Below are 57671 nucleotides of genomic sequence, written 5' to 3'. Positions count from 1 at the left end.
CGAGGCCAGGATCGCCGCGCCCGAACCGTCCGAGGTCGGCGAGCACTGCAGCTTGGTCAGTGGATCGGAGATCATCCGCGCCGCCAGGATGTCGTCGAGCGTGTAGGACTCCTGGAACTGGGCGAACGGATTGTTGACCGAGTGCTTGTGGTTCTTGTATCCGATCTTGGCGAAATGCTCTGCGGTGCTGCCGTATTGCCTCATGTGCTCGCGCCCGGCGGCGCCGAACATCCATGGGGCGACGGGCATCGCGAACTCGTCGATCGCGGCCATCGCCTTGACGTGCTTGCCCATCGGCGATTCGCGGTCCTGGGCGCCCCCGCTCAGCGAGCCGGGCTGCATCTTCTCGAAGCCGAGCGCGATCGCGCAGTCGACAATGCCGCCGCGGATGGCCTGCGCCGCCAGGAACAGCGCCGTCGAGCCGGTGGAGCAGTTGTTGTTGACGTTGACGACCGGGATGCCGGTCATCCCCAGCTCGTAGAGCGCCCGCTGCCCCGACGTCGAATCACCCGCGACGTAGCCGACGTAGCCCTGCTGAACCTCGCGGTAGTCGATGCCGGCGTCGTTGAGGGCATTGGTTCCCGATTCCCGGGCCATGTCGGGATAGTCCCAGCCTTCACGGCGGCCCGGCTTCTCGAACTTGGTCATGCCAACGCCGACGACGTAAACCTTGCTGGACATCCTTGTCCCCTTCCGTAGGCCGCCTAGACACCCCAGTGTGCAACCTAGCCCAACCAACCGTTCGGCCGGGGCGGTTACAGCGTCGCCGGGCGGATGACCACCACCGGCTTCGTGCGCGCGCCCTCGTCGCGCAGCAGCGCCATCACCCGGCCGTCGGGGTCACAGGCGGCATAGACGCCCTCGATCCCCGCCGCCTCCAGGGCCCGCCCGTTGCCGGTCGCCTCGGCTTGTTCGGTCGACAGGTCGCGGCGCGGGAAGATCAACAGGCAGGCTTCGTCCAGGGTGTAGCTGAGCCGCGGGCGCTCCGCCAGTTCGTCGAGCGGGTATGCCTGATCGAGCCCGAAGCGCCCGACGCGGGTGCGCCGCAACGCCGTCAGGTGCCCGCCCACCCCAAGGGCGGCGCCGACATCGCGGGCCAGGGCCCGGATGTAGGTTCCCGACGAGCAGTCGACCTCGACATCCAGGTCGACGAAATCGTCGCCGCCGGTCCGGATGTCGCAAACCTCGAACCGGTCGATGCGCACCGGCCGGGCGTTGAGCTCGACGGTGTGGCCCTCGCGGGCCAGCCGGTAGGCGCGCTTGCCGTCGACCTTGATAGCGCTGACCGTCGACGGAACCTGTGCGATGTCGCCACGCAGGCCGCCCACGGCGGATTCGATCGCCTCGCTCGTCAGGTGCCGCGCCGAGACGCTGCGCACCAAGTCACCCTCGGCGTCGTCGGTCGACGTGCTCTGGCCCAGCCGGATGGTGGCGGTGTACGACTTGGCGGCCGCGGTCAACAGGCCGAGGATCTTGGTGGCGCGCTCGACGCCGATCACCAGCACGCCGGTGGCCATCGGGTCCAGCGTCCCCGCATGCCCCACCCGGCGGGTGGAGAAGATCCGGCGGCAGCGGCCGACCACGTCATGACTGGTCATCCCGGGCGGCTTGTCGACGACGACTATGCCGGGCCCGCTGGAGCTTTCGCTCATAGCACGATCGCGGTGAGCACCAGCCCGCGCTCGACCGACCACCGGCCCCGCAGCGCGGTCAGCGGCGGGCCCGACAGCGCCTCCGGATCGATCAGGATCTTGGAGACGAACACGCCGGTGGTTGCCCCGTCGGGCGGGTCGAGGTCGAACACGACATGCGCGTCCTCGAAACCCAGCCACCGCTTGGTCAGCGGGAACCAGGCCTTGTACGTTGCCTCCTTGGCGCAGAACAGGATTCGGTCCCAATGCAGCCCCGCGGGCAAGGCGGAGAGTTCGTGTCGCTCCTCGTCGAGCGCGATCGCGTTCAGCACGCCATCGGGCAGCACGTCGTGCGGTTCGGCGTCGATGCCCACTGAGCGCACCGCGTCGGTGCGGCCCACCACCGCACCCCGATAACCCGTGCAGTGGGTGAGGCTGCCCACCACGCCGTCGGGCCAGCACGGTTCGCCCTTGTCGCCCTTGAGGATCGGCACCGGCGGCAGCCCGAGCTCACCCAGCGCGACCCGGGCGCAGTGCCGCACGGTGATGAACTCGTTGCGCCGTTTGGCCACCGACTTGGCGATCAGCGGCTCCTCTTCGGGCAGCGGCGCGAGATCGGGCGGGTCGGAATACACCTCCGAGTAGGCCAGGCCGTCCGCCTCGGGCAGTACAGCGGAAACCAGCGAGTCGAGGGTCATCGTGATTGCCTCTGCCGCAACCGTTCCCGGAACTGCGCGGCCTGACGCCGCATCTCGGGGGTGATCTCGAAGTGGCCGCCGAAGTCGTTGAGGTCGCCCGGCGCGTACTGCGGATCCGGCAGCACCTGTCGCAGCCAGCTGGGCGGCCTGCGACGCCGCCACTCCCGCGGATAGCCGACGGACACTTCCTCGAAGCGCACGTCGTCATACCAGGTGGTCCGCGGGATGTGCAGGTGACCGTAGACCGAGCAGACGGCGTTGTAACGGGTGTGCCAGTCGGCGGTCTTGGTGGTGCCGCACCACAGCGAGAACTCGGGATAGAACAGCGCGTCGCAGGGTTCGCGGACCAGCGGGAAGTGATTCACCAGGACGGTCGGTGTCATCCAGTCCAGCTCTTCGAGGCGGGCACGGGTGATCTCGAGACGCTCTCGGCACCACGCCTCACGGGTGGCGTACGGCTCCGGGGAGAGCAGGAACTCGTCGGTGGCCACCACGTTGCGCTCGCGCGCGATGGTCAGGCCTTCGGCTTTGCTCGTGGCCCCGTCGGGCAAGAAGCTGTAGTCGTAGAGCAGGAACATCGGCACGATCGTGGCCGGGCCACCGCGCTCGGTCCACACCGGGAACGGGTGCTCGGGCGTGACCACACCCATCTCGTCGCACATGTTGACCAGGTACTCGTAGCGCGCCTTGCCGAAGACCTGCACCGGGTCGCGGGTGGTGGTCCACAGCTCGTGGTTGCCCGGCACCCAAATCACCTTGGCGAAGCGCCGTCGCAGCAGGTCAAGGGCCCACCGAATCTCGTCGGTGCGTTCGGCGACATCGCCGGCGACGATCAGCCAGTCGTCCGGGTGGGACGGATGCAGCGATTCGGTGACCGGCTTGTTGCCGAGGTGACCGGTGTGCAGGTCGGACACCGCCCACAGCGTCGGTTGCCCACCGTTGGTCGATTCCTGCCCCGATGTATGCCCAGCCACGATTAACCACCCTAACGACCCGAACCGGGCAAGCCCGTTTCGCGGGCGTCGTTTCGGGCGGCGGGCGGGTGAGTTAGAACAAGTTCAGGTTTGCCTGTGGCGTCTCCCGCGGGACTTGTACACTCCCCCAAAAGGACCGCTGGGGCGTCAGGGGGTGTCGTGTTCGCCAATGTTCGTCTGGTGGGGGCGCTGGGGGCGCTGCTCACAGCGGCCATCGGGGGCACGGTGGGTGTGTTGACCGCCCCGGCCGGGCCGGACGCCGGCGGTCGGTCCGTCGAGCTGAGGTCGACCGCCCAGCCGATGGAAACCACCATGAAGAGCCCGATCGTGGCGACCACCGATCCGCGCCCGTTCGACGCGTGCGAGGACATTCCGTTCGATGTGATCCAGCGGCTCGGGCTGGGCTTCACGCCGCCCGAACACGAAGACGGGCTGCGCTGCCACTTCGACGCCGGCAACTATCAGGTGGCCGTCGAGCCGATCATCTGGCGCACCTACGAGGCCTCACTGCCCGCCGACGCCGTCGAGACGACGATCGCGGGTCACCGCGCCGCGCAGTACTGGGTGCTCAAGCCGACCTACCACAACAGCTACTGGTTCTACTCCTGCATGGTCGTGTTCAAGACCAGCTACGGGGTGCTGCAACAGGCGCTGTACTACTCGACCGTCTATTCCAATCCCGAGGTCGATTGCATGCAGACCAACGTGCAGCGCGCCAACGACCTCGCGCCGTATTACAAGTTCTGATTCCAGTCGCGCAGCACCGGCCGAGTTGTCAGCCCACCGCGGCGCGGACCCGGGCGGCGACCGCGGCCAGCGCTGCGTCATCGTGCACCGGCGCCCCCAACGGCGCCTGCACCGGCAGCTCCACCCAGCTCTTGCAGCCGCCGTACTCCGCGGCCCGCATCATGCGCACCGGCTCGACCAGTGGGCTCACCGACACCACCAGGACGGCCAGCCTGTGCTTGGGGCGGAAATCGAGCCGGTCGGCGCGCACCGAATCGGCGGTCCAGATGTGCAGGTCCTCGATCGCCGAAAGGCCATCCGGGCGCTCAACCGGCACCGCCGCAACAACTTTCGCGGCGGCCCGGATCACCAATTGCTCGTCGGTGCTGTCGGCGGCGGCGGCCGCCAGCAGGTCTTGATGCTCGGCGCGCACGCGCTCGGCGTGGCTGTGCGCGACCGTCGGGAACAGCAGGAATTCGCGAGCGGCCAGTTCGAATCGCTTCTCCCCGATGCCGCCCTTGCGCAGCAACACCCGCTGGCGGCCGTCCAGCAGGGCGTGCACCGCGGCGCTCCACTCCTTGAGCGCGGGAACTGTTGTGGTGACGGTCATTTGGCGCCCGCCATCCGCGCCACCACCTCGGGGCGACGCAACGGCGGAACCGTCTTGGGCGGCTGGCGCCGCGGCGGCAGCTGCCCCAGCAACCGCGTCGTCGTCTCGGTGACCTCGGCGACCGCCGCCTCGAACGCATCGACGTTGGCGGCCGACGGGTGGGTGATGCCGCTGACCTTGCGCACATATTGGCGGGCCGCCGCCGCGATTTCCTCGGCGGTGGCCGCTGGCTGCAGGCCGCGCAGTTCGGTGATGTTTCGGCACATCTTGTCCACGATAAGCGTTGCTCGGTGCCGCCGCTCCCCGGCGAAATTGCCCGCGGTGAGGCGCCCGCCCGACCGTGCCGGGCGACTGGCTACGGTGAGCTGATGACCGACGAGATCCTGCTGATCGACACCGACGAACGAGTGCGCACCCTGACCCTCAACCGGCCCCAGTCGCGCAACGCGCTGTCGTCGGCATTGCGGGACCGCTTCTTCGGCGCATTGGCCGACGCCGAAACCGACGACGACGTCGACGTCATCATCGTCACCGGCGCCGACCCGGTGTTCTGCGCGGGACTGGACCTCAAAGAGCTGGGCGGCTCGACGGCGCTCCCAGACATCTCACCGCGCTGGCCGGCGCTGACCAAGCCGGTGATCGGCGCGATCAACGGCGCCGCGGTGACCGGCGGGCTGGAGCTGGCGTTGTACTGCGACATCCTGATCGCCTCGGAGAACGCCCGGTTCGCCGACACGCACGCACGGGTGGGGCTGCTGCCCACCTGGGGCCTGAGCGTGCGGTTGCCGCAGAAGGTGGGCGTCGGGCTGGCCCGGCGGATGAGCATGACCGGGGACTACCTGTCCGCCGCCGACGCGCTGCGCGCCGGCCTGGTGACCGAAGTGGTGGCGCACGACCAGCTGCTTCCCGCCGCCCGGGCCGTGGCGGCATCGATCGTCGGAAACAACCAGGACGCGGTGCGGGCGCTGCTGGCGTCCTATCACCGCATTGACGACGCGCAGACCAGCGCGGGGCTGTGGCAAGAGGCGACGGCGGCCCGGCAGTTCCGGACCAGCGGGGACGACATCGCCGCCAACCGGGAGGCCGTGCTGCAACGCGGGCGCTCGCAGGTGCGCTGACGTGGCGATCTGCACCAGTCCGGCCCGGCGATCCGGCCCAGCCCATACGATCAGTTGATGCACGCCGTCGTCGGGATCGCCGTGAGGCTGCTGGTCGGCCTGGCGCTGGCGGCCGCGTCAGCGATCGCGGTGTTCGCGTCGCCGGCGGGCGCGCTGCCGCCACCGGGATTTCCCAACCTCGACGCCTTCACCGCGGCGCCTGCCGACGGCTACCTGGGCACCGGCGCGCCGGGAAGCCCGCCGCGGGTCAGTTTCTCCGCCGGTCCCGCCCTGGTCTGTGATTTCTACGGCGGGCCGCCGCCCGTGCCGCAACCGTCGCAGGACATCAAGTGCAAGGGCGACATGCCGGGAATGGATGACGTCCCCATTCCCGGGGGGCGCTCACGACCGGGCGACTGCGTGGTCGGGTCGGTGGACTTCAAGGGACCCGGCTACCAACTGAGCCGGATGTCCTACAGCGGATGCGACGGTAACCCGGCGCCGCTGCCGGCCGGCGGCAAGGCGCTGGCGCCCGGCCAGAAGTTGACCTACCTCAACGTCACCTGCGCGGTGGGGGCCGACGACCTCGTCGCCTGCCTGGACACCACCAGCGGCGACCACGGGTTCGTGGTGCAGCGCTCGGGCAGCTGGGCGTTCTAGCCGAGCGCGTTGCGCAGCGACGCCACCGCGTCCTCGATCGTGCCGCTGGTCGAATAACCGGCCGCCAGCCGGTGCCCGCCGCCGCCGAACCCGGACGCCACCGACGCCAGGTCCACCGCGGCCTTGGCCCGCATCGACACCGACCACTGCCGCGGCGCGACCTCCTTGAACACCGCGGCAACCTCCGCCTGCTGCGTGGTCCGCACGATGTCGACGATGCTCTCGACTTCCTCGGGGCGTGAACCGGCCCAATCCTGGTGGGCGACAACGGCATACACCAGTCCGAGGCCGCCCGCGGCGTCGGGGAGCAGCTGGGCCGAGGCCAGCACCCGCGACAGCAGCGGCAGCCAGCCGAACGGGTGGCTGTCCATCAGGGTGCGGCTGATCGCGGCGTTGTCGACGCCGCCGTCGACCAGCCGGGCGGCCAGCCGTAGGGCGCGCCCGCTGGCCCAGCGGAATGAGCCGGTGTCGGTGGTCAGCCCGGCGTAGATGCAGTGCGCGACATCGGAATCGATGGGCTTGCCCCAGGCGTCGAGAATGTCGGCGATCATCATCGTGGTCGAATCGGCTGACACGTCAATGAAGTTGGCGGTGCCGAACACGTCGTTGGAGGCGTGGTGGTCGATCACCAACACCTCGTCGGCCGCTACCGCCAGGTCGCTCAACGCGCCGAGCCGCTTGACGCTCGGAACGTCAACGGTGACAACCAAATCGGCGTCGCGACGCATCGCATCCGGACTGACCAGCAGGCGGCGGCCGGGCAGCGTTGCCAGCGACTCGGGCAGCCCCGCCGGCTCGGCGAAACTGACCTCGACCCGCTTGCCGCACTTGTCCAGCACCAGCCCCAGCGCCAGCCCGGCGCCGATGGTGTCGGCGTCGGGATGCACGTGTGCGATCACCGCGACGGAGTCGGCCCCCGACAGCAGTTCGACCGCACCCGCGGCATCGACGCGCGCCCCCATCCTGGAGCCGCCCAGTTCAGTGTTCGCGTTGGTCGTCGTCACGGATACTCCCGTCGAAGCCGGGCTCCACGCCCGATCCGCTGTCCCGGTATGGATCGGCCTCCCCAGCCGGCTTGGCGCCGGAACGAACCCGCGCCAGATCAGCGTCCGCAGCACGCGCACGCGCCAACAACTCGTCCATCCGCTGCACGTTGTCCGACGTGGTGTCGCGGGCGAACGTCAGCGTGGGCGTGAAGCGCACGCCGGTGCCGGCCCCGACCATGGTGCGCAGCGCGCCCTTGGCCCGTTCCAGGGCGGCCGCGGCGGCCGCGTAATCCGGCTCGTCGTCCAGCGTGCGTCCCATGACCGTGTAGAACACCGTCGCATCGTGCAGATCGGCGGTCACCTTCGTGTCGACGATGGTGACGCCCTCGAGCCCGGGATCCTTGATCTCGAACTCGATCGCCGAGGCGACGATCGTGTTGATCCGCTTGGCCAACCGGCGCGCCCTGGCCGGGTCAGCCATGCCGGCCGCCCATCAGGTGCGCTCTTTCTGGACCAACTCGTAGGACTCGATGATGTCGCCTTCCTTGAGGTCGGAGTACCCCAGCGTCATACCGCACTCGAAGCCCTCGCGAACCTCGGTCACGTCGTCCTTCTCCCGTCGCAGCGAGGTGATCGAGAGGTTGTCGGTGACCACGATGTTGTCCCGCAGCAACCGCGCCTTGGCGTTGCGGCGCACGATGCCGCTGCTGATCATGCAGCCGGCGATGATGCCGACCTTGGAGGACCGGAAGATCGCCCGAATCTCGGCGCGGCCCAGCTGGTTCTCCTCGTAGATCGGCTTGAGCATGCCGCGCAGGGCCTTCTCGATCTCGTCGATCGCCTGGTAGATCACCGAGTAGTAGCGGATCTCCACGCCCTCGCGGTTGGCCAGCTCGGTGGCCTTGCCCTCGGCGCGCACGTTGAAGCCGATGATCACCGCATCCGAGGCCGACGCCAGGTTGACGTTGGTCTCGGTGATGCCACCGACACCGCGGTCGATGACGCGCAGCGCCACCTCGTCGTCGATCTGGATACCCATCAGGGCCTCTTCCAGCGCCTCGACCGTACCGGCGTTGTCGCCCTTGAGAATCAGGTTGAGCTGGCTGGTTTCCTTCAGCGCCGAGTCCAGGTCCTCCAGGCTGATCCGCTTGCGGGAACGCGCCGCCAGCGCATTGCGCTTGCGGGCGCTGCGCTTGTCGGCGATCTGGCGGGCGATGCGGTCCTCGTCGACGACCAACAGGTTGTCACCCGCGCCGGGCACCGACGTGAAACCGATGACCTGCACCGGCCGCGACGGCAGCGCCTCTTCGACGTCGTCGCCGTGCTCGTCGACCATGCGGCGAACCCGGCCGTACGCGTCGCCGGCGACCACCGAGTCGCCGACCCGCAGCGTGCCGCGCTGCACCAGCACCGTGGCGACCGGACCGCGACCGCGGTCCAGGTGCGCCTCGATCGCGACACCCTGGGCCTCCATGTCGGGGTTGGCCCGCAGGTCCAGGGCCGCGTCCGCGGTCAGCAGCACCGCCTCGAGCAGCTGCTCGATGTTGGTACCCTGCTTGGCCGAGATGTCGACGAACATCGTGTCGCCACCGAAATCCTCTGCCACCAAACCGTATTCGGTGAGCTGCCCGCGGATCTTGGCCGGGTCGGCGCCCTCGACGTCGATCTTGTTGACCGCCACCACAATCGGCACGTCGGCCGCCTGGGCGTGGTTGATGGCCTCCACCGTCTGCGGCATGACGCCGTCGTCGGCGGCGACCACCAGGATGGCGATGTCGGTGGCTTTGGCGCCGCGGGCACGCATGGCGGTGAACGCCTCGTGACCCGGGGTGTCGATGAAGGTGATCGGCCGTTCGACGCCGTCGTGTTCGACGGCCACCTGGTAGGCGCCGATGTGCTGGGTGATGCCACCGGCCTCGGCCTCGCGCACGCTGGCGTTCCGGATGGTGTCCAGCAGTCGGGTCTTACCGTGGTCGACGTGACCCATCACGGTCACCACCGGTGGCCGGGTCTGCAGGTCTTCCTCGCCGCCCTCGTCCTCGCCGTAGCTCAGGTCGAAGGACTCCAGCAGCTCGCGGTCCTCGTCCTCCGGGCTGACGACCTGGACGACGTAATTCATCTCGCTGCCCAGCAGCTCGAGCGTCTCGTCGCCGACCGACTGGGTGGCCGTGACCATCTCGCCGAGGTTGAACAGCGCCTGCACCAGCGAGGCCGGGTTGGCGTTGATCTTGTCGGCGAAGTCGGACAGCGACGCGCCGCGGGCCAGCCGGATCGTCTCGCCGTTGCCGTGTGGCAACCGCACACCACCGACGACGGGCGCCTGCATGTTCTCGTATTCGGCGCGTTTCGCCCGCTTCGACTTGCGGCCCCGTCGCGGCGCACCGCCGGGACGGCCGAAAGCGCCGGCGGCACCGCCGCGCTGGCCGGGACGGCCACCGCCGCCACCGCCACCGGGGCGGCCACGGAAACCGCCGCCACCGCCGGGCGGGGCGCCGACTCCGCCGCCTCCGCCGCCGCGGTAGTTGCCGCCACCTCCGTCACGGCCGCCGGGACCACCGGGACGGCCGCCGCCGGGACGCGGGGCGCCGGGGCGGGCCGGACGGCCCGGTCCGCCGGCACCGGCGGGCCGGGGCGGCATGTTGCCCGGCGACGCGCCACCGGGCCGGGGCGCACCCGGCCGGGGCGCCCCGGGACGCGGCGCCTGCGGGCGCGGGATGGGCCGGTCGACGGGTTGCGCCGACGAGAAGGGGTTGTTGCCGACGCGCGGGGCGCGGGGCTTGGGCATCGGCCCCGGTCGCGGGGCCGGAGTCATGCCTGGGCGCGGCGCCTGGCCCGGCGGCTGCCCGGGCGCGGGCGGTTTCGGCTGCCCCGGAGACGGCGCCGACGGCCGTGCGGGGGCCGGGCCCGGGCGGGCCGGGGCCTCGGCGGAGGCCGAAGGGGCGGCGGGCTTGGCGGGGGTCGCCGTCGCTTCGCCGTTACCGATGGCATTGTCGAGGGCCTGGTCCAGCGACTTGTCGGGGGCCTTGGCGGCGGGCGCCTTGGCCGCTTTCGCGGGGGCCTTCTCGGCGGCCTTGCCGCCGCCGAAGGATTCGCGCAGCCGGCGAGCCACCGGGGCTTCTACCGTCGACGACGCTGATTTAACGAATTCGCCCTGATCATTCAGCCGGGCGAGGACTTCCTTGCTGGTGACACCGAGTTCCTTAGCCAACTCGTGTACGCGGGCCTTACCTGCCACTACATCTCCTGTCTATGAGGCGACAGTCGTGGGGCCGCGCCTCGGGTTTAGCTATGACACATGGTCATCGGGACTTCACGGTGTGCTCATGTTCTTTGCTACCTGTTCTGTTGCCGGGCGATCGGGCGCACAGAGGAACTCTATGTGCTCGACCACCGCGGATGTATCCGGTGAACCGGTGATGCGCAGCGCTTTGGTGAAAGCCCGCCGCCGGATTGCCTGTTGCACGCACTGCGGCCCGGGATGCAGCCACGCACCCCGCCCCGGCAGGCTCCTGCCTGTGTCAACGATCACGGCGAAGTCGCCGTTCCCGTTCGGCACAGCCACCACTCGAAGCAACTCGACGGCCAGCTCTCGCTTCCGGCACCCGACGCATGTCCGTACGGGTCCACCCGCATGACGGTGCGCCAAGGCCGAAGGTTCGCGCTGGATCACGGCTCAGTCTAGCGTCACCGAATCGATGGTCAGAACCGCCCGAGGCTGCGCAGCCGCCGCCCGCCGGGCCTAGCGGTCGTGGGCCATTCCGTGGGTGGCGCCGTGTTCTGACTGGCTCTCCGAATGCCCGCCGGGCGAGTCCCCGCGGATGTCGATGCGCCAGCCGGTCAGCCGGGCCGCCAGGCGCGCGTTCTGGCCCTCCTTGCCGATGGCCAGCGACAGCTGGAAGTCGGGTACCACCACGCGGGCGGCGCGGGCCGCCTGGTCGATGATCGACACCGACACCACCTTCGCCGGCGACAGCGCGTTGGCGACGAAGCGCGCGGGATCGTCGTCGTAGTCGATGATGTCGATCTTCTCGCCGGACAGCTCGCTCATCACGTTGCGGACCCGCTGCCCCATCGGACCGATGCAGGCGCCCTTGGCGTTCAGGCCGGGAAGGTTGGACTTCACCGCGATCTTGGAGCGATGGCCGGCCTCCCGGGCCACGGCGACGATCTCCACCGACTCGTCGGCGATCTCGGGGACCTCCAGCGAGAACAACCTGCGGACCAGGTTCGGGTGGGTCCGCGACAGGGTGATCAGCGGCTCCCGGGCCCCGCGGGTCACCCCGATCACGTAGCACCGCACGCGGTTGCCGTGCTCGTAGCTTTCGCCGGGAACCTGCTCGGCCGCCGGGATCACGCCCTCGGAGGCCTTCGTCTCGGTGCCCATCCGGACCACGACAAGCCCCCGCGCGTTGGCGCGGCTGTCCCGCTGGATGACGCCCGCGACGATCTCCCCCTCGCGGGTGGAGAACTCGCCGTAGGTCCGCTCGTTTTCGGCGTCGCGGAAACGCTGCAACATGACCTGGCGGGCGGTGGTGGCGGCGATGCGCCCGAAACCCTCGGGGGTGTCGTCCCATTCACTGATGACGTTGTCGTCTTCGTCGGTCTCCCGGGCGATCACCCGGACGACACCGGTCTTGCGGTCGATTTCGATGCGCGCGTCGTTCTGGTGGCCTTCGGTGTGCCGGTAGGCGGTGAGCAGCGCCGACTTGATCGTCTCGAGCAGCTCGTTGACCGAGATGCCCCGGTCCACCTCGATGGCGTGCAGCGCGGCCATGTCGATGTTCATAGGCGCCGCTCCTCCGTCCTCCGGGCCTGACCCATACCCGCCAGTTCCAGCTCCGCTTGGCTAGGGGGCGAAAATTCCACCTGGACAACGGCTTTCGCAATGTCGACCAGCGGGATCTCGCGCACCGCCCAGTCCCGGCCGGCGCGGACCACCAGCGCGACCGCGCCGTCGGTCGTCGCACCGACCCGGCCGGTCAGCGTCGATCCGTCCGACAGCACGACGTCGACCTTGCGGCCCCGGGCCCGACGGAAGTGTTTCGCGCTCGTCAGCGGGCGATCCACGCCGGGCGAGGAGACCTCGAGCACGTAGTGGTCGGAGATGGTGTCCAGCCCGTCGAGCAATGCCGACGCCGAGTGGGACAGCGTGGCCGCCGTGTCCAGGTCGAGGCCGTCGTCGCTGTCGGCGATCACCATGATTCGCGGGGGGCGGGTCCGGGCGTTGATGACCACGTCTTCGATCTCGAAGCCGGCGCGCGCAAACTCTCCACCGAGTAGCTCGATCACCTGCGTCTGCGACGGTAGCCCGGTGGTCACGGCGAGCTCCTCATCTTGAGTTGTCCGGTCATCTGGCGGATGTCGGCGCCCCGATGGCTTCGCAGGCGGCTTCCGGTGTCCCGGCGGAGGAGCATCCGTGCCGACGGTTTGCTGTCGGTGGCTGTCCTCTGCGAGAACCAGCTATCCACGATACGCCAGGATTCGAGGTTGACGGCGTGATCGCGTCCTGGCATCTCGTCCGCCTTCGCCCCGATGGCAGGATGTCCTTGTGCCTAGCGCAGTTCCGTTCCTCAACAGACGAGATGTCCTCGCCGGCGGTGCGGCTTTGGCTGCGCTCGGGGCGGTAGTGAGCGCCTGCGGCAAGCCCGCGCCCAAGCCCCCGCCCGTCGAGCAACTGCTGGGGCCGCTCGATCAGGCCCGGCACGACAGCGAGCTCGCGGGTGCCGCCGCCGCGGCGGTCGGGAATCCGCCGCAGGTCGCCGCCGCGCTGAGCGTGGTGTCCAGCCAGCGCGCCGCGCATGCCCGCGCGTTGTCGGCCGAGATCTCGCGGGCGGCCGGCAAGCTGGCCACGTCGTCCTCGAGCGGAACGCCCAGCCCGAGCCAGGCCCAACCGGCCGGGCCGCCCCCGCCCCCGCCGCCGGTGTCCGACGTGATCGACGCGTTGCGCGCCTCGGCCGACAGTGCGAGTCGCCTGGTGGGCACCGAATCCGGCTACCGGGCGGGGCTGCTCGCCTCGATCGCCGCATCCTGCACGGCGTCGTACACGGTTGCGCTGGTGCCCGGGGGTCCGTCGATATGACCTCGGGCAAGGACGCCGACAACACGGCGCTGTGCGACGCGCTGGCCATCGAGCATTCGACGATCTACGGCTACGGCATCGTGTCCGCGTTGTCGCCGCCCAGCGTGAACGACATGGTGGTGGAGGCGCTCGCGCAGCACCGCCAGCGCCGCGACGACGTCATCGCGATCCTGAACGCCCGCAAGGTGACCGCACCCGTCGCCGCGGCCGGCTACCAGCTGCCCATGGTGGTGGGCGGTCCGGCCGACGCCGCGCGGCTGGCCGCGCGGATGGAGAACGATGGGGCCGGCGCATGGCGCGTGGTCGCCGAGCACGCGGAGACCGGCGCGGATCGCGCGTTCGCCGCGACCGCCCTGGTGCAGAGCGCGGTCATGGGCGCCCGGTGGAGCCGCGTGCTGGGCGCCTGGCCCATCACGACGAGCTTCCCCGGCGGCAACGACTAACCCAAGGCCGCCGCGATGTCGGCGGCCAGCGACGGGCCGGTCGACAGTTCGCGGGTCTGGCCGCCGAAGCGGTCGCGCAGCTCCACCACGCCGTCCGCCCAGCCCCGTCCCACCACGACGATCCACGGCACGCCAAGCAGTTCGGCGTCCTTGAACTTCACGCCGGGCGAGGCCTGGCGGTCATCGAGCAGCACTTCGATGCCCAACCCGTCCAGCTCGGCGGCCAAAGTGGTGGCGCCCGTGCGGGCCTGCGCGTCTTTGTTGGCGATCACCAGGTGGACGTCGAAGGGCGCGACCGCCGGCGGCCAGCGCAGGCCCAGCTCGTCGTGGTGCTGTTCGGCGATGACGGCCACCATCCGCGACACCCCGAGGCCGTAGGAGCCCATCGTCAGGCGCACCGGCTTGCCGTCCTCACCGAGCACGTCGGCGGTGAAGGCGTCGGTGTACTTGCGGCCGAGCTGGAAGATGTGGGCCACCTCGATACCGCGCGCCGAGACCAGCGGGCCCGCGCCGTCCGGCGAGGGGTCACCGTCGCGCACCTCGGCGGCCTCGATGGTGCCGTCGGCGGTGAAGTCGCGGCCGGCGACCAGCCCGACGACGTGCCGCCCGGCCTCGTCGGCCCCGGTGATCCAGCTGGTGCCGTCCACCACCCGCGGGTCGACCAGATAGCGAACATCGTTGTCCTGCAACGCCTTCGGTCCGATATACCCCTTCACCAGGAAGGGATACTTGGCGAAGTCGGCGTCGTCGAGCAGCGCGTACTCGGCCGGTTCCAGCGCCGCGCCCAGCCGTTTGTCGTCGACCTCACGGTCCCCCGGCACCCCGATGGCCAGTAGCTCCCACTCGCCGCCGGGCTGGCGGACCTTGAGCAGGACGTTCTTCAACGTGTCGGCCGCGGTGACGGGGCGGCCCAGGTCCGCCTGGTTGGCCCAGTCCACCAGGGTGGCGATGGTCGGGGTGTCCCCGGTGTCGTGGACTACCGCCTCGGGCAGCCCGTCGATGGGCTGCGCCTCCGGGCGCGCGGTGACGACGGCCTCGACGTTGGCCGCATACCCGGACTCCAGGCACCGCACGAAGGTGTCCTCACCGACCGCGCTCTCGGCCAAAAACTCCTCCGAGGCGCTGCCGCCCATCGCGCCCGACACGGCGGAGACGATGACGTAGCGCACCTGCAGGCGCGAGAAAATGCGCTGATAGGCCTCGCGGTGCGCGTGGTAGGCGGCCTTGAGCCCGGCGTCGTCGATGTCGAACGAGTAGGAGTCCTTCATCAGGAACTCGCGGACCCGCAGGATGCCGGCCCGCGGCCGCGCCTCGTCACGATATTTGTTCTGGATCTGATACAGCAGAACCGGAAAGTCTTTGTAGGAGCTGTATTCGCCCTTGACGGTCAGGGTGAACAGCTCTTCGTGGGTGGGGCCCAACAGGTAGTCGTTGCCGCGACGGTCCTGCAGCCGGAACACCGAGTCGCCGTACTCGGTCCACCGGTTCGTCGCCTCATACGGTGCGCGCGGCAGCAGGGCTGGGAACAAGATCTCTTGCCCGCCAATGGCGTTCATCTCGTCGCGGACGATGCGCTCGATGCGGCGCAGCACGCGCAATCCCAGCGGCAGCCAGCTGTACAGCCCGGGCGCGACGGGCCGGATGTAGCCCGCCCGGATCAACAGCTTGTGGCTGGCGACTTCGGCGTCGGCGGGATCGTCGCGCAGGGTGCGCAAAAACAACTGGGACATCCGGGTGATCACAGCGGGCCAGCCTAGCGTGCTGGTAGCTGCGTCGAACGTCACGCCAGCGCAACGCCCAGACCCTCACGCCACTCTGGCGTGACACGCAACGGCAAGGCGGTCGCGAGCAGCGCCCGTGCGGGTGAGCTACAGCTCCCCGGCCTCCATCGCTTCCTTGACTTCTTGCGCGTGCGCGACCTGGTCGGGGGTGTAGCCGATCATCAGCGCGGCGGCGCCGACGATCACGGCCACGCCGGCCACCCACAGCAGCCCGTAGGTGTAGCCATGGTCCAACGCGGACAACTGCGCGTCGCTCATGAACTTCACCGGTCCGGTGGTGCCGCCCAGATACAGCGTCCGCGAGGTGATCACCGCCTGGATGACGGCCAGCACCAGCGGCCCGCCCAGGCTTTGCAGCATCAACGTGACCGCCGAGACCGGACCGATCTGATCGAATCCCACGCCGGCGATGGCCGACAACGTCAGCGGGACGACGGCCATCCCGATGCCGATCCCGCCGACCACGATGGGCAGCACCAGGTTGGGGAAGTAGGCGACCCCGCGGTGCATGAACGCCCAGCCGTACAACATCGCCCAGAACAGCAGGATCCCGCCGCCGATGGTCAGCACCCGCGGCGAGAACCGCGACACCAGCTGCGAGGAGACGCCGAGGCCGATGCCCATCGCGATGACGAACGGGATGAAGCCGATGCCGGCGCGCAACGCGCTGTAACCGAGGATGTCCTGCACGTACAGGCCGATGCACACGGTCAGGCTGAACATGAGCCCACCGGCCAGGAAGATGGCGGTGAAGGTGACCAGCCGGTTGCGGTCACGGAACAGGTTGAACGGGACGACGGGATTCTCCGCCGTGCGTTCGACGATGACGAAGGCGAGGGCGGCACCGAGCGCCACGACGCCCGACCCGATGGTGGTGATCGACACCCAGCCCTTTTCCGGACCCATCGAGAAGGCGAACACGGCCGCGGTGCACGTCAGGGTGGCCAGCATGGCGCCGGTGGCGTCGAGCTTCATCCGCTCGCGGTTGGTCTCGCGCAGCGCGGTGCGGGCCAGGTAGATCATCACCAGACCGATCGGCACGTTCACCAGGAACGCCAGCCGCCACGACACCTCGGTGAGCGCGCCGCCGACCACCAGGCCCATCACCGAACCGATCGCCGTCATCGCGGCGAACACGGCCGTCGCGAAGTTGCGGGCCGGGCCCTTGGGGAAGGTGGTCGCCACCAGAGCCAGACCGGTCGGCGAGGCGATCGCCGATCCGACGCCCTGCGACAGCCGGGCGATGACCATGGTCGCCTCGTCCCACGCGACCGCGCACAGCACAGAAGAGATGGTGAACAGCGCGACACCGACGATGAAGGTGCGCTTGCGCCCGATGGTGTCGCCGAGGCGGCCACCCAGCAGCATCAACCCACCGAACGTCAGCACGTAGGCGGTGATCACCCAGCTGCGGCCGGCGTCGGACAGGCTGAGCTCGTTCTGAATCTTGGGGAGCGCCACGATGGCGACGGTGCTGTCCATCGTCGCGAGCAGCTGCATACCGCCGATGGCGATCACGGCCGCGATGAAACGCCGAGAGGGCAGCCACGCCGGGTAGTACTTGCTGATGCGCTTCAGGGCGGTCTCCGCCGGGGGCTTGGAGGCGGTCTCCGCCGGCTGCGCTGCGCTCGCCGGGGCCGGACGATCGGGGCGCGCCGACGCAATTTTCTGCATCGCGCGCTCTGCATCGTTGAGAGCCGTCATAAAGGGTTACCTTACAGTAATCTTAAGAATCGTTTAAAGCCCGAAGGCCGCCACGGCGCCGATCACGATGATCGCGGGAGGTCGGATACCCTCGGCGCGAACCTTCTCGGGCGTGTCGGCCAGGGTGGCCCGCAAAGTGTGCTGGGCGGCGGTCGTTCCATGTTGAACGACCAGCACCGGCGTATCCGCAGGTCGTCCGCCTTTGAGCAGGGCGTCGGCGAAGAGTTCGATGCGTTCCACCGCCATCAGCAAAACGATTGTGCCTGACATTGCGGCCAGCGCATCCCAATTCACTAACGATTCGGGATGCCCGGGCGGCAAATGTCCGCTGACCACCACAAACTCGTGATTTATCGCCCGATGAGTCACCGGAACGCCCGCCAGAGCGGGCACTCCTATGGCACTCGTCACACCCGGCACCACCGTCACCGGAATTCCGGCCTCGACGCACGCCAGCACCTCTTCGTATCCGCGCGCGAACACGAAGGGATCGCCGCCTTTGAGGCGCACCACGAAGCTGCCGGCGCGGGCGCGTTCGATCATGACGCCGTTGATGGCGTCCTGGGCCATGGCCCGCCCGTACGGGATCTTGGCGGCGTCGATGACTTCCACGTGTGGGGGCAGCTCGGCGAGCAGTTCCGGTGGCGCGAGACGGTCGGCGACCACGACGTCGGCCTGGGCCAGCAAACGCCGGCCGCGCACGGTGATCAGCTCGGGATCGCCGGGCCCGCCGCCGATCAGCGCGACGCCGCCCTTGACGACGTCGGAGCTCACCGGGCTGTCGGGCGTGATGAGCCCGGTCTGCAACGCCTCGCGGATGGCCGAGCGGATCGCCGCCGAACGGCGGTGGTCGCCGCCGGCCAGGACTCCGACGGACAGCCCCGCGTAGTCGAAAGACGCTGGGGTCACCGCGGTCCCCTCGACGGCGATGTCCGCTCGGACGCAGAAGATGCGACGGCTTTCGGCCTCGGCGACCACCGCCTCGTTCACTCGCGCGTCGTCGGTGGCCGCGATCGCGTACCAGGCTCCGTCGAGGTCGCCGTCTCGATATTCGCGCAGCGCCAGGGTGATTCCCGTCATCGCCTCCACGGACCTGGTGGCGCTGCGGGAGATGACGTGTACGTCGGCGCCGCTGGCGATGAGCAAGGGCAGCCGGCGCTGGGCGACGGTGCCGCCGCCGACCACGACGACCTTTTTGCCGTTCAGTCGCAGCCCAGCGAGGTAGGCGCTCTCGGTCACCCGGCAAGCCTAGTGGCGATCGCGAGTGCGGCGAAGCCGGGCGCTGCGGGTCGCCACCATCGATCTAGTGGCGATCGCGAGCGCGGCGAAGCCGGGCGCTGCGGGTCGCCACCATCGATCTAGTGGCGATCGCGAGCGCGGCGAAGCCGGGCGCTCGCGTGTGCGACGAAGCGCGCCACCGCCTCCGGCGCGGCGGCCGGATGGGTGTGCAGATATGACGCGTGCACACCGGCGTGCACGACGCCGTCGCGCACGGGACCGTCCTGCCGATCGGCATCATGGGTCCGGTACATCCAGGCGGGCTGGTAGTCGCCGGTGAAAGTGACTGTGGTCCGGTGGAATTCATGCCCCACCGCACGCTGGCCGGCTGTGTACAACGACGAATCCGCGACGGCGACGGCGTCGCGATACGCCAGGGACAGGTGCGGCGTGAATTGCGCCTGCCCCGCCAGCACACCGCACATCGGATGGCCGTCGAGCTCGGAGACCAGGTAGATCAGCCCGGCGCACTCGGCGTGTATCGGCGCCCCGGCGGCGGCCAGTTCGTTGATCTGCCGGCGCACCCCCTCATTGGCCGAGAGCTCCGCGGTGAACTGTTCGGGAAAACCGCCGGGCAGCAGCACCGCGTCGGTGCCGTCGGGCAGGGCGTCGGCGAGCGGGTCGAATTCGGCGACGTCGGCGCCAGCGGCCGCCAGCAGCTCCGCGTGTTCGGCGTAGCCGAAACTGAATGCCTTGCCGGCCGCCACCGCGACAGTGGCGCACCCTCCGGGCGTCTCCCCCACCGCCGCCACGGGATCCCAGGGCGGCTGCGCGACTCGGGCGCCGGCGACCGCGACGATGGCCGGCACATCGACGTGGCGGGCGACCAGGGCGGTCATCGCCGCCACCGCCAACCGTGCGCGCTTCCCGTACTCCAGGGCCGTGACCAGACCCAAATACCTTGTCGGCAACTCTATTTCGGCCACCCGGGGGATGGCGCCCAGCACCGCAACCCCGGCCTGCTCGCAGGCCTGCCGCAGCACCTGCTCGTGCCGCGGCGATCCGACCCGGTTCAGGATCACACCGGCGACGCGGGTCGCGGTGTCGTAGGTCGAAAAGCCGTGCAGCAGGGCGGCGATGCTCTGACTCTGCCCGCGCGCATCGACAACCAGGATCACGGACGCGCCCAGCAGCGCGGCGACGTGGGCCGTCGATCCCGGCGCGGGGGTGGTGGCGGTGGACCCGATCCGGCCGTCGAACAGCCCCATCACTCCTTCGACCACGGCGATGTCCGCACCATGCGCACCGTGGGCGTAGAGCGGGCCAATCAGGTGCTCCCCCACCAGGATCGGGTCGAGGTTGCGGCCCGGCCGGCCGGCGGCAAGGCCGTGGTAGCCGGGGTCGATGAAGTCCGGGCCGACCTTGAACGGCGCCACGGCGTGGCCCGCGCGCCGCAGGGCGCCGATCAAACCCGTTGCCACCGTGGTCTTTCCGCTGCCGGACGCGGGAGCGGCGATGACGACGGCGGGAACACTCACCACTCGATGCCCTTCTGCCCCTTACGCCCGGTGTCCATCGGGTGCTTGACCTTGGCCATCTCGGTCACCAGGTCGGCCGCGTCGATCAGGCGCTGCGGCGCGTCGCGTCCGGTGATGACCACGTGCTGATGTCCGGGCCGGCTGGCCAACGTCCCCACCACTTCGTCGACGTCCACCCAACCCCACTTGAGCGGATAGGTGAACTCGTCCAGGACGTAGAAGTCGTGACGCTGATCGGCCAGCCGGCGCGCGATCTCCGCCCAGCCGTCGGCCGCCGCCGCCGCGTGGTCGACGTCGCTGCCCGCCTTACGTGTCCAAGACCAGCCCGCGCCCATCTTGTGCCATTCGACGGGCCCGCCGACCTGATGCTGGTCGTGCAGCCGGCCCAGCTGGGCGAAGACCGCCTCCTCGCCCACCTTCCACTTGGCGCTTTTGACGAACTGGAACACCGCGACGGACATTCCGGCATTCCAGGCCCGCAGCGCCATGCCGAATGCCGCCGTGGACTTTCCCTTGCCGGCGCCGGTGTGCACGGCCAGCACCGGCGTGTGACGGCGCGCCCGCGTGGTCAGGCCGTCGTCGGGAACCTGCAATGGAACGCCTTGTGGCATCAGCGTTTACCTTTCCGGTTCAGGCCGCGTCGCGCACCGCACGCGTCAGGGAATCCGCGTGCAGGTGCTCGAGCCGGACGGCCGGCGCGCCGAGTTGGCGGGCCAGTTGCTCGGCCAGGCCCAGCCGCACGAAAGACGTCTCGCAGTCGACGACCACCGCGGCGGCACCTTCGGCGGCCAACCGGGCCGCCGCGGTTCGGGTGCGGCCCAAGGGATCCGGACCGGCGGTGGCCCGGCCGTCGGTCAGCACCACCACCAGCGAGCGCCGCGCGCGGTCACGCGCCTTCTCTCGGACGATCAGCTCACGCGCGGCCAGCAGCCCTTCGGCCAGTGGTGTCTTGCCACCCGTGTCGAACCGGGCCAGTCGCCGCCCGGCGATGTGCGCCGACGAGGTCGGCGGCAACAACAGCCGGGCCCCCTGTTGGCGGAAGGTGATCACGGCAACCTTGTCGCGACGCTCATACGCGTCGCGCAGCAGCGACAGCGTGGCGCCGCTGACCGCCGCCATGCGGTCGCGCGCGGCCATCGAACCCGAGGCGTCCACGACGAAGATCACCAAATTGCCTTCGCGCCCCTCGCGCACGGCGCGGCGCACATCATCCGGCCGCGGCCGTAGCGGTCCGGCGCCGGCGCGCTCGGCGGCCGTGAGCAGGGTGGCGAACAGGTGCAGTCCATGCCCGGCGCAACTCGGGTCGTCCGCGCCGGCGGCGGCGATGACGCTGCCACTGGCGTTGCGGGCGCGCGACCGCCGTCCGGGCGCCCCCTCCCCCACACCCGGGACCCGCAGCGCGCGGGTGCGGAAGGTTTTCGACGGGGGCGCGCTGGGCCTGGTCTTCGGCTGCTGCGGCTTGGCGTTCTCCGGTGTATTCTGTTGCGGCACATCGTGTTCCGAATTGACCGACTGGCCGCCGCCGGGCGGGTCGGGATCGGGGTCAGGCTCGGAACTGGCTTGCGCCAGGGCCTCGTCGAGCTGGTCGCGGTCGATGCCCGGATCGTCGAACGGGTCGCGACGGCGCCGATGCGGCAGCGCCAGCTCGGCGGCTACCCGGATGTCGGACTCCTCGACCGTGTGCGCGCCGCGCCAGGCCGCGTGCGCGACGGCGGTGCGGGCCACCACCAGGTCGGCGCGCATGCCGTCGACGTCGAACGCCGCGCACAGCGCCGCGATGCGCCGTAATTCGTTGTCAGGCAACACCACATCGTCGACGAGTGCGCGCGCCGCAGCGATCCGCCGGGCCAGCTCGGCGTCGGCGTCGGCATAACGCTCGGCGAAGCCGTCCGGGTCGGCCTCGTAGGCCATCCGCTGCCGGATGACCTGTACGCGCACGTCGACGTCGCGCGAGGCGTGGACGTCGACGGTGAGCCCGAACCGGTCCAGCAGTTGCGGACGCAGTTCGCCCTCCTCGGGATTCATGGTGCCGATCAACACGAACCGGGACTCGTGCGAATGCGAGACGCCGTCGCGTTCGATGTGCACCCGTCCCATCGCCGCGGCGTCGAGCAGCACATCGACCAAATGATCGTGCAGCAGGTTGACCTCGTCGACGTAGAGCACGCCGCCGTGCGCGCGGGCGAGCAGGCCCGGCGAGAACGCGTGCTCGCCGTCGCGCAGCACCCGCTGCAAATCCAGCGAGCCGATCACCCGGTCTTCGGTTGCCCCGAGCGGCATTTCGACCAGGCCGGCGTCGCTGCCGGTGGCCTCGGACAGCAACGCCGCAAGGCCGCGCACGGCCGTCGACTTGGCGGTGCCCTTCTCACCGCGGATGAGCGCGCCACCGATCTCCGGGCGCACGGCGCACAGCAGCAGGGCCAGGCGCAGCTGGTCGTGCCCGACGATCGCGCTGAACGGGTAGGGCTTCACGGCTTCACCGCCAACCCCGAGCCACGCCGCAGCATGGGCACGTGCGGAACGCCGTCGTCGAGGAAATCGTCACCGTCGCGGACGAATCCATGCTGGGCGTACATGTCCGTCAGGTAGGCCTGCGCATTGATGCGGCACGGGTAGTCACCCACCTCGGCCAGCGCCGCGCGCAGCAGCCGGGTGGTGTGCCCCTGACCGCGCGCGTTGCGCTTGGTGCACAGCCGCCCGATCCGGAACGCCTTCTCGCCCCCGGCGTGCTCCTCCATCAGCCGCAGCGTGGAGATCACCTCGCCGTCCGGCGTTTCCAGCCAGAAGTGCCGGGTTTCGGCGAGCAGGTCGCGCCCGTCCAGCTCCGGGTACGGGATCGCCTGCTCGACGACGAACACCTCCACCCTGAGCCTGAGCAGCTCGTAAAGTGTCTGGGCGTCAAGGTCTTTGGCCCAAATACGTCGCAGCGCTTCTGTCACCGGCTCCGCTCCTCATCGCCCAGCCCCAGCACCTTCGTTCCCCAGGAGAAAACCTCGTCGTACAGCGCCGGCTCATCCGACAGCGTCGCTCCCAGCGACGGAACCATCTCCTTGAGCGCGGGTAGCCACGATTGAAAGCGGTTGGCGAAGCAGCGTTCCAGCACGCCGAGCATGATCGGCACCGCCGTCGACGCTCCCGGGGAACCGCCGAGTAACCCAGCGATGCTTCCGTCGGCGGCGCCCACCACGGTGGTGTCGAAGTCGAGCACCCCGCCCTTGCGCTTGTCCCGCCGGATCACCTGCACCCGCTGACCGGCCACCGTCAGCTCCCAGTCCGAAGCGACTGCGGTCGGGGCGAATTCGCGCAGCATGCGCAGCCGGTCACGTTGCGAGAGTCGCAGCTGGCCGAGCAGATATCTGACCAGCGCCCGCTGGCTGATGCCGACACCGAGCAGTGACGCCAGGTTGTCCGGCTGCACCGAGCGGGGCAGATCGGTGAAGTGGCCGTGCTTCAAGAACTTCGGTGACCACCCGGCGTAGGGACCGAACACCAGCCACGGCTTGCCGTTGACGTAGCGCAGGTCCAGATGCAGCGCCCCCAGCGGCGGGGCACCCGGCGCGGGCACGCCGTAGACCTTGGCCCGGTGCGCGACGGTGAGCGCCGGGTTGCCGGCGCGCAGGAATCGGCCGCCGATCGGGAACCCGGCGAAGCCCCTGACCTCAGCTATGCCGGACCTCTGCAATAGCGGCAGCGCGTCACCGCCGGCCCCGACGAAGACGAATTTGGCGTTCAGACGGTGATTTTCACCGGTGCGCCGGTTGCGGACCGACAGCGTCCATGTGCCGTCGGACTGGCGGGACAGGTTGCGGACCTCGTGGCCGAACAGCGCGGTCGCGCCGCCGCGCACGCAAAAGCCGACGAGTTGTCTTGACAGCGCGCCGAAGTCGACGTCGGTGCCGTTGGGCGCCCAGTTGAGCGCCGTCGGTTCGGCGAAGTCGCGTCCGGCCGCCATCAGCGGTAACCGGCGAGCGAATTCGGCCGGGTCGTCGATCAATTCGACGCCGGCGAACAGCGGGTTGGGCGCCAAGGCCCGCGCTCGGCGCCGTAGATAGTCGACGCGCCGCGCGCCGCGCACGAAGCTCGCATGCGGGACCGCGGTGAGAAAACATCGATCGGTCAAGATCGCGTTCTCGATTGCATAGGCCCAGAACTGGCGGGTCACCTGGAATTGCTCGTTGATGCGCACCGCTTTGCCGATGTCGATCGAGCCGTCGGCCCGCTGCGGGGTGTAGTTCAGCTCGCACAGCGCCGAATGCCCGGTGCCGGCGTTGTTCCACGGGCTGCTGCTCTCGGCGGCGACGGCATCCAGACGCTCCACGAAGGCCATCGACCAATCCGGCTGCAGCCGGCGCAGCAACGCCCCCAGCGTCGCGCTCATGATGCCCGCGCCTACCAGCACGACGTCGGTGGACGTGGTTCTGGCTAGCGCTGACACCGGCTTGCTGGTCCTTCCCTCGACTGGGCCGATCCCCAGGTTATCCCGAGGCAAATGGGCCGCGGGCGCCGTGCGCCGCCCCGCACCCAGCAAAAGCTCTAAGCTGGCCTCGTGACTGGCAGGGCGGCCCGCGAAGTGACCGGCTGGGTGCCCGATGTCCTTCCGGGTTATCAGCAGCGCACCATCGCGCTCGGGTCCGATCCGGCCGGTGAGGGCGACATCGTCGCGACGCTGATACGCCGCGGACCCGAACCGCGGCAGGCGGGCCGCCCGACAGCGCACGCGGTGCTGGCGGTGCACGGCTACACCGATTACTTCTTCCATACCGAGCTGGCCGATCATTTCGCGGCCCGCGGCTTCGCCTTCTACGCGCTGGACCTCCACAAGTGCGGCCGGTCGCGGCGCGACGGCCAGACGCCGCACTTCATCACCGACCTCACCAACTACGAGGCCGAACTCGATCAGGCGCTGGCCGGCATCGCGGGGCACGACCGGGTGCTGCTGTACGCGCATTCCGCGGGCGGGCTCATCGTGTCGCTGTGGCTGGACCGGTTGCGCCGGCGCGACCCGGCCGGGCACGCCCGCGTCGGCGGCCTGGTCCTCAACAGCCCGTTCCTGGACCTGCCGGGCCCGCCCATCCTGCGGCATTCGGTGACGGTGGCGCTGATCGCCGGCCTGTCCCGGGTGCGGTCCAAGGGCGTGGCCCGGTCTCCGGGTCAGGGCGGTTACGGCGCCACCCTGCACCGCGACTACGGCGGCGACTTCGACTACAACCTGCAATGGAAACCGGTGGGCGGCTTCCCCATCACGTTTGGCTGGCTGCACGCCATCCGACGCGGCCAGGCCCGGCTGCACCGCGGCCTCGACGTCGGGGTGCCCAACCTGATCCTGCGATCGGATCACAGCGTGCACGAAAGCACCGATTCCGCGTCCATGCGATGCGGCGACGCGGTTCTCGACGTCACCCAGATCGCCCGCTGGGCGGGCTGCGTCGGCAACCGCACCGCTGTGGTCCCGGTGGCCGACGCCAAGCACGACGTGTTCTTGTCGTTGCCCGGGCCGCGCGCAGTCGCCTATCGGGAACTGGATCTGTGGCTGGACGGCTATCTGCGCGCTGACCACGATGCCACGGCGTCGCTGCGAAAGGGGTGACGGCTTGGAGACCTACGACGTCGCGATCATCGGGACCGGTTCTGGCAACAGCATTCTCGATGACCGCTTCGACGACAAGCGGGTGGCGATCTGCGAAGAGGGCACCTTCGGTGGCACGTGTCTGAACGTCGGGTGCATCCCGACCAAGATGTTCGTCTACGCCGCCGAGGTCGCCCAGACGGTCCGGGATGCGGCGCGCTTCGGCATCGACGCTCGCATCGACCGGGTGCGCTGGGACGACATCGTGTCGCGCGTCTTCGGGCGCATCGATCCGATCGGGTTCGGCGGTGAGGACTATCGCTGCGCGGCACCCAACGTCGATGTGTACAAGCAGCACACCCGCTTCGGTCCGGTCCAGTCCGACGGACGCTTCCTGTTGCGCACGGATGGGGGCGACGAGTTCACAGCCGATCAGGTGGTGATCGCCGCGGGGGGGCGGGCCGTGGTTCCCCCGGCGATCCTCGAGTGCGGCGCCCGGTACCACACCAGCGACACGATCATGCGAATCCCCGAGCTGCCGGAGCATCTGATGATCGTCGGAGGCGGATTCGTCGCGGCCGAATTCGCCCACATCTTCTCCTCGCTGGGCTCGCGCGTCACCCTGGTGGTCCGGGGCTCCACACTGCTGCGACATCTCGACGACGTCGTCAGCGAGCGCTTCACGCGAATCGCGTCGAGCAAGTGGGAACTGCACACCCACCGCAACGTCGTGGGCGCCGAAAACCACGGTTCGGGCGTCGCGGTGCAACTCGACGACGGCCGCACCGTGCACGCGGACGCGTTGCTGGTGGCGACCGGCCGGGTGTCCAACGCCGATCAACTCGACCTCGAGCAGGCCGGCGTCGCCGTCGAGGACGGCCTGGTGGCCGTCGATCAATACCAGCGGACCACGGCGCGTGGGGTTTTCGCGCTCGGCGACGTCTCCTCGCCGTATGAGCTCAAACACGTGGCCAACCACGAAGCGCGCGTCGTGCAGCACAACCTGTTGTGCGACTGGGACGACACCGAGGCGATGGCCGTCACCGACCATCGCTTCGTGCCCTCGGCGGTGTTCACCGATCCGCAGGTCGCCTCCGTCGGCCTGACCGAAAACGAAGCCATCGCACAGGGTTTCAAGGTGTCGGTCAAGGTCCAGGACTACGGCGACGTCGCCTACGGCTGGGCGTCGGAGGACACCACCGGGATCGTCAAGCTCGTCGCCGAGCGCGGCACCGGGCGGCTGCTGGGCGCGCACATCATGGGGCAGCAGGCGTCATCGATCATCCAGCCGTTGATCCAGGCGATGAGCTTCGGGCTGACCGCGCCGCAGATGGCCCGCGGGCAGTACTGGATCCACCCGGCGCTGCCCGAAGTGGTGGAGAACGCGCTACTGGGTTTGGCCTAGCGCCGGCGCGGTCGCGCGGCGGGCCTGTCGTCGTCCTGGCATTGCGGACACAGGCCGTGCAGCGTCAGCCCGGCGGCGTCCGACAGCGCGAAGGAACTGCCCGCGATCGCGTGTTCGAGCGCCGAACTCAGCTGACGGGCGGGCACTTCGATGATGGTGCCGCAGTTGGTACATACCGCGTGATGGTGCGGCACGGTGGCCAGCCCGTAGGTCGTCACGCCGCCGCCGATTGTCAACGCGTGCAGCACGCCCTGATCGACGAGCGTGGTCACCGTGCGGTAGACGGTCGCCACGTCGGGCGGGTGGGCCTCGGACGGCAGGCACTCTCGCATCCGCCGGTAGATCTCGGCGACGGGCAGGTGACCGTTGACCGGCTCGAGCACCGCCAGCACCTGGATGCGGGACGCCATTCGCCGCAGCCCACGGGCGCGCAGAAGATCGCCGATCCTCTCGGTGACCGACGCATCCAGTGCCGAGGGCTTGGGCGCCACCGCTTCAGTGTCGCGCCCGGGCGGGCGGATCGCCAGTCTTCGTCGCAATCCAGGCTCCGCGATTCCTGCAACTCACTTGCATCTGGAAAGCCGTGGAACTTACAGTCGTGCCGGTTGTTCTCAGCCGATACCGCAAGGACGCGCCGGAAGGACCCCAGTGGCCAGTACCCAGATCGACTGGCGGCCGTCACGGACGACCAGGCTTCTCGGCGCCCTGACGCCGGCGCAGTGGTGGCGACTGGCATCGATGCTGGCGGTGATCGTCGCGCTGCACCTGCTCGGCTGGTTCACCATGATGTTCTTCGTGGCGCCGGCCCAATACAGTCTGGGCGGCAAGGCATTTGGCGTCGGTATCGGCTTGACGGCCTACACCCTGGGCATGCGTCACGCCTTTGACGCCGACCACATCGCCGCCATCGACAACACCACCCGCAAGCTGATGAACGACGGGCAACGCCCGCTGGCCGTCGGCTTCTTCTTTTCGCTGGGCCACTCCACGGTGGTGTTCGGGCTGGCGGTGCTGCTGGCGTGTGGAGTCAGGACGGTCGTCGGACCGGTCAGCGACGACTCCTCGACGCTGCATCACTACACCGGGCTGATCGGCACGAGCGTCTCGGGCGTGTTCCTGTACGCCATCGCGCTTCTCAACGTCATCGTCCTGGTCGGCATACTGCGCGTCTTCGCGCGGTTACGCCGGGGCGAATTCGATCCCGACGCCGACGCGGCCGAACTGGAGCGGCATTTGGACAGCCGTGGGCTGATGAACCGGTTGCTCGGTCGCTTCACCAAGTCGATCACCAGGTCCTGGCACTGCTATCCCGTCGGCTTGTTGTTCGGGCTCGGGTTCGACACCGCCACCGAGATCGCACTACTGGTGCTGGCCGGCACCAGCGCAGCCGCCGGACTGCCGTGGTACGCCATCATGTGTCTGCCGGTGCTGTTCACCGCGGGCATGTGCCTGCTGGACACCATCGACGGCTCGTTCATGAATTTCGCCTACGGATGGGCTTTTTCCAACCCCGTGCGCAAGATCTACTACAACATCACCATCACCGCGCTGTCGGTGGCGGTCGCGTGGGTGATCGGCAGCATCGAACTCCTCATCCTGTTCGCCGACCAGTTCGGTTGGCGCGGGCCGTTCTGGAGTTGGATCGGTGGGCTGGACCTCAACGCGATCGGTTACTTCGTCGTCGGCATGTTCGTCCTCACGTGGGCGGTGGCTCTGCTCGTCTGGCGCTACGGGCGCATCGAGGAGAAGTGGACGGTCTGAACCGAACGAGCCAAGGCCGACCACCGACCGCCGTTCGGGTGTAGAACAGTGCTCATGGGCTCGTTGGCCTGCGCCCAGCTCGCGGATCGGCGGTAACCGGCGGTGCACGAGCTGTCGCTGTGCGAGGCGATCGCCGGTGTGGTCAAGGATCACGCCGACGGTCGCCACGTCGACGTGGTGCGGGTGCGGGTGGGCGCGCTGCGGCAGGTGGTGCCGGAGTCGCTGTCATTCTGCTGGACGCTGGTCCGCGACGCCGAGGACATGCCGGACGCCGAACTGGAACTCGAGTGCGTCGGCGCCGAAGTCAAGTGCCGTGCGTGCGGCGGGCAATCCGAGATCACCTCGCCGTGGTCGATCTGGTGTCCCCGGTGTGACAGTTCCGACGTCGAGGTGCTGCAGGGCAACGAATTCCTGGTGACGTCGCTAGATGTCTCGTGAAAGGCGTTGACGATGGGTAGATTTCATCGGCACGACGATGGAACGGTGCACACCCACGAACACGATCACGTTCCGCACGATCACGATCACGGCGATCACAGCCGCTATCGGACCGGCAGTCAGCGCATCGACGTGCTGGAGGCGATCTTCGCCGAGAACGACGCGCTCGCCGATGCCAACCGGACGGCCTTCGAGAGCAACGGGGTGCGCACCCTCAACCTGATGAGCTCTCCGGGATCGGGCAAGACCACGATCCTGCAGGCAACGCTCGACCAACTCGCCGGCGAACTCGCGCTCGGGGTGATCGAGGGTGATATCGCCACCGACCTGGATGCGGCAAAGCTCAGCGGCCGCGGCGCCCAGGTGTCACTGCTCAATACCAGCAACGGATTTGGCGGCGAATGCCACCTCGACGCGCCCATGGTCAGCCGGGCGCTGCCCGGCCTCGACCTCGCCGCGCTGGACCTGGTGATCATCGAGAACGTCGGAAATCTCGTCTGTCCGGCGGAGTTCGATGTCGGCGAGCACGCCAAGGCCATGGTCTATTCGGTGACCGAGGGCGAAGACAAGCCGCTGAAATACCCGGTGATGTTCCGGTCGGTGGACGTGGTGCTGCTCAATAAAATCGACTTGGTGCCCCACCTCGACGTGGATGTCGACACCTACATCGCCCATGTCCGGGAAGTGAATGCCGCAGCGACGATTTTGCCGGTCAGCGCGCGCACCGGCGATGGCATGGGTGCCTGGTTCGGCTGGCTGCGGCGCTTCGCCACCGACGCGCCCTGACCGGCGCGCGGGGACCCCCGCCGGCGGCCGTCCTCCTGCGAAACATTCGCAGGATGGCCGGCCCTCCGATGATGCGCTGCAGTCGACGGGTTACTTAGGCGTGCAATGACTTTCGATGCTATACAACACATGTTTACTTAGTTGCTGATGCCGAACCATTGACAACGCTCGGCAGCGGGAGTAGACCCGGAAATTAGCGCTGCGCAAGTGGGCCGACGGTCGACTCCGGCGGCGCAGGAGCCCCAGCCCGGCTCCGGAAAGCTGCATCATGCCAACTGAAGCAGCAGTCAAGGCAGAACAAACATTGATCCATGTTCTATGGATCAATGCGGGCCTCAGTTGTGACGGTGATTCGGTGGCGTTGACTGCTGCCACCCAGCCGAGCGTCGAGGAAATCGCTTTGGGGGCCTTGCCCGGACTCCCCCAAGTCGCCGTGCACTGGCCCCTGATCGACTTCGAATGCGGACCCAACGGGGGGGCGGACGACTTCCTGGAGTGGTTCTTCAAAGCCGACCGAGGCGAGTTGGAGCCCTTCGTGCTCGTCGTCGAAGGATCCATCCCGAACGAGAAGATCAAAAACGAAGGCTACTGGTGCGGCTTCGGCAACGACCCGGCCACCGGACAGCCGATGACCACCAGTGAGTGGCTCGACCGGTTGGCGCCCAAGGCCACCGCCATCGTGGCGGTCGGGACCTGCGCCACCTACGGGGGAATCCACGCGATGGCCGGCAACCCGACCGGAGCGATGGGCGTGCCGGACTACCTCGGTTGGGACTGGAAGAGCAAGGCGGGCATTCCGATCGTCTGCGTGCCCGGCTGCCCGATCCATCCCGACAATTTGTCGGAGACGCTGACCTACCTGCTCTACATGGCGACCGGTCAGGCGCCGATGATCCCGCTCGACGACGCGCTTCGCCCGCAATGGCTGTTCGGCAAGACCGTGCACGAGGGTTGCGACCGGGCCGGTTACTACGAGCAGGGCGACTTCGCAACCGAGTATGGATCGCCGAAATGCATTGTGAAGCTGGGCTGTTGGGGTCCAGTTGTCAAATGCAATGTGCCCAAGCGGGGGTGGATCAACGGCGTCGGGGGCTGCCCCAACGTCGGTGGAATCTGCATCGGTTGCACGATGCCGGGCTTCCCGGACAAGTTCATGCCGTTCATGGACGAGCCACCGGGCGGCAAGATCTCGAGCACCGCATCGGGTCTGTACGGAGCCGTGATTCGCAGTCTGAGGGGTATCACGGAACGCACCGTCGACAAAGAGCCGCGGTGGCGCCATAACGGTGACCAGCTCACCACTGGAGCGCGCCGCACCTGGTAGGTCACCTACCCGGTCGGCGCGCTCTTCTTTACTCGAAGCCGAGCCGTCGCCGCATCAGCCAACGCTGACGGCAGCCAAAGCGGGAAGAAGTAGCGCGATGACAACCATCATTCCTGAACCCACCCACGCCAAGCGGGAGCCCGGCCAACTGGTCGACATGGCCTGGGACCCGATCACCAGGATCGTGGGCAGCCTGGGCATCTACACCAAGATCGACTTCGAGAACCGAGAAGTCGTCGAGTGTCACAGCACCTCGTCGATCTTCCGCGGCTACTCGATATTCATGAAGGGCAAGGATCCCCGCGACGCCCACTTCATCACCAGCCGCATCTGCGGCATCTGCGGCGACAACCACGCCACCTGTTCGTGCTACACGCAGAACATGGCCTACGGCGTCAAGCCGCCGCATCTGGGTGAATGGATCGTCAACCTCGGCGAGGCCGCGGAATACATGTTCGACCACAACATCTTCCAGGAAAACCTGGTGGGCGTGGACTTCTGCGAGAAGATGGTCTCCGAGACCAACCCGAGCGTGCTTTCCCTGGCCGAGAAAACCCCGGCGCCGCACGCCGACGCACACGGGTACTCCACGATCGCCGACATCATGCGCTCGCTCAACCCGTTCAGCGGCGAGTTCTACCGCGAGGCGCTCGTGGTCAGCCGCTGGACACGAGAGATGTTCTGCCTCATGGAGGGTCGCCACGTGCACCCGTCCACGCTGTACCCCGGCGGGGTCGGCACCGTCGCGACCGTCCAGCTGATGACCGACTACATGACGCGGCTGATGCGCTACGTCGAGTTCATGAAGAAGGTCGTGCCCATGCACGACGACCTGTTCGACTTCTTCTACACCGCACTGCCCGGTTACGAGAACGTCGGGCTGCGCCGCACCCTGCTCGGCTGCTGGGGTTCCTTCCAGGATCCCGAGGTGTGCAACTTCGAATACAAGGACATGGAGCGCTGGGGTAACGCGATGTTCGTCACCCCGGGCGTGGTGGTCGACGGAAAGCTGGTCACCCACTCGCTGGTGGACATCAACCTCGGCATCCGAATCCTTTTGGGCAGTTCGTATTACGATGACTGGACCGATCAGGAGATGTTCGTCAAGACCGACCCGCTGGGCAACCCGGTGGACCGGCGCCACCCGTGGAATCAGCACACCAACCCGCACCCGCAGAAGCGGGACTTAGAGGGCGGCAAGTACAGCTGGGTGATGTCACCGCGCTGGTTCGACGGCAAGGACCACCTGGCGCTGGACACCGGCGGCGGACCGCTGGCCCGGCTGTGGGCGACGGCGCTGGCCGGTTTGGTCGACATCGGTTACGTGCAGGCGACCGGCAGCAGTGTCAAGATCAACCTGCCCAAGACGGCCCTGAAGGGACCCGTCGAATTGGAGTGGAAGATCCCGAAGTACGGCAGCAACACGATCGAGCGCGACCGGGCGCGCACCTACTTCCAGGCCTACGCGGCGGCGTGCGGTTTGTACTTCGCCGAGAAGGCGCTCGAGGAGATCCGCGCCGGGCGCACCAAGACGTGGGAGCGCTTCGAGGTGCCCGACGAGGCCATCGGATGCGGCTTCACCGAGGCGGTGCGCGGTGTGCTCAGCCACCACATGGTGATCCGGGACGGCAAGATCGCCAACTATCACCCGTACCCGCCCACGCCGTGGAATGCCAACCCGCGCGACAGTTACGGCACACCGGGTCCGTACGAGGACGCGGTGCAGGGGCAGCCCATCTTCGAGGAGAACGGCCGCGACAACTTCAAGGGGATCGACGTGATGCGCACGGTGCGCAGCTTCGATCCATGCCTGCCCTGTGGCGTGCACATGTACCTGGGTAAGGGCAAGACCCTGGACAGACTGCACACGCCAACCCAGTCACCCGTCGGGGAGTGACGCATGGCGGATCGCCCGGAGAAGTCCGCGAACGACACGCGGTGGCGTGAAGCGGGCGATCGCATCCAGACGCTGCTCGATTCGTGCGCGGCAGGTGGGACCGCCGCGTATGACCGTGCGCAGCAACTGGTTCGAGAGGTAGTCGGGCTGTACGGTGCCGGGCTGGAACGGATCGTGCGGATGGCCGGCGATCCCGCGCCGGAAGGGGGGCTGGTCGAGCGGCTGGCCACCGACGACCTGGTGGCCAGCCTGCTCCTGGTGCACGGTCTGCATCCGCACGACGTACACCGCAGGGTGTCCGCCGCGCTGGACCGGGTGCGGCCCTACCTGGGTTCGCACGGCGGCGACGTCGACCTGCTCGAGGTCGTTCCGGGCGACCGCCCGCAAGATCTCACCGTGCGGCTGGCCTTCAAGGGCAGCTGCAAGAGCTGTCCGTCCTCCGCGGTGACGCTGGAGCTGGCCGTGCAGGATGCGGTCCGCGCGGCCGCGCCGGAGATCTCCTCGATCGAGGTGGTGACCGCCGAGACCGCACCGGCGAATGTCATTCCCGCCGAATCGCTTCTGACGCGCCTGCATTCCAACGGCCAGGGGCCGACCGCCTGGCACCCGGCACCCGAACTCGCCGAGTTGGCATCCGGTGAAGTGGCGGGATTCGTGGTCGACGGGGTCACAGTGCTGGCCTGCCGTGTCGGTGACCAGACCTTCGCCTACCGGGATCACTGCCCGGTGTGTGACGACTCGCTGGCGGGTTCGAAACTGCAGGGTCGAACGCTGCGCTGCCCGCGCTGTGAAACGGACTTCGACGTGGTCGGTGCGGGAGCCGGTGTGGCAGATGCGTCGGGCGATCACCTGGACCCGATTCCGCTGTTGACGCGCGACGGAGTGCTGTCCGTGGCGTTGCGGACCGATCCGTTGGGTGCACCGGCATGAGCACCCCGTTCGATGTCCTGGCCCGCATCCGCAGCGACCGGCGCGCCCCAGAGCCGGCGGGCGAGCGCTGCGAGATGTGCGCGGAGTCGATCGCCGACGAACATCAGCACGTGGTCAATGTGGCCGGCCGCCAACTGATGTGCGTCTGTCGAGCCTGCTATCTGCTGTTCACCGACACCGAAGCCGACCTGCGTTACCGCGCGGTACCGGATCGGTATCTGTCGTTTCCCGACTTCGCGCTCGATCGCCTGGTGTGGGAAGCGTTGCAGATCCCCGTCGGGGTCGCCTTCTTCTTCACCAACTCCGCCCTCGCGCGCACCGTTGCCTTTTACCCGGGGCCGGCCGGGGCATGCGAATCCGAGCTGGACATGGAGGTCTGGGACACCATCCGCGGCGCCGACCCGCGGGTGAGCCTGCTGGCCGACGACGTGGAGGCGCTGCTGGTTCGAGTCGCCGACAGCGCCCAGGATGGCGAATTACCGCAGCCACAAACGTATCTGGTGCCCATCGATGCCTGCTACGAATTCGTCGGACGCCTGCGCCTGGTGTGGCGCGGCTTCGACGGCGGCCAGCAGGCCCGCGAATTCATCGACGACTTCTTCGACCGGCTCGCCGCCCGTGCCACCAGGACACCGCGATGAACGCGCCGATGAACGTGAGCTTCGCGGTCCTGGACGTGACCGCCGAACCCTACACCGTCAGCCCGGTCTTGACCGCCCGCGTCGGCGTCACCGCCAGCGGCGACGACCCCGTGCACGCCATCGCCCTGCGCTGCCAGGTCCGGATCGAGCCGCTGCGCCGCTCCTACTCCGACGACGAAGCGGCCGGACTGCTGGATCTGTTCGGCGGCCGCGAGCGCTGGGCCAGCACCCAACGCACCTTCCTGTGGCAGCATTGCGCCACGATGGTGCCGGGGTTCACCGGCCACACGACCGCGACCCTGCCTCTGGAATGCACCTACGACTTCGAGGTCGCCGCCGCCAAATATCTGCACGCGCTGCGCGACGGCGCGGTCCCGCTGCAATTCCTGTTCAGCGGCACGATTTTCGTCAACGCCGAGCGCGGATTCTCGGTGCAGCAGGTCTCGTGGGACTGCGAGGACAACTACGCGATGCCGGTCGCGGTCTGGCGCGACCTGGTCGCCCAGCACTATCCCAACACCGGATGGATTCGGCTGAGCCACGAGACCGTCGCGCAGCTGGCCGGTTACAAGTCCGCCCACGGGATGCTCGACTTCGACCGCGCGGTCACCTCGTTGCTGGACGTCACCGATCGTGAGGTGACGCGATGACATCGAGCTGGGATCGCGCTCGCGCCGTCGCCGACGCGGTGCTCTACGAAGGCTATCTGCTCTACCCGTACCGGGGGACGTCGAGCAAGAACCAATCACGCTGGCAATTCGGCGTTGTGGGGCCCCCGGGCGCCGCCGAATCCGGCCTGGGCGAAGACGACGCCATCGCCGCGGATTTCCTGGTCGACGACGCCCGGGCGCTGATGCTGGTGGTGCGGTTCCTGCAATTGCAGCACCGGCGGGCCGAACAAGCCACCGGTACAGGCGATTTCGTACCCGTCGACGAACTGCGGACCCCGGCCGGCTCGTGGCTGACCTGGGACGAAGCCGTGGAACGCGAGATCTCCTTCGGCCCCCTCGCGTTCGACGATCAACCCTTGGCGCTGCCCTTGACGGCCGGCGCGGCAACCGACGTCGAAGCGGTGGACGGCGGCCGCCTGGTTCGCGAACGCCACGAGATACGCGGCCTATTGACCGTCACCAGCGAGCCCGACGGTGGCCTACGGCGGGTCTCGGTGCGGGTGGCCAACATCGGTGCACCCGCACGCGACAAAGGCGACGCGATCGCGCGTTCCATGATCGGTACCCACCTCCTCGCCGAAGTGGTTGGCGGCCGGTTCATCTCACTGCTCGAGCCGCCACCGTCCGCAGCCGAGGCGGCGTCCCGGTGCGGCCGGCATCGCTGCTTCCCGGTGCTCGCGGGCGCGCCGGGCACCGACGACATGCTGCTGATCTCACCGATCATCCTCTACGACCACCCCGAGGTCGCCGAACAGAGCGACACCGCCCTGTACGACTGCACGGAGATCGACGAGATCCTCACCCTGCGCGTGATGACCATGACCGATGAGGAGAAGGCGCAGGCCCGGGCGACCGACCCGCGCGCCGCGCGCATCATCGACGAATGCGACGCCATGTCGCCCGAGGCCATGACGCGATTGCACGGGGTGCTGCGCGATCCGCACTCGCTCAACGTCCCCGCCGGCCTGGTACCCGAGATCCCCGAGGGAGTGGATTGGTGGAACCCATTGGCAGACACCGCCGTCCGTCCGGAGGTCGACGCGGTGCTGGTGAACGGGATCCGGATCGCGCGAGGCAGCAGGGTCCGGTTGCGCCCACGGCGCAACGCCGACGCCCAGGACATCTTCGTCGCCGGCAAGACCGCCCGCGTCACGTCGGTGCACGAGGACGTCGAAGGCAACAAGCACGTCGGCGTCGTCGTCGACGAGGACCCGGCCGCGGACCTGCACGACTGGTATGGCCGCTATTTGTACTTCTCCCCCGACGAAGTCGAACCGCTGCAAACTCAGCACAGCACAAACCCCTGAAGGGAGTTCACTATGGAAGTCCTCGGTTGGATCTTCATCGCCATCGTCGCGCTGGTGGCAGCGATCGGGCTGGCGCTCGGCGCGATATCGGTTCCGGACGCCCGACGTTATCTCAAGTTGAGGCGGATGTAACCGACGCGAGTGCCACTATGACGACGCGCATCCTGGTAGCCGGGATCGGCAATATCTTCCTGGGCGACGACGGGTTCGGCTCGGAAGTCGTTCGCAATGCCGATCTGCCCCAGGACGATCCGATGGTCCAGGTCATCGACTACGGAATCCGGGGCATGCACCTCGCGTATGACCTGCTCGAAGAGTGGGACACGCTGGTCCTGGTCGACGCCGTGCCGAGCCGGGGCCATCCCGGCACGCTGCACGTCTTTCAGGCCGACCACGAGTCGTCGTCCGGGCCGGACGGCCTTGACGGGCACAGCATGGACCCGGCCGCGGTCTTCGCCAGCCTGCGAGCGTTGGGTGGCCGGCCGCCCTACACCGTGGTGGTCGGCTGCGAGGCGGGCAGCGTCCAGGAGGGCATCGGCCTCACCGAACCGGTCGCGCAGGCCGTCCCGCGGGCGGCGCGGGCGGTGGAAGAGATCGTCGCGGCGTTGCAGGCCGCGCCGTCGGCGGCCGAAAAGGGGTGCTGAGCCATGTGTTTGGGCATACCCGGAAAGGTCATCGAAATGCTGGACGGTTTCGAGGGACAGCTCGCGCTCGTCGACGTCGCCGGTGAACAGCGCAAGGTCAACGTCGGCATGTTGCCGGAGGAGACGTTCGCGCCCGGCGACTGGGTGATCATCCACATGGGCTTCGTCGTCGAGAAGACCGATCAGGCCGGGGCCGAACGGGCCATGGCGGGCCTGGAACTGATGGGCCGCGGCCGCACGGACCTGACACCGCACCCTGGGAGCCGGTTGAGATGACCGATACCCCACTGCTGTTGCGTCACGGCACCGCTGACACCCGGCAGCGCGTCACGGTGACCGGCGTGGTGCAGGGGGTCGGCTTCCGTCCGTTCGTGCACCGGATCGCGACCGAACTGGGTCTGGCCGGATTCGTCGGTAACGACTCGGGTGCGGTGTTTCTCGAGGTGCAGGGCCGGCCCGCCGCGCTGAAGGAATTCACCCGCCGGCTGCGTGCGGAGGCCCCGCCCTTGGCGCGGGTCACCGACGTGCGCGTCGCCGGCGTCGCCGCCGACCCCGCGTGCCGGCCCGAATTCCGGATCGTGCCAAGCCAATCGGCCACCGGCGCGACCAGCCCGATCCCACCCGACATCGCGGTGTGCGACGACTGCATCGCCGAACTGTTCGATCCGCTCGACCGGCGCTACCGGCATCCGTTCGTGACATGCACCAACTGCGGGCCTCGGTTCACCATCATCAGACAACTCCCGTACGACCGGCCGGCCACCACGATGTCGGGGTTCGCCATGTGTGCGCGCTGCGCCGCCGAATATCACGATCCGGCGGATCGGCGATTCCACGCGCAGCCGATCGCCTGCCCGGGCTGCGGGCCGAGCCTCTGGTTCGCATCACCGGCCGGCCGGGTGAGCGGGGCGGACGCGGCGCTGGGCGCGACGCAGGTCGCGCTGGCATCAGGCGCCGTGGTGGCCATCAAGGGCGTCGGCGGCTATCACCTGGCCTGCGCGGTCGACGACGAGGCGGCGGTGGACGCATTGCGCGCGCGGAAAGCGCGTGGCGCCAAGCCGTTCGCCATGCTGGTGCGCGATCTCGACGTGGCGCGACGTTACGCCCACGTCGACGGCGCCGAGGCCGCGGTGCTGTCCAGTCCGGCCCGCCCGATCGTGTTACTGCGGCGGCGCGCCGGCGCTCCGGTCGCCGGGGCGGTCGCGCCCGGCAGCCCGCTGCTCGGGCTGATGCTGCCGTACTCCCCCCTCCATCACCTGCTGCTGGCGCCGGTCCCCGGAGCTTGCGGGACTGCACCCGATGCGCTGGTGCTGACCAGTGCCAACCGCTCCGATGAACCCATCTGCTTCACCGACGACGATGCCGCACAACGGCTTCCGGCGCTGTGCGACGCCGTGCTCGATCATGACCGCCCGATCCACGTGCCGTGTGACGACTCGGTGGTGCGCGTCGTCCACGACGAGCGCGGGGCCACCGAGCTGCCGATCCGCCGGTCCCGCGGCTACGCGCCGCTGCCGATCGACTTGAAGCTCCAGGCCCCCGCCGTGCTGGCCGTGGGCGGCGAACTGAAGAACACCTTCTGCCTCACCGACGGCCGCCGGGCCTACCTGTCCGGACACATCGGCGACATGGCCACCTGGGAGACGCTGCGCGCGTTCGAACGGGCGGTGAGCCAGCTCAGCGAAATCCGCGGCCGGCCAGTGCGGTTGGCCGCCGACCTGCATCCGGGCTATCACACCCGAAGCTGGGCCGAGCGTCAGGCGGACGAACGCCCGCTGGATCTGGTCCAGCACCACCACGCCCACGTCGTGTCGCTGCTGGCCGAACACGGGCGCCTCGGCGAACCCATCGTCGGGGTCTCCTTCGACGGCACCGGCTACGGACGCGACGAAACGATCTGGGGCGGTGAGATTCTCACCCTCGACACCCGAAGCCATCGCTTCGTCCGGGCCGGACACCTGGCGGCGGTGCCGCTGCCGGGTGGGGACGCGGCGGTGCGTAACCCCTGGCGGATGGCGCTGGCGCAGTTGTGGATGGCCGGCGTCGACTGGACCCCCGGCCTGGCGCCGGTGGCGGCCGCCACCGGCGACGAATTGCAGCTGATCCGTTCGCAATTGGAGACAGGGGCGGGTTGCGTGCCGTGTTCGAGCATGGGCCGGCTGTTCGACGCGGTCGCGTCCCTGCTCGGGGTGCGGCACCGCATCGACTACGAGGGGCAGGCCGCGATCGAGCTCGAGGCGCTGGCGGCCGGTCAAACGGGCACACAGCCGGTGTTGCCGCTCGTCGTGCGCCCCGACGGGGTGATCGATCCGGCCCCGATGGTGCGGGCCATGGTCGCGGCCCTGCGCGCCGGGACGTCATCACCGGTGCTCGCCGCGGCGTTTCACCGGGCCGTCGCCGCCGCGGTCGCCGAGGCCGTCGCCCTGGTGGCGGGCGGCACCACGCTGGTGGGTCTCACCGGCGGGGTGTTTCAGAACGTCCTGTTGCTCGGTGCGTGCCGTGCACTTCTGCGGCACAACGGCTTTGAGGTTCTTACTCATCACACCGTGCCGCCGAATGACGGGGGGCTGGCCCTGGGCCAGGCCGCGGTCGCGGTGCTGACCGCAAACGAGGAGGCGCCGGCGCGATGATCACCACCGCCATCGATCGCGGGCTGAGTTCCGAACTGGCCGAAGAGCTCGCCGCCACCGCTCTGACCCTGGCCAAGCGATTCGCCGCGGGCGCCACGATGTGGTCCATCGCGCCATCGTGGGAACCCCACGCCCTGCACATCGCGGTCGAATTCGTCCATCCGGTCATCATGGGCAAGCGGGCCCTGCCGGCCGTCGCGCTGACCGGGCCCAATCTGGTTGACCTGGTGCGGGTATCGGTTCGGCCCGGCGACATCGTGGTCGCGATCGCCGGAGCGGACAATGCGGAGGTCCGCTCGGTGATGCGACGCGGCCCGGCCTGGGGCGCCACCACCATCTGGATCGGCAGCGGCGCGCCGCCCGCGGCGGGCGCGGCGGATCACGTGCTGTGGCTGGATGATCCCGACCCGCGCGTGCCCGCCACCGGTGGCTTCGTGCTGTTCTACCACCTGTTGTGGGAGCTGACCCATGTGTGTTTCGAGCATTCCGGGTTGCTCAAGCCCGACGACGACAACGGGGCGTGTGTCACGTGCAGCGACGAGGGCCGACCGGGCGAGGTCGTGAGCGCGCCGGTCGACGGCGAGGCAAGGGTACGCACGGCGCGGGGACTCGAAGACGTGGTCACCACACTGGTCGATCCCGTCGCGCCCGGCGATCTGGTGCTGGTGCACGCCGGCACGGCGATCGGCCGCATCGACGAGGAGGACGTTTCATGAGCCCCACCGACGAACCCACCAACTTCCTGTATCCGTTCATCGACGCCGAAGAGGACGACGCCTCCGCGCTGCTCGCCGACCTGGCCGCGTCCGCGCAGGCCAAGGCGTCCGAAAGCGTGGCGCTGCGGCGCGCCACGCTGGAAGCCAACGCCGGCCTGCTGAAGTCGGCCGCCGCCGAGGTGGCGCGCCGATTCGCCGCCGGCGGAAGGATGTTCACCTTCGGCAACGGCGGCAGTTGCACCGACTGCACCACGCTGGCGCGATTGTTCGCGCGGCCACCGCTCGGCAAGCCGCTTCCGGCGTGGTCGCTGACAGCCGATCAGGCGATCCTGACCGCACTGGGCAATGACGTCGGTTTCGAGTTGGTGTTCGCGCGGCAGCTGATCGCCCGCGCGAGGGACGGCGACATCGCGATCGCTCTTTCGACCAGTGGCAATTCGCCCAACCTGTTGACCGCGTTGGCCGAGGCGCGCAACCGCGGCCTGTACACCATCGGGTTCGCCGGCTACGACGGCGGCGCGTTCGTGGACAACCCGAACGTGGACGCCTGCTTCGTCGTTCGTTCGCAGAGCGTGCACCGCATTCAGGAATCGCAGGCGCTGGTGGGTTATCAGTTGTGGCTGGCGGTTCACGAATGTCTGGGCGGCGACCAAGGTTTGGGGGCGGCATGATGAACAGGCCGGCGGGTGACTACCTTTCGTCGGGACCGCGGTTCGGCGAAGGGGAAGTGATCGAGCGGATCGAGTCGTTCCGCCGCCGACGCCCCCGACTCCTCGACGACCATGTGACCCTGGCGCACGGGGCGGGCGGCAAGGCGTCGGCGGCGCTGGTGGACGCGGTGTTCGTGGAGGCGTTTCGCAATCCGTTGCTCGAATCGCTGGGCGACGGCGCCGTTTTGGCCCTGCCCAGCGGCGAGCGGGTGGCGATGTCGACGGATTCTTTTGTGGTGCAGCCCCGCCGGTTTCCCGGCGGGTCCATCGGCGAACTGGCCGTCAACGGCACCTGCAACGACCTGGCGGTGGCCGGTGCCGTGCCGTCCTGGATCTCGGCGGCGTTCGTGCTCGAAGAGGGTTTCCCCATCGCGGAATTGAGGGAGATCGTCGCCGACATGGCCGCCGCGGCCGCGGCGGCCGGCGTGCAAATCGTCACCGGCGACACCAAGGTGGTACCCAAGGGCGCGGCCGACGGACTGTTCATCACCACCGCCGGAACCGGCGTCATCCCGGCGGGCCGCACGCTGTCGGCACAGTCGGTGCGGTCCGGGGACAAGGTGCTGCTGTCGGGGTCGATGGGCGATCACGGCATGGCGGTGATGCTCGCCCGGGGCGACCTGGCCATCGAGGCCGACATCGCCTCCGACACCGCGTCGGTCAGCCCGTTGGTGGAGTCGTTGCTGGCGGCCGCCCCGTCCACCCGATGGATGCGTGACGCGACACGGGGCGGCGTGGGAACGGTGTGCAACGAGCTGGCCCAGGCCTGCGGCCTCGGGGTGCTGCTCGACGAGGAGCGACTTCCGTTGGCGCCCATGGTCAATGGCGCCTGCGAATTGCTGGGCATCGACCCACTTTACGTCGCCAACGAAGGCAAATTCGTGGCCGTCGTCGCGCCGGAGGAGGCCGAGGCCGGGCTGGCCGCGTTGCGGTCGCAGCCGCTGGGCGCCGGCGCGGCCGAGGTCGGGCAAATCGTCACCGAACCCGCCGAGAGCGTGGTGCTGCGCACCGGGTTCGGCGGCACCCGCATCGTCGACATGCTCGTCGGTGATCCGTTGCCGCGGATCTGCTAGGAGGTAATCAGATGTGTCTGGGAATTCCGGGCCGGATCGTGGAGATCACCGATCCCGCCAACTGTTTGGCCAAGGTCGACGTCAGTGGCGTGCAGCGGGCGATCAGTGTCCGGCTGCTGGAGAACGACATGCCCGCACCGGACGACTGGGTGCTGGTGCACGTCGGGTTCGCGATGGCCAAGATCGACGAGACCGAGGCGCTGCTGACCCTGGCCGCCATCAAGAAACTCGGTGACGCCTACGCCACCGAAATGCAGGCCTTCGATTCGTCGGCCATCGTTTAACGAGGAGCGGCAATGAAATTCGTTGACGAATTCCGCGACCCGGCTGCGGCGCGCAAGCTGCTGACGGCCATCGAGCACCTGGCCGGGACAGGCGGTGAGGAGTTCAAGTTCATGGAGGTGTGCGGCGGGCACACGCACACCATCTACCGGCACGGTATCGAACACCTGCTGCCCGACAACGTCGAACTGGTGCACGGCCCGGGCTGCCCGGTCTGCGTGATCCCGATGGGCCGCATCGACGACGCGATGTGGCTGGCCGGCCAGCCCGACGTGATCTTCACCTGTTTCGGGGACATGATGCGCGTGCCCGGCTCGCACGGCAGCCTGCTGGATGCCAAGGCCCGCGGGGCCGACGTGCGATTCGTCTACTCGCCACTGGACGCGCTGAAGATCGCGGTCGACCATCCCGACAAGCAAATCGTGTTCTTCGCCATCGGTTTCGAGACCACCGCCCCGTCGACCGCGGTGACGCTCGTGCGGGCGCGCGAGTTGGGCCTGCCCAATTTCAGCGTCTTCTGCAACCATGTCACGATCGTGCCGCCGATCAGGGCCATCCTGGAGTCGCCGGACCTGCGGCTGTCGGGGTTCATCGGCCCCGGCCACGTGTCCACCGTGGTGGGCAACCGGCCCTACCGGTTCGTTCCCGAGGTGTATCGAAAGCCATTGGTGGTGGCCGGTTTCGAGCCGCTGGACATCCTGGCCTCGGTCGCGATGCTGCTGCGCCAGATCCGCGAGGGCCGCTGCGAGGTGGAGAACCAGTACAAGCGCGTGGTGCCCGAGCATGGCAACCCGGCGGCGCTGGCGCTGATGGGCAAGGTGTTCGCGCTGCGTCCGCACTTCGAATGGCGCGGGCTCGGCTTCATCTCTCAAAGCGCGCTGCGGCTGCACGACGATTTCGCCGAGTTCGACGCCGAGTTGCGGTTCGCCATGCCCGGCGTGCGGGTCGCCGACCCGAAGGCCTGCCAGTGCGGCGAGGTGCTCAAGGGGGTGCTCAAGCCCTGGGAATGCAAGGTTTTCGGCACGGCATGCACACCGGAGACCCCGATCGGGACGTGCATGGTCTCGCCGGAGGGGGCTTGCGCGGCGTACTACAACTTCGGCCGCATGCACCGCGACGCCGTCAAGCTGGTGGGGCGCACTTGACCCCTGACCAGGGCGCAGAGATGTTCGCCCGCTACGCCTATGCGCCCAACGCGCTCGGCTATTGCGGTCCGCCGTTGGGGGCCACCCTGCGCGACGGTTCGGTCGCCGAGGTGCGCAGGGCAGCGACGAAATTCTCGGGCGCATGGCCGTATCTGCTGGTGCTGTCGAAGCTCACCGGCATCGCCGACCCGCTGGATTATCGTCTGGTCGAGGCGTATTGGCTCGGCGGCGGCGTCGCCGCCGACCTCGACCCCCAGGAGTTCGTTGCCGCGCTGCTCGCGATCATCGGCCCACAGGCGGGCCACTACTGGGCGCACCTCACCACGGATCTGGCGTGCGAGGCCGCCGGCAACCACAGCTTCCACGTGTTCGGGGTGTATCCGTGGACGCGGTTCTTAGGCGGCGGAGGCCGCAAAATCAATGTCGAGCAGCCGCTGAACGTGCTCGACAACTGCCGGATCACCTCCGGCACAGTGCTTTCCCGCGACGGCGACCGCGTCGAGGTGTTGTGCCGAAGGCTCGCGTGGGACGGTCGGGCCCTCACCCTGTCGGCACCGTCGGCGCGCGCCCTCGAGGTGTGGGCCGACGGGTACAGCGCGGTGCCCGACGTGGCCGCCGGTGATGTGGTGGCGATGCACTGGGGCCGGTTGTGCGGGCGGCTGTCGCCGGCGCAGGTTCGCGCGCTCAGGGACAGCACCGATCGGCAGCTGCTGGTGACCGGCCGGCGACTGGCGCGCGTCTGACTTCGCCGCCAGACTGGCCCGGTGCCCGGTTCCCTGTGCGACGTGCTGCCCGCCGCGGCCGCCCTGCTCGAGATCGAGGATGCCGTCGACAAGTTGGCGGTGGCGGACTGGGTGGGCGCCCGCGTCGACCGGGTCCTGGTCATGCTGGTGGACGGGCTGGGCTGGCACCTGCTGCCCCAGCTGGCCGGCGGCGCGCCGCTGCTGGCGTCCGTGCTGGGCGGCGCCACCGGGCGGCTGACCCAGCTGGACTGCACATTCCCCTCGACCACGCCGACCAGCCTGGTGTCGTTGTGCACCGGCGCGCTGCCCGGCGAGCACGGCATCCTGGGTTTCACGCTGAGGGTGCCCGGCACCGATCGGGTGCTCACCCACGTCCGGTGGCGTGACGACCCGCCCCCCGCCCTGTGGCAGCCGGTGCCGACCTGGTTCGAACGGCTCAAGAACGCCGGCGTGAGCGCCCGCGCCGTGCTGCCGGCGGTGTTCATCGGTAGCGGACTGACCGAGGCCGCGTACCGGGGCGCCGAATTGCATCCGGCCACCCCCACCGACGACTACGCGCGCCTGCTGGCCGACCAGCTGCGCGCTGCGCCCGGGCTGGTGTACGGCTACACCGCGGACCTCGACACCGCCGCCCATATCTTCGGTATCGGCTCTGACCAGTGGCACACCGCGGCGGCGAACGTCGATGCGCTGCTGTCCCGCCTGCTCGACGCGCTGCCCGCGAACACGGCGGTGCTGGTGACCGCCGATCACGGGGGCATCAACGTCCCACCCGAGGCCCGCGTCGACCTCGACACCGACCCCAGGCTGGCCGACGGGATCCGGGTGGTGGCCGGCGAGGCTCGGGTCCGGTATCTGCACACCGAGCCGGGCGCCGCCGGCGACGTGCAGGCCGTGTGGAGCGAGCTGCTGGACGGACGCGCCACCGTGTACAGCCGCGAGCAGGCCGTGGCCTCCGGCATGTTCGGCCCGGTCACCGCGCGACACGCCGAGCGGCTCGGCGACGTGGTGGTGGTTTGTTCCGGCGACACCGCGGTGCTGGCCAGCGCGCATGAGCCTCCGGAAATGTCTCGCCTGATCGGCTTCCACGGTGGGGCCACGGCCGCGGAGATGGCGATTCCGCTCATCGCCTTTCGCGCGTAGAACACACAACGGACTCGGATCGAGCTCACAGCTCGCTGGGACCGTTCACCGATTTCGGCGCGGTACATTCGGTGCACTGTGGCTTTCCGGGGTGTCGGTGAAACTCGGCGATGGCAGCGTGTCATCGCGGTTGCCGCAGCTCTGGGAGCGTTCATCGCCCTGGCCACGGGGTCCGCGCTGCGACAAGGTGTCGCGGCGGCGGCACCGCCGGAGCCGACGGCTTGGTCGGCGTCAACCGTCGACGCGCACGCCGGACCGATGCCCGGCCGCCTTGCCGCCCTCAGCCGACCCGCCTCGACCGTTTCGCTGCCTTCGGCGCCGGCGAACAAGACCAACAAGAAGCCGCTCGGCCGCGCGTGGATGACGAAAGAGCGACCGCTCACCTGGAACCGCTTGTCGGCGCAATCCTTGCTGACGCCGGTGCCATTGTCGTTCACCCCGATCGTGTTCGCCCCCGGCGGCGCCCGATCCCGCGCACCTGCGGCCATTGCGTTCGACCGAGACATCTTGACCGAGGTCTGCGTCGCCCGCCGCTGATCGTTGCGCCCACGCCCAGCGGCTCGTAACCCTCATGGCTATCTCGTGAAAGAAGACCCTCATGTTTTCGGGCAGCACCGACACCGCCACAGGCAGGCGGAGGCCGTAATGGATTTCGCGACGTTACCTCCGGAGACCAGCTCCGGGCTGATGTATTCCGGCCCCGGCGCCGGATCGATGATGCGCGCCGCCGCGGCGTGGGAAGCGTTGGCGGCGCGGCTGTTCAGCGCGGCGGCCGACTGCCGGGCGGTGACGGCACGGCTGGGGAGCGGCGCCGAGGGCGCGGCACTCACCCAAGCCGCGACCCGCTACTCGGACTGGCTCGATGCCGTCGCAGGCCGAAGTGAGCGCGCGGCCACCGGGCTCGAGGCGGCGGCCCGCGCGCATCGGTCGGCCGTCACAGCGACCGTGCCGCCACCGGCGATCGCCGGCAACCGCACGCAACGAAGGTCGCTGGTGTCGACGAATTGTCTGGGCCACCAGAGCGCGGCGATCGCGAACGTCGACGCCGAGTACGACGCGATGTGGGTGCAGAACGCCCACGCCATGCGCGCCTACGCGAGGTCCGCGGCGCGCGCCGTGACCCTGGCTCCCTTCCCCGCTCCGCCCGGCAATGTTCATTTGACGAAACGCAATTGGGCTCTCCGGTCGGCGCCGGACGTCACATCGGCGGGCCGCGAAGTGATGTCGGTGATACCTGGGGCGCTGCGCGGCCTGTCGTCGTCACCGCTGACAACGTTCGCAGCGTCGCTGGCCGCGGTCACCCCGACGCTGTCGAAGCTGAATTCACTGACCGCGCCGTCGGACTTCGCGATCGGTCACCTCAATGCGATGAACAAAACGGCGGCGCTGCACTCGCTGTTCCCAAAGCCGGCCGCCACCAGCGTGGTCAGCGCCGGCCTGGGCCGGGCAACGCCGGTCGGTGGGCTGTCGGTGCCGCGGACTTGGACAACCGCGGCTCCCGCGCGGCAGCGGCTGCGCGGGGCCTGGGTCGGCGAGCCCATCCACCTGGTCAGCGAGCCGCCCGGCACCCAAGCGGCCGACACGTACGGAGGTTAAAGCGGGGTGACGTAGGCCGCGCTGATGCCGCCGTCGACCATGAACGTCGACGCGGTGATGAATGACGCGTCATCGCTCGCCAAAAACGCCACCGCGGAAGCGATTTCGCCGGGGTCGGCGAAGCGGCCGACCGGGACGTGCACCAGCCGGCGGGCGGCCCGCTCGGGATCCTTGGCGAAAAGCTCCTGCAGCAGCGGGGTGTTGACCGGGCCGGGGCACAGCGCGTTGACCCGGACGCCCTGCCGGGCGAACTGCACGCCCAGCTCGCGCGACATCGCCAGCACCCCACCCTTGGAGGCGGTGTAGGAGATCTGCGACGTCGCCGACCCCAGCACGGCCACGAACGACGCCGTGTTGATGATCGAGCCTTTCCGCGCGGGAACCATGTGCCGCAACGCCGCCCGGCAGCACAGGTACACCGACTTCAGGTTGACGTCCTGGACGCGTTGCCACGCCGGCAGTTCGGTGTTCTCGATGAGGTCGTCGTCGGGCGGTGAGATGCCGGCGTTGTTGAACGCGATGTCGATGCGCCCGTGGGCCCGCGCCGCGGCATCGAACAGCGCATCGACCGCGGCCTCGTCGGAAACATCGGTGGGCACGAACAGGCCGGACAGTTCGTCGGCCGCCGCGCCGCCGGCGTCACCGTCGATGTCGCCGACGACGATCGTGGCGCCCTCGGCATGCATCCGCCGCGCCGCGGCCAGCCCGATACCTCCGCCGGCGCCGGTCACGACGGCCACGCGGCCCGCCAATCGTTCAGTGAGATCGACCGCCACCGCCTACTCCTCTTCGATCGCGATGAACACGTTCTTGGTCTCGGTGAAATTCAGCGGCGCATCCGGTCCCAGCTCGCGGCCCAGCCCCGACTGCTTGAACCCGCCGAACGGCGTGTTGTAGCGAACGGACGAGTGCGAATTCACCGATAGATTCCCGGATTCGATCGCCCGGGAAACGCGCAGCGCGCGAGACAGGTCGTCGGTCCAGATCGATCCGGACAGCCCGTAGCTGGTGTCGTTGGCCAGGGCGACGGCGTCGTGCTCGTCGTCGAAGGGCAGCACCGTGACGACCGGGCCGAAGATCTCGTCGGTGACGCAACGGTCGGTGCGCTGCGGCGTCAAAACGGTTGGCGGGAACCAGAACCCACGTCCGGCCGGCGCGGTGCCGCGAAACGCGACCGGGGCGTCGTCGGGCACATAGGACGCCACCTTGTCCCGGTGAGCGGCCGACACCAGCGGCCCCATCTCGGTGTCCCGGGACGCCGGGTCGCCGACCACGACGCTGGTGACGGCGGGCTCGAGCAGCTCCATGAACCGGTCATAGACGCTGCGCTGCACCAGGATTCGGCTGCGGGCGCAGCAGTCCTGGCCCGCATTGTCGAACACCCCGGCCGGTGCCGTCGCGGCGGCGCGCTCGAGGTCGCAGTCGGCGAACACGATGTTGGCGCTCTTGCCGCCCAGTTCCAGGGTCACCCGCTTCACCTGGGCGGCCGCACCGGCCATCACCGTCTTGCCGACGCCGGTGGAACCGGTGAACACGATCTTGCGGATGTCGGGGTGGGTCACGAACCGCTGCCCCACCACCGGGCCCCGCCCCGGCAGCACCTGCAGCAGGTCCGCGTCGAGCCCGGCCTGCGCCGCCAGCTCACCGAGCCGGATCGTGGTCAGCGGCGTGGCCTCCGCGGGTTTGATCAGCACGGCGTTGCCCGCGGCCAGTGCGGGTGCGAAGCCCCACGATGCGATGGGCATCGGAAAGTTCCACGGGGTGATCACACCGACCACGCCCATCGGTTCGTTGAACGTGACGTCCAGGCCACCGGCCACGGGAATCTGCTTGCCGGACAAGCGTTCCGGGCTCGCCGCGTAGAAGTTCAACACGTCGCGGACGTGACCGGCTTCCCATTCAGCTGCCGCGATGGGGTGCCCCGAGTTGGCGACTTCGAGTGCCGCCAGCTCGCCGAGATGGGTGTCGACGGCGGCGGCGAAGGCCCGCAATCCGGCGGCCCGCTCGGCCGGCGACAACCGCGCCCACCGCCGCTGGGCCGCCCGCGCCCGCCCGACCGCGTCGTCGACCGCGGCGACGTCGGCGTGCTCGACCGAGCGCAGCACCTCCTCGGTCGCCGGGTTGATCAGCTGCGTCGCGGTCAACTCAGCTCACGCGTCCCGCGTACGACCGGGCGGCGTCGACGATGGCTGCGAACAACCGCAGATCCTCCAGCGACTGTTCCGGATGCCATTGCACCGCAAGCACAAACCGGTCCCCGGGCAGCTCCAGCGCCTCGACGACGCCGTCGGCGTCCCGCGCGCTGACCACCAGGCCGTCGCCCACCCGGTCGACGGCCTGATGGTGATAGCTCGGCGCATCGGCGGATTCCCCGATCAGCGCGGCCAGCCGGGTGCCCGCGACGGTGCGCACCGGCAGCCTGTTGAACACCCCATTGCCCGCCCGATGCCCGCTGTGCCCCAGGACGTCGGGCAGGTGCTGATGCAGGGTGCCGCCCAGCGCGACGTTGAGCACCTGTGCCCCGCGGCAGACTCCCAGCACCGGCAGGCCCCGGCGCAGCGCGCCCCCCAACAACGCGAATTCCCATGCGTCGCGGTCGGTGCGGGGCTGGTCGGTGGTCGGGTGCGGTTGCTGACCGTAACTGGCGGGGTCGAGGTCATATCCCCCGGTGATCACCAGCGCATGCAGGCCGTCCAGTACGGAGTCGACGATCTCGTCGTCCACCGGCTGCGGGGGCAGCAACACCGCGATCCCGCCGGCCTGAACGACGCCTTCGAAGTAGTCGGCGGGCAGGAATCCGGCGCGGATATCCCAGATGCCCGTCTGCACCTGCTCCAGATACGTCGTCAGGCCGACCACCGGGCGCCGTGGCGATCGCAAGCGCGGCGCAGCCGGGCGCGGCGATCTAGAGGCGTTCAAACCCACGCATCCTCTCCCAATCGGTGACCGCCGCGTTGAACGCCGCCAATTCCACCCGGGCGTTGTTCAGGTAGTGGGCGACGACGTCGTCGCCGAACACGTCCCGAGCGAACGTCGAGCGCTCGAACGCCGAGACCGCCTCGGCCAGCGTGCCGGGCAGCCGCTCGACGCCGGGAGTCTGGTACGCATTTCCGGCGCAGGGGTCCGGTAGCTCCAGGCCCCGTTCGATACCGTACAGCCCGCCGGCGATCATCGCCGCCACCGCCAGATACGGGTTGACGTCGCCCCCGGGAACCCGGCACTCGACCCGGGTGCTGGGCCCATGACCGACCACCCGCAACGCGCAGGTGCGATTGTCCAGCCCCCACGCCAACGCGGTGGGCGCGAAACTGCCGTCGGCGAATCGCTTGTAGGAGTTGATGTTCGGCGCGTAGAACAGCGTGAGATCACCCAGGGTGGCCAGCAGGCCGGCCAGGAAACCGCAGAACGCCGGCGACATGCCGTGCGGGCGGCTGGGATCGGCGAACACCGCGCCGCCCTGCGAGTCACGCAGCGAGAGGTGAACGTGGCAGCTGTTCCCCTCTCGCTCATCGTATTTCGCCATGAACGTCAGGCTTTTGCCGTGCTGGTCGGCGATCTCCTTGGCGCCGTTCTTGTAGATCACGTGGTTGTCACAGGTGACCAGAGCGTCGGCGTAACGGAATCCGATTTCCTGCTGGCCCTTGTTGCATTCGCCCTTGACGGCTTCGAAGCGCAGGCCGGCGCCGATCATCCCCCGCCGGATGTCACGCAGCAGCGGCTCCATGCGCGACGACGCCGAGATCGCGTAGTCGATGTTGTAGTCGCTGGCCGGGGTCAGCCCGCGGTACCCGCTGGCCCACGCCTGCCGGTAGGGCTCGTCGAACACGATGAACTCGAGCTCGGTAGCGACGTCGGCGGCCAGGCCGCGTTCGGCCAGCCGGTCGACTTGGCGGCGCAGGATCGCCCGCGGCGACACCGTGACCGGACTGCCGTCGGCCCAGCCGACGTCGGCGATCACCAACGCCGTACCGGGCAGCCACGGGATGCGCCGCAGGGTGGACAGGTCGGGCGTCATGACCGTGTCGCCGTAACCGGTGTCCCAGCTCGAGATCGCGTAGCCGCCGACGGTGTTCATGTCGACGTCCACGGCGAGCAGATAGCCGCAGCACTCGGCGCCGTGTGCGGCCACATCGTCGATGAACAGCCGCGCGTCGATCCGCTTCCCGACCAGCCGGCCCTGCATGTCGGCGAACGCCACGATGACGGTGTCCACCTCGCCGGTGTCCACCAGTCGTTCGAGCGCCGTCAACGACAGCATCTGGGTCTTGGGATCGGTCACAGCACTGTCTTCACTGGCCATGACCGTCAGTCAACCAGGCACTACCAGGTGCTGGCGCGCAAAATGATCTCCGCGGCCAGTTGCGCCGTCGACTCCTGCACGCTGCGCCGCCCCAGGTGCACCACCCGGTAGTCGGCGTAGACGTAGCGCTGGCTGGCCTGTGCCACCGCCCGCGCGGCCGGCGAGCTGACCAACACGGTGGTGCCGATCTCGACGGGCGGGCAGTGTCCGTCGGTGATGGCGCCTTCGTAGTCGGCGGCCTTTGGGTGGCCGCGGTCGACTACCACCAGTCCGACGAAACGGCCGAGCCGGGTTGCGGTCAGTTCCCACGCGAGTTCGGCGCCGGCGCGGTCGCCCATCACCACGGCCCACCCGATGCTCAGCGCGTCGAGGACGCCGATCACCGACTTGGGCGTCAGCCGCGAATCGAACCCGATCACGACCGTCCGAAGCGACGCGGTGTGCAGGCGCTCGCAGACGGCGTCATACGCCGCCGGGATGCGGTTCTCATCCCCCAATATGACGACGACGACGCCGGTCTCCGGGCCGGCCACAACCACCGGGACGGGGAACCCGTCCAGCGTGGTCATCATCGAGGACACCCCAGCACGCTACAGCCAAGCGGCGTGCGAGCGCGACGATTCTGGGCAATTTATACAGAGACTTAACGTTTTTACCGCGTCGTCAACGGCGACGTTCGAGCCGCCAAGACAGCGAATCACTCACGGCCGCAAGCGACTTGCGAGATGTGGCCGGCGTGGCGGCGGACCGTCAAGCAACCTGAGAATACCGTCGATGTCGAGATGGCAGGCCAGCAGATCGGCGGCGAGGTCGAGTTGCGCATCGCGGCGCGCGGCGACGTCGACGTGGCCGACCACGAAGCCGCTGCGGCCGGCCGCCTCGGCGACCCGGCCGAGCCAACCGCGCCGGAACTCGTCGTTGTCGAGCAAGCCGTGCCAATGGGTCCCGAACACCGCGCCACGCACCACGCCCTGCGGGTGCGGATCCGCGCCGGCATCGAACCAGCTCTGTTCGCCGCAGCGGGCGACCCGGCCGTGATGGATCTCGTAGCCGCTCAGCGGCTGCCGCCAGCGCCGCAGCGTCTTGTCGGGATGAAAGGTGATGTCGACGTCCAGCAGCCCCAGCCCCGGCACGCCCGCGGTTCCGGATTCCACCGGATCGTCTAGGCGACTGCACAGCATCTGAAATCCACCACAGATGCCCAGCACCGGCTTCCCGGTAGCAGCGTGCGCGGTGATCGCGTCGCCAAGGCCGCGATCGCGCAGCCAGGTCAGGTCTAAGACAGTGGCCTTGCTGCCCGGGACGACGATCAGGTCGGTGTCGGTGAGGTCGGCGGGGTCGACTACCCAGCGAACCAGCACACCCGGCTCGCAGGCCAGCGCCTCGACGTCGGTGGAGTTGGAAATGCGGGGCAGCCGAACGGCGGCCACCCGCAGCCACTGGTCACCGCGCGGGGGCGCGGGCGTGCCGATGACGCGGTGCGCGACCACCGACAACGAATCTTCGGCGTCCAACCACAGCTCGTCGGCGTACGGCAGCACCCCGTAGGTCGGGCGCCCCGTCAGGTCGTGCAGCTGACGCAACCCGGGTTCGAGCAGCGCGGGGTCACCGCGAAATTTGTTGACGATGAAGCCGGCGATCAGCGCCTGGTCGTCGGGTTCGAGCACCGCGACCGTCCCGAACAGATGCGCCAGCAGGCCTCCCCGATCGATGTCCCCCACCAGGATCACCGGCAGATTCGCGGCCCGGGCCAGCCCCATGTTGGCCAGATCGGTGGCGCGCAAATTGATCTCGGCCGGCGAACCTGCCCCCTCACAGATCACCGCATCGAATTCCTCGCGCAGGCAGGCTAATTCGTCGAGCACGATGGAGGCCAGCCGATCACGATGCTGCACATAGCTTTTCGCGCTGACCGAGCCGGCGACCTGACCGTTGATCACCAGCTGCGAGGTGCGGTCACCGCCCGGCTTGAGCAGGATCGGGTTGAATCGCACGCTGGGTTCCAGACCCGCCGCGCGTGCCTGGATCGCCTGGGCCCGGCCGATCTCACCGCCTTCGACGGTCACCACCGAGTTGTTGGACATGTTCTGCGCCTTGAACGGGGCGACGCGTACCCCGCGGCGGGCCAACAACCGGCACAGGCCCGCCACCACCACCGATTTCCCGGCGTCGGAGCTGGTGCCCGCGACCAGCAACGCTCCGGTCATCGGAGCAAACGTCATGGCAAGGTGAGGATTTCGACGCCGGTGTCGGTGACCAGCAGGGTGTGCTCGAATTGCGCAGTCCACTTGCGGTCCTTGGTGACCACCGTCCAGCCGTCGTCCCAGATCTCGTAGTCCAGCCCGCCGAGGTTGATCATCGGTTCGATGGTGAACGTCATCCCCGGTTGGATGACGGTGGACACCGACGGCTGGTCGTAGTGCAGGACCACCAGGCCGTTGTGAAACGTGGTACCGATGCCGTGGCCGGTGAAGTCACGAACAACGTTGTAGCCGAATCTATTTGCATACGACTCGATGACGCGGCCGACGACCGAGAGCGCACGACCGGGCTTGACCGCGTTGATGGCGCGCATCGTCGCCTCCCGGGTTCGCTCCACCAGCAGCCGGTGTTCTTGCGCGACATCGCCGGCCAGGAAGGTCGCGTTGGTGTCGCCGTGCACCCCGTCGATGTACGCCGTGACATCGATGTTGACGATGTCGCCGTCGGCGATCACTGTCGAATCCGGGATTCCGTGGCAGATGACCTCGTTGAGCGACGTGCAGCACGACTTCGGGTAGCCCTTGTAACCCAGCGTCGAAGGGTAGGCGCCGTGGTCGACCATGTACTCGTGGGCGATCCGGTCCAGTTCGTCGGTGGTCACCCCGGGTGCGACGGCTTTGCCCGCCTCCACCAGCGCGCCGGCCGCGATCCGGCCGGCGACGCGCATCTTCTCGATCACCTCGGGGGTCTGCACCCATGGCTCGCTGCCCTCTTGGGCCGTCGGCTTCCAGGCGTACTCGGGGCGCGGGATGCGGCTGGGCACCGGAAGAGTCGGGGACAACTCTCCGGGAGCGAGCGCGGTGCGAGCGGGCATGGCGCCAGCTTAATGGCAGGCCGCGCGACCCGGCCGAGCGTCGAGGCGCGGCCCCTGGCCGCGAAGTGCCGCGCAGCGTTCAGTGTGTCGTCACGGCGGGAATTCGCACGTTTTCTCGCCGCCAACGCACACTCGACGAAGGCGGGCGCTCAGAGCCGCTGGCGGCGCAGCAGCGAGCGGCGCGGCCCCCTGATGTTCACCGAGCCGCACACCACCCGCCCGGTCAGCACCACGTGCGGCCGGCCCTCACCAGGCGGGTCTTTGCGCCGGTCGCTGGCGCTGCCCACATACACCTCGACGTCGTCGATCGACGCGCTCGCCCCGTCGGGCAATCGAATCTCCACCGAGCCGAATCTCATGTCGAGTTCGACGACCACCACCGGGCCCGCGAATCGGGCCTTGGTGAGGTCGAGTTCCACTGAGCCCAGGCGGCGGACCAGCGCCAGGCGGGTCGGCACCGTCCACTCGCCGTGGCGCTTCAGCGAACCCGCCCAGCCGCGCAGTTCCACCCGGTCGGCCGCGGAGGTGACGATGGCGCCCGGCCCCGGCAGGTCGCCGACCAACCCGTCCAGCTCGCCGCGCGTGCGCGCGTAGGACACCTGCGACGAACGCTGCTCGAACTCGTCGATGTCGATCAGCCCGAGCGCGACCGCGTTGTGCAGTCGTCGCATCGTGCCATTGCGGTCGGCGTCGGAGACGCGCAACGCCACCATGTCGCCGCCGGTATCCGTCATGTTCGCAATTTACCGCTGCAGCGGCCCGGGGTCGCTAGGCAGATGGCGCCGCCCCGCTGCGCCCGGCGCACGCGCCGCGCTTGCGACCGGCGCTAGGCGAGGAAGTTCGGCGGCAGCGCTTCGAACATGAACTTGGTCATCCGGACCGCCCACTCCGAGCTGCCGCCCCCCACGATCAGCGAGGCGAAGGCCAGGTCGCCGCGGTATCCGGCGAACCAGGAGTGCGATCCGCCCGGGAATTCGGCCTCACCGGTCTTTCCGTAGATCTCGCCGCACCCGGCGATCTCCTTGGCGGTGCCGTTGGTCACCACCAGACGCATCATCGGCCGCAGCGCGTCGATCATCTTCGGGCTGATCGGCGTGGTGTCACCCTGCACGGCCGTCTGGCGGCCCACGATCAGTTGGGGCACGGGCGTCTTGCCGGCGGCGACCGTGGCCGCTACCAGGGCCATGCCGAACGGGCTGGCCAGCACTTTGCCCTGGCCGAAACCGTCCTCCGTGCGCTCGGCCAGGTCCACCGTCGGTGGCACCGAACCCGTCACGGTGGTGACGCCGTCCACCGTGTAGTCGAGGCCCATCCCGTACTGGGCCGCCGTTTGGGTCAGACCGCGAGGCGGCATCCGGCTGCTCAACTCCGCGAACGTGGTGTTACACGAGCTGGCGAACGCGCGTGACAGCGACACCACGCCGAGATCGAAGCCGCCGTAGTTGGGCACCGTGCGGTGACCGATGTCGAGGTGGCCAGGGCAGCCGAGCATCGAGTTGGGCGTGGCCATGTCGCGGTCGACGGCCGCGCCGGCGGTGATCATCTTGAACGTCGACCCCGGCGGGAACAGGCCGTTGGTGGCGGGCAACCCGTCCGCATCGGCGCCGCCGTTCTGCGCGATCGCGAGGATCTCTCCGGTCGACGGCTTGATCACGACGATCATCGCCTTGCCGCCCTTGTTGTCGACCGCGCGCTGGGCGGCGTTCTGCACCACCCGGTCCAGGGTGATCGACACCGAGGGCGCCGGTGACCCTTCGACCTCGTGCAGCACTTCGACCTCGACGCCGTTCTGGTTGACGCTCACCACCCGCCAGCCCGCCTCACCGTCGAGCTGGTCCACCACGGCCTTCTTCACCGCGGAGATGACCGCCGGCGCGAAATGCGGGTCGGTGGGCAGCATTTCGGGCTGGGGGGTGATCACGACGCCGGGCAGGTGCCCGAACAGGGGCGACACCTTGTCGTTGTCGTCCGGATGCAGGGTCACCCCCAGATCAACCGGGTGAGGCGTCGAGCTGGCTTGCTCGGCGAGCAGCTGCGGGTCGTTGAGGGCCCCGTTGAAGGGGTGCAGCACATCGACGATCGCGTGTGCCGTGCCGGACAGGGCCGGACCGGCCTGGGTGGCGTCCAGCGTGTAGTGGTACAGGTAACCCGGGACCAGCACGTCGCTGCCGCCGACCTCGTTCACCGAGGCGCGGTGCGGCCGATCGGCGCGCAGCGCGAAAGTCTGGTGCTCGCCCAGCTTGGGGTGCAGCGCGGTGGTGGTCCACCGCACCGCCCAGTGCCCCTCGTCGCGGGCCATCTTCAGCTGGCCGTCGTAGGTCCAAATCCGGTTCTTGGGCAGGTGCCAGGTGAAGCGATAGCCGACGGTGCCGCTGTCCTCGGCGTACTTGGCGTTGAGGACCTGGGCGTCGAGGTGGGATGCCTGCAGGCCGGACCAGGCCGCGTTGAGCGCCTCGCGGGCCTCGTTGGGGCTGTCGCTGAGCTGCGCGGCGGTCGCGGTGTCGCCGATGGCCAGGGCGCGGAAGAATTTCTCCGCCGCCGGGCCCGGGCCGTCGGGCCGGGGCGTGCATCCGGACAGGACGATGACCGCGACCAGCAGCAATCCTGAGGCAGATGAGGCCATTGTTGTTCTAGTTGCCATCGGTGCAAATGTTAAGAACTGTGGCCTGAACGGTGGCGCCGACACACCGAGACCGATCCGTGATGTCTGGATCGAGGGCGTCCTCGTCCGCCGGGCGTCAC

The 57671-nt window shown here is 69.0% G+C and carries 58 protein-coding genes and 1 pseudogene (1 of these 59 only partly in view); 29 read left to right on the top strand and 30 right to left on the bottom strand.

The genetic code is table 11. The features are described from left to right. The 4 genes from AC5Y30_RS14905 to pptH form a co-directional block, all read right to left on the bottom strand. A protein-coding gene (locus tag AC5Y30_RS14905) for a lipid-transfer protein (RefSeq protein ID WP_499919281.1) crosses the window boundary here: on the bottom strand, positions 1-681 show its 5' portion. 510 nt of this gene lie to the left of the window's left edge; 681 of the gene's 1191 nt are visible here — the first part of the coding sequence; its start codon is at positions 679-681; its stop codon lies beyond the left edge, outside the window. A 74-nt stretch (positions 682-755) separates the two neighbouring features. After that, a complete protein-coding gene (gene truB / locus AC5Y30_RS14900; protein ID WP_499919280.1) occupies positions 756-1652 on the bottom strand; it encodes a tRNA pseudouridine(55) synthase TruB in 897 nt (298 codons plus the stop codon). Next, positions 1649-2329 (bottom strand): 4'-phosphopantetheinyl transferase PptT, encoded by a 681-nt coding sequence (gene pptT, locus AC5Y30_RS14895; RefSeq protein ID WP_499919279.1) that lies wholly within the window; start codon positions 2327-2329, stop codon positions 1649-1651. Before pptT ends, truB begins: the two co-directional genes overlap by 4 nt. Then, positions 2326-3303 (bottom strand): ACP phosphodiesterase PptH, encoded by a 978-nt coding sequence (gene pptH / locus AC5Y30_RS14890; protein WP_499919278.1) that lies wholly within the window; start codon positions 3301-3303, stop codon positions 2326-2328. The genes pptT and pptH overlap by 4 nt, the downstream gene beginning before the upstream one ends. 159 nt (positions 3304-3462) lie before the next feature. Here pptH and AC5Y30_RS14885 point away from each other — a divergent pair, with 159 nt between their 5' ends. Next, positions 3463-4050: a DUF3558 domain-containing protein gene (locus AC5Y30_RS14885; RefSeq protein ID WP_499919277.1), complete on the top strand. Its 588-nt coding sequence runs from the start codon at positions 3463-3465 to the stop codon at positions 4048-4050. 28 nt (positions 4051-4078) lie between these two features. Here AC5Y30_RS14885 and AC5Y30_RS14880 read toward each other — a convergent pair whose 3' ends face one another. Then, complete coding sequence (locus AC5Y30_RS14880; protein WP_499919276.1) at positions 4079-4639, bottom strand: DUF1802 family protein; 561 nt, start codon at positions 4637-4639, stop codon at positions 4079-4081. Continuing rightward, the gene (locus AC5Y30_RS14875) at positions 4636-4905 is read right to left on the bottom strand and encodes a DUF2277 domain-containing protein (protein ID WP_067354023.1); all 270 of its coding nucleotides are present in this window, start codon (positions 4903-4905) and stop codon (positions 4636-4638) included. The genes AC5Y30_RS14880 and AC5Y30_RS14875 overlap by 4 nt, the downstream gene beginning before the upstream one ends. A 102-nt stretch (positions 4906-5007) precedes the next feature. Here AC5Y30_RS14875 and AC5Y30_RS14870 point away from each other — a divergent pair, with 102 nt between their 5' ends. Beyond that, positions 5008-5757, top strand: coding sequence for an enoyl-CoA hydratase (locus AC5Y30_RS14870; protein WP_499919273.1), 750 nt, complete (start codon positions 5008-5010; stop codon positions 5755-5757). A 57-nt stretch (positions 5758-5814) separates the two neighbouring features. Next, positions 5815-6396 carry a hypothetical protein gene (locus AC5Y30_RS14865; protein WP_499919272.1) on the top strand — a complete coding sequence of 194 codons (582 nt, stop codon included), beginning with the start codon at positions 5815-5817 and terminating at the stop codon, positions 6394-6396. Here AC5Y30_RS14865 and AC5Y30_RS14860 read toward each other — a convergent pair. From AC5Y30_RS14860 to rimP, 6 genes and pseudogenes are all read right to left on the bottom strand, one after another. After that, positions 6393-7358, bottom strand: a complete 966-nt coding sequence (locus tag AC5Y30_RS14860) for a DHH family phosphoesterase (protein ID WP_499919817.1) — start codon at positions 7356-7358, stop codon at positions 6393-6395. The two genes, AC5Y30_RS14865 and AC5Y30_RS14860, sit on opposite strands and share 4 nt — an antisense overlap. A 27-nt stretch (positions 7359-7385) precedes the next feature. Then, positions 7386-7863: pseudogene (rbfA, locus tag AC5Y30_RS14855) on the bottom strand (30S ribosome-binding factor RbfA); the annotation flags it as partial. Between the two features lie 12 nt (positions 7864-7875). After that, positions 7876-10617, bottom strand: a complete 2742-nt coding sequence (gene infB, locus AC5Y30_RS14850; RefSeq protein ID WP_499919271.1) for a translation initiation factor IF-2 — start codon at positions 10615-10617, stop codon at positions 7876-7878. Positions 10618-10692: 75 nt separating this feature from the next. After that, the gene (locus AC5Y30_RS14845; protein WP_499919816.1) at positions 10693-10938 is read right to left on the bottom strand and encodes a YlxR family protein; all 246 of its coding nucleotides are present in this window, start codon (positions 10936-10938) and stop codon (positions 10693-10695) included. A gap of 183 nt (positions 10939-11121) precedes the next feature. After that, positions 11122-12168, bottom strand: coding sequence for a transcription termination factor NusA (gene nusA / locus AC5Y30_RS14840; protein ID WP_499919269.1), 1047 nt, complete (start codon positions 12166-12168; stop codon positions 11122-11124). Next, positions 12165-12701, bottom strand: a complete 537-nt coding sequence (gene rimP, locus AC5Y30_RS14835; protein ID WP_499919268.1) for a ribosome maturation factor RimP — start codon at positions 12699-12701, stop codon at positions 12165-12167. Before rimP ends, nusA begins: the two co-directional genes overlap by 4 nt. Before the next feature lie 229 nt (positions 12702-12930). On the opposite strand from rimP, the gene AC5Y30_RS14830 reads away from it, so the two are divergent. Further along, a complete protein-coding gene (locus AC5Y30_RS14830) occupies positions 12931-13461 on the top strand; it encodes a hypothetical protein (protein ID WP_499919267.1) in 531 nt (176 codons plus the stop codon). Continuing rightward, positions 13458-13904 (top strand): ferritin-like domain-containing protein, encoded by a 447-nt coding sequence (locus tag AC5Y30_RS14825; RefSeq protein ID WP_067130971.1) that lies wholly within the window; start codon positions 13458-13460, stop codon positions 13902-13904. Before AC5Y30_RS14830 ends, AC5Y30_RS14825 begins: the two co-directional genes overlap by 4 nt. Here the strand turns inward: AC5Y30_RS14825 and AC5Y30_RS14820 are convergent. The 8 genes from AC5Y30_RS14820 to mqo form a co-directional block, all read right to left on the bottom strand. Continuing rightward, entirely contained in the window at positions 13901-15646 is a 1746-nt protein-coding gene (locus tag AC5Y30_RS14820; RefSeq protein ID WP_499919266.1) for a proline--tRNA ligase, read from the bottom strand. The two genes, AC5Y30_RS14825 and AC5Y30_RS14820, sit on opposite strands and share 4 nt — an antisense overlap. A gap of 126 nt (positions 15647-15772) precedes the next feature. Further along, positions 15773-17389, bottom strand: a complete 1617-nt coding sequence (locus AC5Y30_RS14815) for an MFS transporter (protein WP_499919265.1) — start codon at positions 17387-17389, stop codon at positions 15773-15775. A gap of 33 nt (positions 17390-17422) precedes the next feature. Next, complete coding sequence (gene cobA, locus AC5Y30_RS14810; protein ID WP_499919264.1) at positions 17423-18628, bottom strand: uroporphyrinogen-III C-methyltransferase; 1206 nt, start codon at positions 18626-18628, stop codon at positions 17423-17425. A 119-nt stretch (positions 18629-18747) separates the two neighbouring features. After that, positions 18748-20145, bottom strand: a complete 1398-nt coding sequence (locus AC5Y30_RS14805; RefSeq protein ID WP_499919263.1) for a cobyrinic acid a,c-diamide synthase CobB — start codon at positions 20143-20145, stop codon at positions 18748-18750. Beyond that, positions 20142-20756, bottom strand: coding sequence for a cob(I)yrinic acid a,c-diamide adenosyltransferase (cobO, locus tag AC5Y30_RS14800; RefSeq protein WP_499919261.1), 615 nt, complete (start codon positions 20754-20756; stop codon positions 20142-20144). Before cobO ends, AC5Y30_RS14805 begins: the two co-directional genes overlap by 4 nt. Positions 20757-20775: 19 nt before the next feature. Then, positions 20776-22617, bottom strand: a complete 1842-nt coding sequence (locus AC5Y30_RS14795; protein ID WP_499919259.1) for a magnesium chelatase subunit D family protein — start codon at positions 22615-22617, stop codon at positions 20776-20778. Next, a complete protein-coding gene (locus tag AC5Y30_RS14790) occupies positions 22614-23084 on the bottom strand; it encodes a GNAT family N-acetyltransferase (protein WP_499919258.1) in 471 nt (156 codons plus the stop codon). The genes AC5Y30_RS14795 and AC5Y30_RS14790 overlap by 4 nt, the downstream gene beginning before the upstream one ends. Beyond that, entirely contained in the window at positions 23081-24580 is a 1500-nt protein-coding gene (mqo, locus tag AC5Y30_RS14785) for a malate dehydrogenase (quinone) (RefSeq protein WP_499919254.1), read from the bottom strand. Before mqo ends, AC5Y30_RS14790 begins: the two co-directional genes overlap by 4 nt. A 135-nt stretch (positions 24581-24715) precedes the next feature. Between mqo and AC5Y30_RS14780 the strand changes: the two genes are divergently transcribed. Together AC5Y30_RS14780 and mtr are read left to right on the top strand one after the other, a co-directional pair. Then, a complete protein-coding gene (locus tag AC5Y30_RS14780; RefSeq protein WP_499919815.1) occupies positions 24716-25732 on the top strand; it encodes an alpha/beta hydrolase in 1017 nt (338 codons plus the stop codon). 4 nt (positions 25733-25736) lie between these two features. Further along, the gene (gene mtr / locus AC5Y30_RS14775; RefSeq protein ID WP_499919251.1) at positions 25737-27116 is read left to right on the top strand and encodes a mycothione reductase; all 1380 of its coding nucleotides are present in this window, start codon (positions 25737-25739) and stop codon (positions 27114-27116) included. On the opposite strand, the gene AC5Y30_RS14770 is transcribed toward mtr, so the two are convergent. Then, the gene (locus AC5Y30_RS14770) at positions 27113-27607 is read right to left on the bottom strand and encodes a Fur family transcriptional regulator (RefSeq protein WP_499919247.1); all 495 of its coding nucleotides are present in this window, start codon (positions 27605-27607) and stop codon (positions 27113-27115) included. The genes mtr and AC5Y30_RS14770 overlap by 4 nt on opposite strands. A gap of 157 nt (positions 27608-27764) precedes the next feature. On the opposite strand from AC5Y30_RS14770, the gene nicT reads away from it, so the two are divergent. The 22 genes from nicT (at position 27765) to AC5Y30_RS14660 (ending at position 47553) form a co-directional block, all read left to right on the top strand. Continuing rightward, positions 27765-28877 carry a Nickel transporter NicT gene (nicT, locus tag AC5Y30_RS14765; RefSeq protein ID WP_499919244.1) on the top strand — a complete coding sequence of 371 codons (1113 nt, stop codon included), beginning with the start codon at positions 27765-27767 and terminating at the stop codon, positions 28875-28877. Between the two features lie 102 nt (positions 28878-28979). Continuing rightward, the gene (locus tag AC5Y30_RS14760) at positions 28980-29315 is read left to right on the top strand and encodes a hydrogenase maturation nickel metallochaperone HypA (protein ID WP_499919242.1); all 336 of its coding nucleotides are present in this window, start codon (positions 28980-28982) and stop codon (positions 29313-29315) included. Positions 29316-29327: 12 nt separating this feature from the next. Continuing rightward, positions 29328-30101, top strand: coding sequence for a hydrogenase nickel incorporation protein HypB (hypB, locus tag AC5Y30_RS14755; protein WP_499919240.1), 774 nt, complete (start codon positions 29328-29330; stop codon positions 30099-30101). 268 nt (positions 30102-30369) lie between these two features. Next, complete coding sequence (locus AC5Y30_RS14750) at positions 30370-31425, top strand: NADH-quinone oxidoreductase subunit B family protein (protein ID WP_499919236.1); 1056 nt, start codon at positions 30370-30372, stop codon at positions 31423-31425. Positions 31426-31522: 97 nt separating this feature from the next. Further along, positions 31523-33322 carry a nickel-dependent hydrogenase large subunit gene (locus AC5Y30_RS14745; protein ID WP_499919233.1) on the top strand — a complete coding sequence of 600 codons (1800 nt, stop codon included), beginning with the start codon at positions 31523-31525 and terminating at the stop codon, positions 33320-33322. A gap of 3 nt (positions 33323-33325) precedes the next feature. After that, on the top strand, positions 33326-34252 hold the full coding sequence (locus AC5Y30_RS14740; protein ID WP_499919228.1) for a NifU-related iron-sulfur-binding protein: 927 nt from the start codon (positions 33326-33328) through the stop codon (positions 34250-34252). After that, a complete protein-coding gene (locus AC5Y30_RS14735) occupies positions 34249-34893 on the top strand; it encodes a DUF5947 family protein (RefSeq protein WP_499919224.1) in 645 nt (214 codons plus the stop codon). The genes AC5Y30_RS14740 and AC5Y30_RS14735 overlap by 4 nt, the downstream gene beginning before the upstream one ends. Next, positions 34890-35543 (top strand): DUF6084 family protein, encoded by a 654-nt coding sequence (locus AC5Y30_RS14730; RefSeq protein WP_499919223.1) that lies wholly within the window; start codon positions 34890-34892, stop codon positions 35541-35543. The genes AC5Y30_RS14735 and AC5Y30_RS14730 overlap by 4 nt, the downstream gene beginning before the upstream one ends. Next, entirely contained in the window at positions 35540-36871 is a 1332-nt protein-coding gene (locus AC5Y30_RS14725; RefSeq protein ID WP_499919221.1) for a hypothetical protein, read from the top strand. The genes AC5Y30_RS14730 and AC5Y30_RS14725 overlap by 4 nt, the downstream gene beginning before the upstream one ends. A gap of 12 nt (positions 36872-36883) precedes the next feature. Beyond that, complete coding sequence (locus AC5Y30_RS14720) at positions 36884-37003, top strand: DUF6893 family small protein (protein ID WP_499919218.1); 120 nt, start codon at positions 36884-36886, stop codon at positions 37001-37003. Between the two features lie 17 nt (positions 37004-37020). After that, entirely contained in the window at positions 37021-37515 is a 495-nt protein-coding gene (locus tag AC5Y30_RS14715; RefSeq protein WP_499919216.1) for a hydrogenase maturation protease, read from the top strand. Positions 37516-37518: 3 nt separating this feature from the next. After that, entirely contained in the window at positions 37519-37791 is a 273-nt protein-coding gene (locus AC5Y30_RS14710; protein ID WP_499919214.1) for a HypC/HybG/HupF family hydrogenase formation chaperone, read from the top strand. Further along, positions 37788-40145, top strand: coding sequence for a carbamoyltransferase HypF (gene hypF, locus AC5Y30_RS14705; RefSeq protein WP_499919212.1), 2358 nt, complete (start codon positions 37788-37790; stop codon positions 40143-40145). Before AC5Y30_RS14710 ends, hypF begins: the two co-directional genes overlap by 4 nt. Then, positions 40142-40861 (top strand): HypC/HybG/HupF family hydrogenase formation chaperone, encoded by a 720-nt coding sequence (locus AC5Y30_RS14700; protein ID WP_499919209.1) that lies wholly within the window; start codon positions 40142-40144, stop codon positions 40859-40861. The genes hypF and AC5Y30_RS14700 overlap by 4 nt, the downstream gene beginning before the upstream one ends. After that, on the top strand, positions 40858-41532 hold the full coding sequence (locus tag AC5Y30_RS14695; protein WP_499919206.1) for a D-sedoheptulose-7-phosphate isomerase: 675 nt from the start codon (positions 40858-40860) through the stop codon (positions 41530-41532). The genes AC5Y30_RS14700 and AC5Y30_RS14695 overlap by 4 nt, the downstream gene beginning before the upstream one ends. Then, complete coding sequence (gene hypE / locus AC5Y30_RS14690; protein ID WP_499919814.1) at positions 41532-42644, top strand: hydrogenase expression/formation protein HypE; 1113 nt, start codon at positions 41532-41534, stop codon at positions 42642-42644. The genes AC5Y30_RS14695 and hypE overlap by 1 nt, the downstream gene beginning before the upstream one ends. Before the next feature lie 11 nt (positions 42645-42655). Then, entirely contained in the window at positions 42656-42928 is a 273-nt protein-coding gene (locus AC5Y30_RS14685; protein ID WP_499919202.1) for a HypC/HybG/HupF family hydrogenase formation chaperone, read from the top strand. 12 nt (positions 42929-42940) lie between these two features. Further along, positions 42941-44071, top strand: a complete 1131-nt coding sequence (hypD, locus tag AC5Y30_RS14680) for a hydrogenase formation protein HypD (RefSeq protein ID WP_499919198.1) — start codon at positions 42941-42943, stop codon at positions 44069-44071. Beyond that, positions 44068-44814: a DUF6390 family protein gene (locus tag AC5Y30_RS14675; protein ID WP_499919194.1), complete on the top strand. Its 747-nt coding sequence runs from the start codon at positions 44068-44070 to the stop codon at positions 44812-44814. The genes hypD and AC5Y30_RS14675 overlap by 4 nt, the downstream gene beginning before the upstream one ends. Before the next feature lie 21 nt (positions 44815-44835). Then, positions 44836-45957, top strand: coding sequence for an alkaline phosphatase family protein (locus AC5Y30_RS14670; protein ID WP_499919193.1), 1122 nt, complete (start codon positions 44836-44838; stop codon positions 45955-45957). 78 nt (positions 45958-46035) lie between these two features. After that, on the top strand, positions 46036-46494 hold the full coding sequence (locus AC5Y30_RS14665) for a hypothetical protein (RefSeq protein WP_499919191.1): 459 nt from the start codon (positions 46036-46038) through the stop codon (positions 46492-46494). A 108-nt stretch (positions 46495-46602) separates the two neighbouring features. Next, entirely contained in the window at positions 46603-47553 is a 951-nt protein-coding gene (locus tag AC5Y30_RS14660; RefSeq protein ID WP_499919189.1) for a PPE family protein, read from the top strand. Here AC5Y30_RS14660 and AC5Y30_RS14655 read toward each other — a convergent pair. From AC5Y30_RS14655 to AC5Y30_RS14615, 9 genes are all read right to left on the bottom strand, one after another. Next, complete coding sequence (locus AC5Y30_RS14655) at positions 47550-48329, bottom strand: 3-oxoacyl-ACP reductase (protein WP_499919187.1); 780 nt, start codon at positions 48327-48329, stop codon at positions 47550-47552. The genes AC5Y30_RS14660 and AC5Y30_RS14655 overlap by 4 nt on opposite strands. A 3-nt stretch (positions 48330-48332) precedes the next feature. Continuing rightward, positions 48333-49697 (bottom strand): aldehyde dehydrogenase family protein, encoded by a 1365-nt coding sequence (locus AC5Y30_RS14650; RefSeq protein WP_499919186.1) that lies wholly within the window; start codon positions 49695-49697, stop codon positions 48333-48335. A 1-nt stretch (position 49698) separates the two neighbouring features. Beyond that, on the bottom strand, positions 49699-50493 hold the full coding sequence (locus AC5Y30_RS14645) for a gamma-glutamyl-gamma-aminobutyrate hydrolase family protein (RefSeq protein WP_499919813.1): 795 nt from the start codon (positions 50491-50493) through the stop codon (positions 49699-49701). Continuing rightward, a complete protein-coding gene (locus AC5Y30_RS14640; protein ID WP_499919184.1) occupies positions 50459-51853 on the bottom strand; it encodes a glutamine synthetase family protein in 1395 nt (464 codons plus the stop codon). Before AC5Y30_RS14640 ends, AC5Y30_RS14645 begins: the two co-directional genes overlap by 35 nt. Before the next feature lie 20 nt (positions 51854-51873). Continuing rightward, entirely contained in the window at positions 51874-52425 is a 552-nt protein-coding gene (locus tag AC5Y30_RS14635) for an alpha/beta hydrolase (RefSeq protein ID WP_499919812.1), read from the bottom strand. A gap of 129 nt (positions 52426-52554) precedes the next feature. Continuing rightward, positions 52555-54060, bottom strand: coding sequence for a cobyric acid synthase (locus AC5Y30_RS14630; RefSeq protein WP_499919811.1), 1506 nt, complete (start codon positions 54058-54060; stop codon positions 52555-52557). Positions 54061-54071: 11 nt separating this feature from the next. Beyond that, entirely contained in the window at positions 54072-54929 is an 858-nt protein-coding gene (gene map, locus AC5Y30_RS14625; RefSeq protein WP_499919183.1) for a type I methionyl aminopeptidase, read from the bottom strand. 149 nt (positions 54930-55078) lie between these two features. Next, positions 55079-55663 carry a DUF1707 SHOCT-like domain-containing protein gene (locus AC5Y30_RS14620; protein ID WP_499919180.1) on the bottom strand — a complete coding sequence of 195 codons (585 nt, stop codon included), beginning with the start codon at positions 55661-55663 and terminating at the stop codon, positions 55079-55081. A 92-nt stretch (positions 55664-55755) separates the two neighbouring features. Continuing rightward, positions 55756-57570, bottom strand: coding sequence for a penicillin-binding transpeptidase domain-containing protein (locus AC5Y30_RS14615; protein WP_499919179.1), 1815 nt, complete (start codon positions 57568-57570; stop codon positions 55756-55758). Positions 57571-57671: the final 101 nt, after the last annotated feature.

Source organism: Mycobacterium sp. NGS27, assembly GCF_059813005.1.
The sequence above is the reverse complement of the archived record's forward strand: the minus strand, read 5'-3'. Positions and strand labels throughout refer to the sequence as shown.

Coding starts and splice junctions, on each gene's coding strand:
- truB (WP_499919280.1), bottom strand. CDS start 1,652: ATGAGCGAAAGCTCCAGCGGGCCCGGCATAGTCGTCGTCGACAAGCCG.
- pptT (WP_499919279.1), bottom strand. CDS start 2,329: ATGACCCTCGACTCGCTGGTTTCCGCTGTACTGCCCGAGGCGGACGGC.
- AC5Y30_RS14880 (WP_499919276.1), bottom strand. CDS start 4,639: ATGACCGTCACCACAACAGTTCCCGCGCTCAAGGAGTGGAGCGCCGCG.
- AC5Y30_RS14875 (WP_067354023.1), bottom strand. CDS start 4,905: ATGTGCCGAAACATCACCGAACTGCGCGGCCTGCAGCCAGCGGCCACC.
- AC5Y30_RS14870 (WP_499919273.1), top strand. CDS start 5,008: ATGACCGACGAGATCCTGCTGATCGACACCGACGAACGAGTGCGCACC.
- AC5Y30_RS14865 (WP_499919272.1), top strand. CDS start 5,815: ATGCACGCCGTCGTCGGGATCGCCGTGAGGCTGCTGGTCGGCCTGGCG.
- AC5Y30_RS14860 (WP_499919817.1), bottom strand. CDS start 7,358: ATGGGGGCGCGCGTCGATGCCGCGGGTGCGGTCGAACTGCTGTCGGGG.
- nusA (WP_499919269.1), bottom strand. CDS start 12,168: ATGAACATCGACATGGCCGCGCTGCACGCCATCGAGGTGGACCGGGGC.
- AC5Y30_RS14825 (WP_067130971.1), top strand. CDS start 13,458: ATGACCTCGGGCAAGGACGCCGACAACACGGCGCTGTGCGACGCGCTG.
- AC5Y30_RS14815 (WP_499919265.1), bottom strand. CDS start 17,389: ATGACGGCTCTCAACGATGCAGAGCGCGCGATGCAGAAAATTGCGTCG.
- cobO (WP_499919261.1), bottom strand. CDS start 20,756: ATGCCACAAGGCGTTCCATTGCAGGTTCCCGACGACGGCCTGACCACG.
- hypB (WP_499919240.1), top strand. CDS start 29,328: ATGGGTAGATTTCATCGGCACGACGATGGAACGGTGCACACCCACGAA.
- AC5Y30_RS14750 (WP_499919236.1), top strand. CDS start 30,370: ATGCCAACTGAAGCAGCAGTCAAGGCAGAACAAACATTGATCCATGTT.
- AC5Y30_RS14745 (WP_499919233.1), top strand. CDS start 31,523: ATGACAACCATCATTCCTGAACCCACCCACGCCAAGCGGGAGCCCGGC.
- AC5Y30_RS14740 (WP_499919228.1), top strand. CDS start 33,326: ATGGCGGATCGCCCGGAGAAGTCCGCGAACGACACGCGGTGGCGTGAA.
- AC5Y30_RS14735 (WP_499919224.1), top strand. CDS start 34,249: ATGAGCACCCCGTTCGATGTCCTGGCCCGCATCCGCAGCGACCGGCGC.
- AC5Y30_RS14730 (WP_499919223.1), top strand. CDS start 34,890: ATGAACGCGCCGATGAACGTGAGCTTCGCGGTCCTGGACGTGACCGCC.
- AC5Y30_RS14725 (WP_499919221.1), top strand. CDS start 35,540: ATGACATCGAGCTGGGATCGCGCTCGCGCCGTCGCCGACGCGGTGCTC.
- AC5Y30_RS14720 (WP_499919218.1), top strand. CDS start 36,884: ATGGAAGTCCTCGGTTGGATCTTCATCGCCATCGTCGCGCTGGTGGCA.
- AC5Y30_RS14715 (WP_499919216.1), top strand. CDS start 37,021: ATGACGACGCGCATCCTGGTAGCCGGGATCGGCAATATCTTCCTGGGC.
- AC5Y30_RS14710 (WP_499919214.1), top strand. CDS start 37,519: ATGTGTTTGGGCATACCCGGAAAGGTCATCGAAATGCTGGACGGTTTC.
- hypF (WP_499919212.1), top strand. CDS start 37,788: ATGACCGATACCCCACTGCTGTTGCGTCACGGCACCGCTGACACCCGG.
- AC5Y30_RS14700 (WP_499919209.1), top strand. CDS start 40,142: ATGATCACCACCGCCATCGATCGCGGGCTGAGTTCCGAACTGGCCGAA.
- AC5Y30_RS14695 (WP_499919206.1), top strand. CDS start 40,858: ATGAGCCCCACCGACGAACCCACCAACTTCCTGTATCCGTTCATCGAC.
- hypE (WP_499919814.1), top strand. CDS start 41,532: ATGAACAGGCCGGCGGGTGACTACCTTTCGTCGGGACCGCGGTTCGGC.
- AC5Y30_RS14685 (WP_499919202.1), top strand. CDS start 42,656: ATGTGTCTGGGAATTCCGGGCCGGATCGTGGAGATCACCGATCCCGCC.
- hypD (WP_499919198.1), top strand. CDS start 42,941: ATGAAATTCGTTGACGAATTCCGCGACCCGGCTGCGGCGCGCAAGCTG.
- AC5Y30_RS14660 (WP_499919189.1), top strand. CDS start 46,603: ATGGATTTCGCGACGTTACCTCCGGAGACCAGCTCCGGGCTGATGTAT.
- AC5Y30_RS14640 (WP_499919184.1), bottom strand. CDS start 51,853: ATGGCCAGTGAAGACAGTGCTGTGACCGATCCCAAGACCCAGATGCTG.
- AC5Y30_RS14635 (WP_499919812.1), bottom strand. CDS start 52,425: ATGATGACCACGCTGGACGGGTTCCCCGTCCCGGTGGTTGTGGCCGGC.
- AC5Y30_RS14630 (WP_499919811.1), bottom strand. CDS start 54,060: ATGACCGGAGCGTTGCTGGTCGCGGGCACCAGCTCCGACGCCGGGAAA.
- map (WP_499919183.1), bottom strand. CDS start 54,929: ATGCCCGCTCGCACCGCGCTCGCTCCCGGAGAGTTGTCCCCGACTCTT.
- AC5Y30_RS14620 (WP_499919180.1), bottom strand. CDS start 55,663: ATGACGGATACCGGCGGCGACATGGTGGCGTTGCGCGTCTCCGACGCC.
- AC5Y30_RS14615 (WP_499919179.1), bottom strand. CDS start 57,570: ATGGCAACTAGAACAACAATGGCCTCATCTGCCTCAGGATTGCTGCTG.